The following is a 57,671-nucleotide window of genomic DNA, read 5'->3' as shown; positions in this document are numbered from 1 at the left end:
CTTCACGGCCTGGTGGACGCTTGAGCAGTAACGAAATTTGACGATAAGCAACTGCTTGCTTAGACAAATCATCGTATACGATCAAAGAATCTTCACCGCGGTCACGGAAGTATTCACCCATAGAACAACCAGAATATGGCGCTAAGTATTGCAGAGCAGCAGCTTCAGAAGCCGTTGCAACAACAACGATAGTGTTAGCTAACGCACCGTGTTCTTCTAGCTTGCGCACTACGTTAGCGATAGTAGAAGCCTTTTGGCCAATCGCAACGTACACACATTTAATGCCAGAATTTTTCTGGTTGATAATTGCGTCGATCGCCATCGCTGTTTTACCAGTTTGACGGTCGCCAATGATCAATTCACGTTGACCACGACCGATAGGGATCATGGCATCAACGGCTTTATAACCAGTTTGAACTGGTTGATCAACAGACTGACGTTCAATAACACCTGGTGCGATAACTTCAATTGGCGAGTAACCATCGTTATCGATAGGTCCTTTTCCGTCAATTGGCTCACCTAGAGTGTTAACAACGCGGCCAAGAAGACCGCGGCCAACTGGAACTTCCAGAATACGGCCAGTCGTTTTCACTTTTACGCCTTCTGCTAAATCAGCATAAGGACCCATTACTACGGCACCGACAGAATCACGTTCAAGGTTCAACGCGATTGCAAAACGGTTACCAGGCAGTTCGATCATCTCACCTTGCATCACGTCGGCTAGGCCGTGGATGCGGATGATGCCGTCACTTACCGCAACGATAGTACCTTCGTTACGAGATTCGCTAACGACTTCGAACTGCTCGATCCGCTGCTTAATCAGATCGCTGATTTCAGTGGAATTCAGTTGCATGCTCAAACTCCCAATTACGACTGCAGCTTATCAGACAGACGCGATAACTTACCGCGGACCGAGCCATCGATGACTAGGTCTCCTGTCTTAATGATTACACCGGCGATGAGCGCGGCGTCAGTGCTGCAATTCAGCTTAACTTTGCGTGCGAGACGTTTCTCTAAAGAAATACTAATCTGCTGTTGTTGTTCAGAGCTCAGCTCAGTTGCAGAAACCACATCGGCTTCCACTTCTTTTGCCCACTCATTACGGTATTCAGTAAATAACTGAGATACAGCAGGTAGTACCTTTAAGCGACCGTTTTCAGCCATTACCTTTATCAGGTTCTGACCTTGCACATTGACTTGCTCGCCACACACACTAATAAAGAGTGCTGCGAGCTTAGTGCTGGCTAAAGAGCCAGCTAACAGTGGTTGCATGGTTTCGTTTTCACTCACCAATGCGGCAAACGTAAGCATTTCTGCCCATGAATCCACTGCATCTTGTTCAATAGCAAAGTCAAAAGCTGCCTTTGCGTAAGGGCGAGCGATGGTGGTTAATTCAGCCATAACTCAACTCCCTTATCAAATTTCAGCGACTAGTTTATTAACTATGTCACTGTGGGCGGCTGGATCAATAGAACGCTCAAGGATCTTCTCAGCACCCATGATGGCAAGAGTAGCAACCTGCTTACGCAGATCCTCTTTGACGCGATTACGTTCAGCTTCAATTTCTGCTTTACCCTGAGCGATGATTTTAGCACGCTCAGCGTCTGCTTCGGTTTTGGCTTCTTCAACTATTTGAGCTTTACGCTTGTTAGCTTGCTCAATAATTTCATTAGCCGTTACCTTGGCTTCTTTTAGTTGGTCAGTCGCTTTCGCTTGTGCCAACTCCAGGTCTTTTACCGCACGATCAGCATCAGCTAGACCGTCAGCAATCCTTTTTTGGCGCTCTTCGATGGCATTCATCAAAGGGGGCCATACAAACTTCATGCAAAACCACACGAAGATGATAAAGGCGACCGTCTGACCGATTAGGGTAGCGTTGAAATTCACAACAGCCTCCTATTTAGAGTTAAGACAGAAGCGTTTTTTACAGCATTGCACCCAGTGGGTTGGTAAATAGCATGAATAATGCGATACCAACACCGATCATAGTTACGGCGTCAAGAAGACCCGCTACGATGAACATTTTAACTTGTAGCATAGGAGCCATTTCTGGTTGACGCGCAGCGCCTTCCAAGAACTTGCCGCCTAATAAGCCGAAACCGATTGCAGTACCAAGAGCACCCATACCAATCAGCAGAGCAACAGCGATAGCTGTCATGCCTAAAATCGTTTCCATCTGTATCTCCAGTATCTAAATCTATATTAGTTGATGATTTAGTTTAAAATTTCTTCAGCAATCCTTAATGATCTTCATGCGCCATGCTTAAATAAACAATGGTCAACATCATGAAGATAAACGCTTGCAGTGTGATAACCAAAATGTGGAATATTAACCAACCCAGTTGCAGAGTCACACCTAGGGTAGATAATAACAAGTTGGTACCATACATCAGCGCAATAAGGATGAAGATCAACTCACCTGCGTACAAGTTACCAAAGAGTCGCAATGCCAATGAAATTGGTTTTGCTATCAAAGTAACAGTCTCTAATAGGAGGTTGACGGGTATCATTGCCTTATGGTTAAAGGGCTGTAGTGTCAGTTCTTTAACAAACCCAGACACACCTTTGACCTTAATGCTGTAGAAAATAATCAGCAAGAACACACCGATAGCTAAGCTAAAGGTAATGTTAACATCAGTCGTCGGAACCGCTTTAAGATATGGAATACCCATTAAACTTGCTGCGTGAGGCAGCCAATCAACAGGGATCATATCCATGAAGTTCATCATGAATACCCATACAAAAATGGTCAGAGCTAAAGGTGCGATCAGAGCATTGCGACCATGAAAACTTTCTTTCACGCTGTTATTTACGAACTCAACGATCATCTCAACAAAACATTGCAGTTTGCCAGGAACACCGGAAGTCGCTTTTTTACCAACGCTGCGGAAAATCCACAGGAACAGAACACCAAGACCAACCGAAAAGAACAACGAATCAATGTGCCATGTCCAAAAGCCTTCACCAACACTTAAGTTGGTAAGGTGATGTTGGATATAGCCCTGCGGTGTTAACGCTTCACCAGTTGCAGCCATGATTCATCCCACTTAACTTTGCTTGAAGTATAAAGGAGCTGTCCAATGCACGATTAGCGTCAGCACATAACAAACAAAAAGCGGCATAAAAGCGACCTTAATATTGATAAATACAAACGAAAACATTGCGATGGTTAACAGCAACTTTACCGCTTCCCCCCAGTAAAAAGCCTTTATGACTTTTGCAGCTGAACTTGCTCCCGTGTGGGAGAAAGCGAGGGTTGCGAATACAAAATTAGGGAGCACAGCGATTGAACCACCTGCTAACGCAGAATAGCCAAACTGAACTCCCCACACGGCGAAAAAGAGAATTGAAGCACCCCCAGCGACCGCCGCCTGCATCATCACCAATTTATAGGCTGACCACCGGCCACGACGCGCTAAAACCTTACTCAATTCATCCTCTCCGCATTCATACTTTTTGTTTCGATGACCGGATGACAAATACCCGTATTTATGTCGATGCACAAAAAGCTTGCGAAAGTATACCTTTTCACGCCTTCATTGCAACTTTGAGATAAGGAAAAACAACACTTTTAACGTGATCTAGCGCCAAACGAGTTAAAATGTAAGATTAGCATCTGTCACAAATTTACATTAAAAACTGTTAATCTACAGACATTAATGAATTTTACTAAGAATTCCGTCTAATTCAGCCAGATTCTGATAGTTAATTACAATTTTACCTGTGCCCTTACTACTATGAGCGATAGAAACCTTGGCACCTAATCTTTCAATTAACTGCTGCTCTAAACGACAAACATCTTGATCTTTAGTCGTAGTTTCGGCTTGTTTAGGCGGATTTAAGGTTTGATTAATTAATCGTTCAGTTTCGCGAACGGTTAATTCCTTAGCGGCCACTAATCTCGCAAGATTTGTTTGTTCTTCTCCCTCAATTGCTAACAAAGCGCGAGCATGACCCATATCGATGTCGCCATACTCGAGTAGACGTTTTACCGGCTCATTTAAGCCGTTTAAACGTAACAAGTTAGATACACTCGCTCTGGATTTTCCCACAACATCGGCAACTTGTTGGTGAGTCAGTTCAAATTCTTGCATTAAACGTTGCAATGCAATGGCTTCTTCCATGGCATTTAAATCTTCACGCTGGATGTTTTCAATCAAAGCGATAGCAACAGCGGCTTCATCGGGCACTTGTTTGACTATGCAGGGGATTTTATTTAAGCCAGCAAGTTGAGAAGCACGCCAGCGACGTTCGCCCGCAATGATCTCATACATGTCGTTTGCCACTTGTCTCACAACGATCGGCTGAATAATGCCTTGGTTGCGGATAGAATGCGCCAGTTCTTCCAACGCTTCGGGAGACATGTCTTTTCGAGGTTGATACTTACCCGGTTGTAATAAGTCTAAATCGAGATGGATAAGCTCTTCTTTTTTATCGACAACATTAGCTTCGTCAGTGTGTTTTTTACTGGCGGCATGGCTGTTACTCAGTAGGGCATCTAACCCTTTGCCTAATCCTCTTTTCTTTAACGTCATGGTGATCCTTTACGCTTGCTTAGCCTGAGTTTGTTGTTCTGAACGACGGATCATTTCACCCGCAAGCGCTAGATACGCCTTAGCGCCGGCACTCGATTTATCGTAATACATAGCAGGCGCACCAAAACTTGGCGCCTCAGCCAGCCTGACATTACGCGGGATCACAGTACGATATACCTTGTCACCAAAATGCTGTTTTAGCTGATCGGACACATCATTAGACAAACGATTACGCGGATCGTACATAGTGCGTAAAATGCCTTCAATGCCAAGCCCAGGGTTAACCATAGCGGCAAGCTTAGTGATGGTATCAATCAGCGCCGTTAAGCCTTCTAGGGCATAGTATTCGCACTGCATAGGCACGAGCACAGAGTCAGCCGCTGACATAGCGTTCACCGTCAGCATGTTCAATGAAGGAGGGCAGTCGATAAAGATATAATCATATTGATCTTTTATCGGTGCGAGCGCGTTACGCAAACGGATCTCACGCGCAAAAAACTCCATCAGTTTGATCTCTGCCGCTGTGACATCGCCATTACTGGCGATCAGATCATACTTACCCGCAGTGTTTTTAATGACGATCTCGTCGAAGGTTTTTTCTTCGACCAATAATTCGTAGGCCGTATTTTCGACCTCGTATTTATCGACACCACTGCCCATAGTGGCATTACCTTGGGGATCGAGATCGATCAATAATACTTTACGTTTTGTTGCTGCTAACGAAGCGGCGAGGTTAACGCAAGTAGTTGTTTTTCCTACGCCACCTTTCTGGTTAGCCACGGCAATCACTTTACCCACAATATCACCCTGTATGTAAATGCTGGTTTATTGCCCTTACTTAAAAATGATTTATTCATCACTTTCAAGCCTGTTATTCTTTGATTATTTTCAATAAATGTCTTTGTTCATCGAGTTTAGGCACCTTGAGCTCGATGACTTCTTTCACTGCAAATCCACTTGGAATATGTTGCATCTCTTCATCATTTAACTGGCCTTTAAGGGCATAAAACTGCCCATGTTCGGCGGGTAAATGATGGCACCAAGTCAGCATATCTTGGATTGAAGCAAATGCACGACTTAATACGCCGTCGAATTTTTGCTCAGGTTGATAAGCTTCTACGCGGCTTTCAACTGAGCTGATGTTATGAATGCCTAATTCAAAGGACACTTGTTTTTGAAAACGAATGCGTTTACCTAAGCTGTCCAATAACACAAATTGTTTATCGGGATTCATAATCGCTAATGGGATCCCAGGTAAACCGGGTCCAGTGCCCACATCGATAAAACGTTCACCTTGTAGATGTTTTGAAACCACTAAGCTGTCCATGATATGACGGATCAACATGGCTTCGGGATCTCTCACCGATGTCAGGTTATAGGCTTTATTCCATTTGTTGAGCATGCCAACAAAATCAATTAGTTGTTTTTTTTGCTCGGCGGTTGCGGGCAAATTAATTTCGGCTAAATAAGCCTCTAACTGGGCAGATAACACTGAGCAACCTCAACAAAGATACGATTATGAACGCGAAGGCTATTATGAAGCCCGAAAACGATGAAGGGAAGCCTGAATGCTTCCCTTCTATGACCTAAGCAGCTATTAAGCTAGCTTTTACGCACTCTTACGTAATAAGCCACGCTTTTTGAGGTGAACCAACAAAATTGAAATAGCCGCAGGGGTAATACCAGAGATCCGTGACGCTTGGCCTATAGTTTCTGGTTTGTGGTTATTTAACTTAGCAATCACTTCGTTCGACAAGCCCGGTACTTCTTTGTAATCGAGCGTCAAAGGTAAACCTGTGTTCTCATTACGCACGGCTTTGTTGATCTCTTCCTGCTGGCGTTGAATATAACCAGAGTACTTCACTTGGATCTGAACTTGTTCAGCTGCTTGTGGATCTTCAAGCCCAGGACCAAAACCTTCAATCTGCATTAACTTGCTGTAATCCATTTCTGGACGACGCAGTAACTCTTCAAATGACGCTTCGCGCGAGATCGGCGTATTCAAGTGCGGGTTTAACGCATGGATCAAAGGCGAATTTGGATGCACCCATTGGCCACGTAGCCTTTGCAGTTCAAGTTCAATGGATTCTAGCTTCTCACTAAATGCTGCCCAGCGAGCGTCGTCGACTAAACCGAGTTCGCGACCTTTTGCCGTTAAGCGAATGTCGGCGTTATCTTCACGGAGTAGCAAACGGTATTCGGCACGGCTAGTAAACATGCGGTACGGTTCTTTGGTACCTAGAGTCGACAGATCGTCAACCAGTACTCCAAGATACGCTTCATCGCGTCGTGGACACCAAGCTTCTTTGCCCTGCACTTGCAGCGACGCATTCATGCCCGCTAATAAACCTTGAGCACCGGCTTCTTCATAACCGGTTGTGCCGTTTATTTGGCCAGCAAAGAATAACCCATTGATCGCTTTGGTTTCTAATGAGTTTTTCAGATCCCTCGGATCGAAATAATCATATTCGATCGCATAACCTGGACGCATGATTTCTGCGTTTTCCATGCCCTTGATCGAACGTACTAAATTCAGCTGTACATCGAAAGGTAAGCTGGTCGAGATCCCGTTAGGGTAGATCTCATTGGTATTTAACCCTTCAGGTTCGATAAAGATCTGATGCGAAGATTTATCCGCAAAGCGGTGGATCTTGTCTTCAATCGATGGGCAGTAACGTGGGCCAATACCCTCGATTACGCCTGAATACATTGGGCTTCTGTCTAAACCACCACGAATAATTTCATGGGTTTTTTCATTGGTATGAGTGATCCAGCAAGAAATCTGTTTTGGATGATGACTGACATCGCCCATAAACGACATCACAGGTAACGGAGAATCACCTTTTTGTTCAGCCATTTGAGAGAAATCGATCGTGTTTGCATCAATACGTGGCGGGGTACCTGTTTTTAAACGGCCCACGCGGATCGGTAACTCACGTAAACGATTGGCTAAGGCAATGGCTGGTGGATCGCCTGCACGGCCACCGCTGTAGTTTTCTAACCCTATGTGGATTTTGCCGCTTAAGAATGTGCCTGTTGTTAACACAACTGCTGGAGATTCAAAGGCTAATCCCATTTGAGTCACTACGCCAACAACTTGATGATTTTCAACAATTAAGTCATCAACGGCTTGTTGGAAAATACGTAAGTTAGGTTGGTTTTGTAATATGTTTTGGATTTTTTGACGATACAGCGCACGGTCAGCTTGTGCACGTGTCGCTCGTACTGCTGGGCCTTTGCTTGAATTCAAGGTTCTAAATTGGATCCCTGCATAATCGGTTGCGATCGCCATTGCACCGCCTAAGGCGTCAATTTCTTTCACTAGGTGGCCTTTGCCTATGCCACCGATCGCTGGATTACATGACATTTGTCCTAACGTATCGATATTGTGCGTTAGTAATAATGTTTTTGATCCCATTCTTGCTGCTGCCAACGCGGCTTCAGTTCCGGCATGACCACCACCAACAACAATTACATCAAACCGTTCATGAAAATGCATGCCACTACCTTCAATTGCTAAGAGACTCAGTACGAGCCGAGTATTTTAGCATTTGCTTTGCCCTAGGTGAATGATCATTTTACGCTGTTCGATCGAGATGATCCGGACTAATAGATCTTAAGATCTTTATATAGATCTTCTTATTATGTTTACTATTAGGATCGCGTTTTTCTGTGCATAACCAAAATTCAGTATATAAATCATTAATTAGCGCGATCTTGATCCTGTGATCTGATCGCGATCTAACGCCATTAAACATGGGGATAGATCGCCTACTTATCCACAGGGTGGATCATTAAGCAGATCGGAGTGTGAATAGTACAGAGGTTGATCAGATCTAAATAATAGCTTATCCACATGTTTATACTTTAAATAAGTAAATTGTGGATAAATAGGATCTAAACTGTACATAGATCGCGACCTTATCCCATAGGCGATCTTAAATCTCTTGTTGCCATTGTGCTAACCATGCAAGGGCTGGGTCTTCTGGCACGGGATCAAGCTGTACATCGATCTGGATCTTATCCACAAAGGCTTTAGCATCGCAGTCTTGAATGGCTGAAATTAATTTTTCAGGGCCTTGGCAAAAGGTGTCGTAACTTGAGTCGCCAATTGCACATAAGGCAAAGTTCACTTGGCTGAGATCCGGTTTCTGCTCGGTAATTTCATTGAAAAAGGGCTGGATATTATCTGGAAGATCACCTGCGCCGTGGGTAGATGACACGATAATCCACAGTGCATGGGTGTCGATTTCACACAGAGTTGGGGTTAAATGCACTTGAACTTGGTGCCCTTGATCCGTTAATTGCGCCATCATTTCGTCGGCGACATACTCTGCACTGCCCAATGTTGTGCCGACTATTACTTCAATCTTTGCCATTTATGACGATACCTTTTATGGATAATCTCGCTGAAATACACTCGTTTACTGCCTTTTTGGGGCTGTATTCGGGTGTTAATACGGCTTCATCATAAGGTAAAACCAGGCTTGTCTCTATGAGATGCTGTGTAAATCTGGGATTTATGCGCGTAAAGGGAGAGGGATTTAGGGAGGAATATAAGCGGGATAACGAGCTTTTAGTTAAAAGAAAGGCTTGTTGAGCACAACAAGCCTTAGCTAGAAAAGCAGTTCACATGTCGAGAATATTACTTCCCTATACAGAAAGAGCTGAAAATCTTGCCGAGTAAATCGTCAGAAGTGAAGCGGCCAGTGATCTCTGATAGTGCTAATTGGCACATACGTAGCTCTTCTGCCAGCAGCTCTCCGGCAAGGTAAACCTCTAACTGCTCTTTACCCAATTGCAGGTGTCCTGCGGCTAATTCAAGGGCTTCTAAGTGACGACGACGGGCGATAAAGCCACCTTCGAGATTACTCTGATAACCCATAAGTGACTTCAAGTGTTGCTTTAATTCTTCAACACCTAAGCCTGTTTTTGCCGAGATCCGGTAGACGCTATAACCTTGTTCTTCGGTCATCATTAAGTCTTCGCCCGTGAGATCGGCTTTATTACGGATCACTGTTACACCTAAATTGGAGGGCAGGCGATCGACAAAGTCAGGCCAAATCGCATGTGGATCGACGGCGGTGGTTGTCGTGCCATCCACCATAAATAGCACGCGATCGGCGCTGTTTATTTCATTCCATGCGCGTTCAATACCAATTTGTTCTACCGTATCAGTAGTATCACGCAGACCTGCGGTATCAATAATGTGCAGCGGCATACCATCTAAATGGATATGTTCACGTAATACGTCGCGTGTTGTACCGGCAATTTCAGTCACAATGGCCGACTCTTTACCCGCTAACGCATTCAGTAAGCTCGATTTTCCGGCATTGGGACGACCGGCAATCACCACTTTCATCCCTTCACGAATAATAGAACCTTGCTTGGCACTGGCTTGCACTAGGTCGAGTTTGTCGATGATTTTATAGAGTGCATTGGCAATTTTGCCGTCACTTAAAAAGTCGACTTCTTCATCGGGGAAATCAATTGCGGCTTCAACGTATAAACGCAGGTTAGTGACTTGGTCCACCAGCTCGTGGACTTCCTTAGAAAATTCACCTTGTAGTGATTGCAGCGCGCTTTTAGCGGCTTGCTCACTGGTGGCGTCGATAAGGTCAGCAATGGCTTCGGCTTGGGTTAAGTCGAGTTTATCGTTCATAAAGGCTTGTTCGCTGAACTCGCCTGGTTTTGCGATACGAATACCACCGACTTCCATTACACGTTTGATCAGCATGTCGAGGACAATTTGGCCGCCGTGGCCTTGAAGTTCTAAGACATCTTCGCCAGTAAAGGAATTCGGTCCTTTAAAAAACAGCGCTATGCCTTGGTCTATTACTTGGCCCGATGCACTTTTAAAATCGCAATAATCGGCATATCGGGTTTTAGGAAGATGACCTAATACGGCCATAGCGACATTACTGGCCTTGTCGCCTGAAATTCGAATGATGCCAACGCCGCCACGTCCGGGCGCGGTGGCTTGAGCCACGATAGTGTCAGTTGTCACGGAAATACCCACCAAACTTATATCTACTAAATCATGTAAAGGAAAAGGCGGCCAATTAAGCCGCCTTTTAGTGTCATTCGTTCACATTAATCTGTAACGATGCGCTAGAGTCTTGCAAATCTTAGGCTTATTTTAAGCCTTTTTTCGCCAGACCTGCATAAATAATCTTCTGTTGCGTGATAGCAACTATGTTACCTACTAACCAGTACAGTACTAGACCCGCTGGGAACCAGAGGAAGAATACGGTAAAGATCACTGGCATCCACTGCATCATTTTCACTTGCATTGGGTCCATAGTCGGTGCAATAGGTTGCATCTTCTGCATCACAAACATAGATACGCCCATCAGCAAAGGTAATATGTAGTAAGGATCTTGTACCGATAAATCGTGGATCCACAACATAAAGGGTGCGTGACGTAATTCGAAGCTTTCTAACAATACCCAGTACAAGGCAATGAAGATTGGCATCTGTAAAATAATAGGTAAACAGCCACCCATAGGGTTAACTTTTTCTTTCTTATACAGTTCCATCATGGCCTGACCCATCTTTTGACGGTCATCACCAAAGCGTTCTTTCAAGTCAGTCAGTTTAGGTTGCAGGTTACGCATCTTCGCCATTGAGGTGTACTGCGCTTTTGTTAGCGGGAACAGTAAACCACGAACGGTTAAGGTAATCAGAATAATAGCCATACCCCAGTTACCGACGAATGATTGATAGAACATCAATAGCCAGTGAATAGGTACAGCTAACCACCATAGGAAGCCGTAATCTACCACTAGGTTTAAGGTATCAGAGATGGCTGACAGTGCTTTTTGATCCTTAGGACCAACGTAGAACTGTGAGCTAATTTCTTGAGTCGCACCAGGTGCAATATCATATACCGCGCCGCGGAAACCAATATTGGCTAAACCGCCCGCACTGACACTAGAGAAAATTGTGTTGCTGTCGGTAGCCGGTGGGATCCAAGCTGAAACGAAGTAATGTTGTAGCATGGCTGCCCAACCGCCCAACGTCGCTTGGTTCAGGTTGCTTTTCGCCATATCATCAAATTTGTATTTCTCATAACGCACATCTTGCGTAGAGAATGCGCCACCACGGTAGGTAGGCATAACCATGCTGCTTTCAGACGGTTTAATCGTTTGTTTAATTTGACCGTACATCTGAACTTGCAGCGGAGCCGCTGAAGTATTGTTGATTTTATAGTCAACATCAACGTTGAACTTACCGCGATGGAATACAAACACTTTAGTGTATGTCACGCCATTGTCGGCTACATAAGTTAACGGCACTTCTAAAGTGTCTTGACCTTCGGCTAAGGTATATTCAGTCGCTTCAGTGCTAAATGCGGCACGGCCTTTGGCGCTACTGTCGATACCATCGCGACCTATAAGACCGCTCTGGGCTATATAAGTGAAATCTTTCGTTTGCTCAAGCAACACGAAGGGTTGATCTTTATCCTGTTCCATTTTGTGCGAAACTAACGCAGCAAAAACAATGTCGCCACCGATTGGATTAATTTGAACATCCAACTGGTCGGTTTTCACGGTAATCAGTTTGCTGGTTGCTGTCACTGCTGCAGGAACACCTGTATCAGCTTCTGGAACATCGGCACTGTGTGAGTTTGCCGCGTTCGCCACTAAGGACGATTCGGTTGCAACTGGTTTAGGAGCTTTGTCTGCTTGCCACTGTTGCCACAGCAAAAAGCTGACAAACAGTAGTCCTATGAGCAATATATTGCGTTGAGATTCCATAGCCTATTTATTACACCTGTCATTTTTAGGGGGGACGGGATCACTACCGCCGGGATGTAAAGGGTGACATTTTAATATGCGTTTCAATGCAAACCAACAACCTTTCGCGGTTCCATGCACTTTTATTGCTTCAATAGCGTAGTGAGAGCAGGTGGGATTGAAACGGCATCGAGGGCCCAGTATAGGGCTTATGAATACTTGATAGCCACGAATTAACGTGGTCGCTAGCCATTGTAGCGGCGACTGAGTTTGCGCCATAGCTTTTCTATCAATTTGTTGATTTCAGCGTTTTCCATTTCCATCACGCCATTTCTGACAAGCACAACAATATCAAGATGAGGAATGTCGTGTTGATTTAAGCGAAAACTATCTCTGATCACACGCTTAATACGGTTACGTTGATTGGCGCGTTTTACAAAGCGTTTGGCAACAGTAAGGCCCATACGCGGATGTTGTTCCGTGTTAGGAATAGCGAGCAAGGTAATTTCAGCAGAAGATGCTTTGATGGGATTGGAAAATACAGATTTAAATTGCGCGGGAGTTAACAAACGTAACTCCCGCGAAAAGGTATAGCTAGTCAACTAGTTACCCACTTATTAAGCAGATAAACGAGCGCGACCTTTCGCACGACGACGTGCAAGCACCTTACGGCCGCCTACAGTAGCCATACGAGCGCGGAAGCCGTGAGAACGCTTGCGCTTCAGGTTGCTAGGTTGAAAAGTACGTTTACTCATGATGGCAATCCGTCTTTGTTAATTAGTGAACATATCCTTATCTCTAGGATAGAGGTAAGGGCAAAAAAGAGGCCGAATTGTAATCACAATACTTAGTCACGTCAACAACGAAAGTAAGTAAGTGCTTTATTTCTGCCAGCGTATCCTTTGATCAATCCCCAGAATACACCATAAGATGTGGATAACTCTGTGTACGGACACTACATATAGTAGTGCAGGGGATCTTCGAGCCGATCGAAGGGGCGCCATTATAGATCAATGTGGATCGCTTAATAAAGCAGGATTTGCGGATAGTGCAGAATAAAAGGATCGTTTTGGATCTTTGATGATCGAGGATATCCACACAGAATGATCTCGCTGGGGATAAATATTTTTTAAGGATAGCGATCCTTGAGATCTCGCTATAGAATACACCTCTTTTTTGATGATCTTTTGGGGATAACTAAGTGGCTGTTTCACTTTGGCAACAATGTATCGGACGATTGCAAGATGAGCTTTCTGCTCAGCAGTTCAGTATGTGGATCAGACCGTTACAAGCCGAAATGGATGGAGATACTCTGGTGCTTTATGCGCCCAACCGCTTCGTGCTTGATTGGGTCAGAGATAAGTACATCAATATCATTAATCAGTTCTTTACTGAGCAGATGGGCAGCGATGCACCTAAATTGCGTTTCGATATTGGTAGTCGTCCTTCGGCGAAAAAGCCAAGTGTGCCAGCACCTATAGCGCCAACTCGTGTAGCGAATACCCAAACTAAAGCGACGGTAGGCACGACGTTTAACGTCCAAGCCGAGCCGATGGCGAACGCGAATCACCGCAGTAACATCAATCCTAGCTACCAGTTTGATAACTTCGTAGAAGGTAAGTCGAACCAATTAGGTAAGGCTGCGGCGTTGCAAGTGGCTGAAAATCCAGGTGGTGCTTATAACCCATTATTCTTATATGGCGGAACAGGTCTAGGTAAGACTCACTTGTTGCACGCTGTCGGTAACGGGATCATTAAAAATAATCCGAATGCCAAAGTGGTTTACATGCATTCCGAGCGTTTTGTCCAAGACATGGTTAAAGCGTTGCAAAACAATGCGATCGAAGAATTTAAACGTTACTACCGTAGCGTCGATGCTTTGTTTATCGATGATATTCAATTTTTTGCCAATAAAGACAGATCCCAAGAAGAATTCTTCCATACCTTCAACGCCTTGCTTGAGGGTAATCACCAAATTATTTTGACTTCAGATCGTTATCCAAAAGAGATCGACGGTGTTGAAGACAGATTGAAATCGCGTTTTGGTTGGGGTTTAACTGTGGCGATTGAGCCACCAGAGTTAGAAACCCGTGTCGCGATTTTGATGCGTAAAGCCCAAGAGAGTGGTATTAACTTGCCTGATGAAGTGGCCTTCTTTATTGCTAAACGTTTACGTTCAAACGTGCGTGAGCTAGAAGGGGCGTTAAACCGCGTTATCGCCAACGCTAACTTCACCGGTCGACCAATTACCATTGATTTTGTTCGTGAAGCTTTACGTGACCTCTTGGCACTTCAAGAAAAATTAGTCACTATAGACAATATTCAGAAAACCGTAGCTGAATACTACAAGATCAAGATGGCTGATATGTTGTCTAAGCGCCGTTCACGCAGTGTCGCGCGGCCTAGACAAGTGGCAATGGCGTTATCCAAAGAATTAACTAACCAAAGCTTGCCGGAAATTGGTGATGCTTTTGGTGGTCGAGATCACACCACAGTGTTGCATGCCTGTCGTAAGATTGCTCAGCTACGGGAAGAGAGCCACGACATTAAAGAAGATTATGCTAATTTGATTAGAACCTTATCTTCTTAAAACAAGGAATTTGGACACTATGAAATTCTCAATTGATAGGGATGCCCTATTAAAGCCGTTGCAATTGGTGTGTGGTGCGGTAGAAAGACGCCATAATTTGCCCATTTTGTCTAACCTCCTTGTAGAAGTAAGTGGTCACTCACTTAAGCTGACCGGAACAGATTTAGAAGTCGAACTCGTGGGCCAAGTTATGGTTCACGGTGATATCGAAGAAGGTCGTACTACGGTTCCGGCTAAAAAGCTGCTCGATATTGTTAAGTCTTTGCCAGAACAAAGCGAACTGAAAGTCGAACAACAAGATAATAAATGGTTGCTGCGTTCAGGCCGTAGCCGTTTTTCCTTAGCGACGTTGCCCGCAGAAGAATATCCCAACGTTGAAGCCTTCCAAGCTGAGATTGAATTTAGTTTGAAGCAGGGCGTGTTGAAGTCGATTATCGACTCAACGCAATTTTCTATGGCTAACCAAGATGTGCGTTATTACCTCAACGGTTTATTGTTTGAAACTGAAGGTAATGTGTTGCGCGCTATTGCGACCGACGGCCACCGTTTAGCCTTAAGTCACCGTACGATTGAAGCACAATTACCTGAAAAACAAGTCATTGTTCCACGCAAAGGCGTAATGGAAATGGCGCGTTTATTGGAGTCGGACGATCTCGATATCGCGATTGCCATTGGTGATAATGCCATTCGTGCCACTACGGCTAACACTGTATTTACCAGTAAATTAGTTGATGGCCGCTTCCCTGATTATCGCCGTGTATTGCCAAAGGGCGGTGATAAAATAGTGATTGCGAGTCGTAATCACCTGAAGCAAGCGCTGACCCGCGCATCGATTTTATCGAACGAAAAATTCCGTGGTGTGCGTATTCAACTCGAAAATGGTCTGCTCAAGATCACCGCTAACAATCCTGAACAGGAAGAAGCGGAAGAGATCATCGATGTGGAATACAACAACCAAGCCTTAGAAATTGGTTTTAACGTCAGTTATTTACTCGACGTGCTCAACAACCTTAAGTCCGATGATGTGCGTATCACGCTCATTGATGGTAACTCCAGCGCCTTAATCGAAAACCATTTGGAAGAAGATTCCATGTATGTGGTTATGCCGATGCGCTTATAAACCATCGATTTTTACGTTACCCGTGTTTGTACCTCTGTCTTCGATGTCTATGCCGCTTAACGGCGGCACAGTGTTTAATACGCAGCATTGGCCATTCCTTCACTCATTTACCGATAGCCTTAGCCTGTGGCAGCGATTGAGTTGCCTGTTAAGTGTTATGAATCCTTGCCTTCGCCGTTTACGCGGCTTAATGAGTAATGCATGAGCCTGACCCGTCTCAATATCGAAGCGTTTCGCAACATTCAGTCCGCACAGTTAATCCCTGCACCTGGGATTAACTTGATTTATGGCCAAAATGGCAGCGGCAAAACCAGTATTCTTGAGGCGATTTATTTCCTCGGTATGGGGCGTTCGTTTCGCAGCCATTTATCCCAACGAGTGATTAATAACGACGACGATAAGTTAACGCTCTTTGCAACCTTAAATTTAGCGCGCGGTGACAGTAAAATCGGTTTGCGCCGATTTCGTAGTGGTGAGACCGAAGTGAGAATCGACGGCGAAAAAGTCAAACGTCTGTCGACATTAGCCGAAACGTTACCTATTCAAGTGATCACGCCTGAAAGCTTTTCTTTACTGTTTGAAGGCCCAAAATCCCGTCGACAATTTATCGATTGGGGCGCATTTCATGCTGACCCACAGTTTTATGGCGCTTGGACGAATGTTCGTCGAGTTCTTAAGCAAAGAAATCAATTGCTTAGGAATGGCTCAGCCTACAGTAATATTCAATTTTGGGACCAAGAGTTTGTGCGTTATGCCGAGCAGGTTACTGAAATACGAAACCATTATGTAGACTCGTTAAATGAGCTACTTAAGGGTATAATCGGGGAGTTTTTACCGAGTGTAGATGTGAAGGTTTCATTTACGCGCGGCTGGGATAGTAAAACGGATTTTGCAGAACTACTCGAAAACCAATATTCCAGAGATTTGGCCACAGGTCATACCGTCAGCGGTCCCCATAAAGCTGACCTTAGACTTCGTGTAGGCACTTTGCCGGCGCAGGATGCCCTGTCCCGTGGTCAATTAAAATTATTAGTCTGTGCACTGCGTATTGCACAGGGAAAGTTGCTCAAACAACAAATAGATAAACACAGTATTTATCTTGTGGATGATCTTCCGTCCGAGTTGGATGCACAGCATAGGCAGCTATTGCTTAAGCAGTTAACGGATACCGGAGCACAAGTTTTTGTGACCGCCATCGATCCTGCTGCAATAGTCGATTCGTTACACACGCCTCCCAGTAGGATGTTTCATGTGGAACAGGGACGTGTAACGGTAATTGAATAACCATTGAGAGAATAATATGTCAGAGAATAGTTACGATTCTTCGAGTATTAAGGTCCTTAAGGGCCTTGATGCAGTACGTAAGAGACCTGGGATGTATATTGGTGACACCGACGACGGTACGGGTCTACATCATATGGTGTTCGAAGTAGTCGATAACTCTATCGATGAAGCCTTAGCCGGCCACTGCAGCGATATTACCATTACTATCCATGTCGATGGTTCGGTTTCTGTTAAGGATGACGGCCGTGGTATTCCGGTCTCTATCCATGAGGAAGAAGGCGTATCGGCAGCAGAAGTTATCATGACGGTATTGCATGCCGGCGGTAAGTTCGACGATAACTCCTATAAAGTGTCTGGCGGTCTCCACGGTGTGGGTGTATCGGTTGTAAACGCTTTATCTAAAAAGCTGCAAATGACTATTCGTCGTGCAGGCAAAGTGTACGAGCAGTTTTATACTCACGGTGTGCCTGATGCGCCAATCAAAGAGATTGGTGATGCGACTAAAACCGGTACCGAAATCCGTTTTTGGCCAAGTGAAGATACCTTTAGCGATGTTGAGTTTCACTTTGAAATTCTGGCAAAACGCGTGCGCGAACTGTCATTCCTTAACTCAGGCGTAGGTATTCGTCTGGTTGATGAACGTGACAACAAGAATGAATTCTTTAAATACGAAGGCGGTATTAGCGCGTTCGTAGATTATTTGAACCGTAATAAAACCCCCGTCAACAAAGACGTATTCCACTTTATGCAAGAGCGTGAAGATGGCATTACCGTTGAAGTGGCTATGCAGTGGAATGACGGTTACCAAGAAAATATTTTCTGTTTTACCAACAACATTCCACAGCGTGATGGTGGTACTCACTTAGTCGGTTTCCGTAGTGCGTTGACACGTAACCTCAACAGCTATATGGAAAACGAAGGCTATAACAAGAAAGGCAAAACTAGCGCGACTGGCGACGATGCCCGTGAAGGTTTGACTGCCGTTATCTCTGTTAAAGTGCCTGATCCTAAGTTCAGCTCGCAAACCAAAGACAAACTGGTTTCTAGTGAAGTGAAAACCGCGGTTGAACAAACCATGGGTGAGAAGCTGAACGATTATCTGCTGGAAAACCCAGCCGATGCGAAGTTGATTGTTGGTAAGATTGTCGATGCGGCCCGTGCCCGTGAAGCGGCGCGTAAAGCCCGTGAAATGACCCGTCGTAAAGGCGCTCTCGATTTAGGTGGTTTGCCAGGTAAGCTGGCCGATTGCCAAGAAAAAGATCCTGGTCTTTCAGAAATTTACATAGTGGAAGGTGACTCTGCTGGCGGTAGCGCTAAGCAGGGACGTAACCGTAAGAACCAAGCGATTCTGCCACTGAAAGGTAAAATTCTAAACGTTGAGAAAGCACGCTTCGATAAGATGTTGTCTTCTCAAGAAGTGGCCACACTGATCACGGCGCTCGGCTGTGGTATTGGTCGCGACGAATATAACCCAGATAAAACACGTTATCACAACATCATCATTATGACGGATGCTGACGTCGACGGCTCGCACATTCGTACCTTGCTGTTGACCTTCTTCTTCCGTCAAATGCCTGAATTGATTGAACGTGGTTATGTGTATATTGCTCAGCCACCACTATTTAAAGTGAAAAAGGGCAAGCAAGAACAGTATTTGAAAGACGAGCCAGCATTGACTCAATATCTAACGACTCAAGCATTGGATGGCACTGTTGTGTACCCAACGCAAGGTGCGATTGGTATGTCAGGTGAGCCGTTAGAGCGTTTAGTGACTCAGTATCGTGAAGTGGAAGCCATTGTTGCCCGTTTAGAGCAGCGCTATCCAACGCACATTACTAACCGTATGCTTTACCACCCAATGATCACCAACGATATGTTGGCCGATGAAGGCAAGATGAAAGAATGGATCGATGCCTTTATCCATGAGCTGGTGGAAATGGAAAGCAGCGGCGTACTGTATTCTGCTGAGCCAATTCTCGATCCTGAGCGTAAAGTGTATCTGCCTAAGATCACCATTCGTAAACACGGTATCGATACTAATTATCTGTTTACTTATGACTTCTTCCAATCAAGCGACTATCAACGTATCGGTAAGTTAGGTGCGGCGTTAGATGGCATGATTGAAGAAGGCGGCTATGTACAACGCGGCGAACGTGTTAAAGAAGTCGGTAGCTTCCTTGAAGCCCTAGATTGGACGATTTCTGAAGCGAAACGCGGCTTATACATTCAACGTTATAAAGGATTGGGTGAGATGAACCCTGAGCAATTGTGGGAAACTACAATGGATCCTGAATCACGTCGTATGTTGCAAGTCACGATTGATGACGCCGTGGGTGCCGATCAATTGTTCACTTGTTTGATGGGTGACCAAGTTGAACCTCGCCGTGAGTTTATCGAAGCGAACGCATTGAACGTGGCTAACTTAGACGTGTAGTGCTAGATGTATAATATTAGACGTGTAATGCGCGTTAAGTGACTCGCATTAGTACGTGAATGATTAAGGGAAAGCCAAGGCTTTCCCTTTTTTATTTCTATGATTTATCTCTTCTATCGATCAATACCCGCTTCATCAGCTGCAACAATTTCAGTCTCAGCTTTAGCCGCACTCATCCACGCCTGCATTTCCGGACAGCTGATCACATGCTGCATATAGGCACTGCTTGCCTGCGAGACTTCAACACCGTAGGTGAGAAAGCGCATGACCACAGGCGCAAACATCATGTCGGCAATCGACCATTGGCCAAATAACCAAGTACCTTCCGCATGTGATGGGGCGAACTCGGCCATTTGTGCTGACCAAATCGCATCGATGCGCTCAATGTCTTTGCGGACCGCATCAGTGAGCTCAACATAACGGCTCGCGCGTATGTTCATTGGTAGAGCGTTACGCACGGCATTAAAGCCAGAATGCATTTCACTGGCAATCGATCTAGCCTTGGCTTTTTGTTTAGGATCTTGCGGCCATGCACTACCGGCAAGATAGGTGTCGTTGAGGTATTCGCAAATCGAGAGTGAATCCCATACCGTGATATCGCCATCGACTAATGTCGGTACTTTTAACGTCGGCGAAATGGCTTTGAGTTGCTGATAAAAGCTGTCGGTATCGAGTTGCAGTAATACTTCGTTGAACTGCACGCCAGATTTCGCGGCCATTAACCAAGCCCGCAGTGACCAGCTAGAGTAGTTTTTATTGCCAATATAAAGATCCATTGTTTGTCCTTGAGTGAAATGCCGAGTGTTTCTGCAAAGCTACTATATGGGCTCATTTCACCTATGACTAATGAATATTTTACCCTTTCTACATCCGCTAATACGCGTCATTTCTCTTGAGCTTTCGAATCACTTTTATTGAATTTAAACGACTCACCGCATTGGGATAATTTAAGCATATCTTAATTACTTCGTTCGATGGAACTCGTCGGGATGAAGACTAACTGATGAGAACAGTGGATGTGGCTGCGAGTGATCTATCCGGCGAGCGTGCTGATATTAATGTTACCAGCTGTGGTAAACGCCGATGAGGCTAATAAGTTATTGAACATGTGTAAGGCCTGCCATGGCGAGTCTGGCGTGAGTCGTTTTGAGCATATTCCTAACATTGGATGGCAAAACTCGGATTACCTGTTGAAGCAGCTTCGAGCCTTTAAGACGGGAAATCGCCAAGATCCAACTATGACTAAAGTCGCCCAATTGTTGAGCGAGGCTGATATGCAGCAGATGGCGGATTACTTTTACCTCGGAAAGGACAAATAACATGGATCTTAATCGTCGGATTTTTATTAAAGGAGCGGTAGCGACGTCTGTGTTATCAGCTTTACCCGTTAAGTGGGTATTTGCCGATCAGCTTCCCGCAGCCGTCACTCCTCTGGATATATCAGCATTAACTTGGACTAAGGCAGAGGACTTGCCGAGTTATTTCAAAGTATTAAACACTCATCCACTGAATGCGTTTCCACCGGAGCATAAACTTGATCCTGCTGTGACGCCAGCAGATGCTTCATTTATCCGCTGGAATGGCATAGTGCCTGATTTTAAGGCACTTGATGTTAAGACTTGGACTTTTAAAGTGGATGGCGAGTCCGTTGCTACCCCGAAAACCTACACAATCGATGAGCTCAAGCGCCGCTTTAAGCATTACACATTACAGTTACTGATTGAATGTGGTGGCAATAGCCGCTCAGGCTTCTTTCCTAGCACTAAAGGCAATCAATGGAATAATGCCGGGGTATTTTGCTCCGAGTGGACGGGTGTGTTAGTGAGTGACGTGCTTAAGGATTGCGGTATTAAAGCCGATGCTGTTTATACGGGTCATCACGGTGTTGATCGGCATTTGAGCGGTAAAGGTGAGGCGATTTCACGCGGTGTGCCAATAAAGGCGGCGCTCGAAGAGCTTGGACTCATTGCATGGTCGATGAACGGTGAGGACATTCCTTATCTACATGGATATCCCTTACGTATTGTGTTTGGTGGCCGGCCGGGATCCGTTTCGCAAAAAGCCGCTACGGGGATCAGTGTGCGCAATAAAGTGCATGATGGACATAAAATGGAAGCGCCAGCGTATCAACTCCCTAAGTATCCGATAGCGCCAGGAGAGTCCGTTGACAATAAAGACTACCGAATCATTGAAGAAATGATAGTGAAGTCCTTGATTGCCGAGCCTCAATCCGGAACCGAATTAGCTGCGGGCCAGAAGATAGCCATCGCAGGCCATGCTTGGGCGGGATTGCGGGAAGTCGTTAAAGTGGAAGTGAGTTATGACTATGGAACCCGCTGGTTTACCACTGAGTTAGAAAAACCTAAAAACGTAGCGGCATGGCAGCAGTGGAAGATTGAATTGCAATTACCGTCGCAGGGATATTATGAAATCTGGGCAAAAGCGACTGATAGTAAAGGTGATAGTCAGCCTGTCGTACAACCGCAATGGAATCCTAAGGGATATATGTTTAATGGTTGCCATCGTATTGCCGTTAGAGTGGTGTAATGAGAGTACTGAACAAGCTATTTATTTTTCTTGGGCTAGTGGCATCCAGTATTTCGCTAGCCGCTGAGTATCCAGTGGACCCTAAATCGGGTTTGATCATGGCTCCTGGCTGGGAGTTAGTGAATTATCAGTGTAATGCTTGCCATACCAGCATGATAGTCGTGCAAAATCATGGCGATAAAGCCTTTTGGAAAGAGACTCTGCAGTGGATGGTAGACACTCAAGGCCTGTGGGACTTGTCGGATACTTGGGAGCCAACCTTGAGTTATCTAAGCACTTATTATGGCCAAGTTGAAATGGATATGACGCTTTTTAGGCGTCTTCCCTTAGAACCTAGCCTGCCACCTTCGCTTGTTAATTCTGTCTCTAAGGAAACTAAATGAAAGCTCTTATCATAAGCTTTATTGCCTTATGTGGCTTATCTACAGAGGTCTTTGGAGCGGTTTATCAAGTAGATAGTGAACGTGGTCAGGCGTTGGCTACGGCTCAGTGTGAGTCGTGTCATGGTAATGCAGTGATCGCTATGGCCAAGCAATTCCCAAACTTGAAGGGACAGAAATTTGCTTACCTCAATAAACAGCTCGTCGATTTTAAAGCAGGTTTACGACTCGATCCTTTGATGCAAGCACAGGTCAGCGCGTTAAGCTCTGAGCAATTGCAAGATGTGGCACTATTTTATAGCCAGCAAGTTACACCGAACCTAAGTGCGAATTAGCATTATTGTGGGGACTATTTGAATGAAGTCGAATGTGGCTTGCTAGGAATACGGGGTGATGTTTCTTGGCAAGCGGCCTGTTAACCTAGACTGCGTTGTAAGCGATAGAAGTAGTCATGCCATTCTGCTTGCGCCGTTGCGGCTTGTTCATCGTCGACTAATTCGAATTTAACTGTTTGCCCTGGGCGAGTTTGGGCAAGCTTCCAAAGATCGGCTTCAATAATCACGGCTATTTGAGGATGACTGCTGGTGGTCTGCGCATCGGCAAGTAACACGAGTGGTTGCCCTGAAGCGGAGACTTGAACCACTCCGGGCGTGACTGTGTGTGATTGTACTGGGAATGGCTTCGCCAATGTTAACGTATCACCTTTGAGTATTGCACTCGCACGATCACTTTCAGCTGAAAGTTGCCACTGTGTTTGCCAGAATGTTTGCTGAGATTTCAACGAGAAGGCTTGAGTGTGCTTGGTCGCGAGTGCGCGAATATGCCCATCCCAACTTTTTTGAATTGCGCCAACTTGCCTTCTTAGTGGATGGGCTGAACCTAAGGTCAGTCGATCGCCCGCTTCTAATGCGCGGCCATGAAATCCACCGATACCTGAGGTTAAATCGGTAGCGGCAGAATTCATCACTAGCGGTACTTTAACGCCGCCATCAATGGCAATATAAGCACGCATGCCTTTATTTCCCCCTCTAAGACTGAGTTTTTGCCCTGCCTTAATGGAGTAACGCCAGCCGCAAACTATGGGCTTATTGTCTATACGAGCATCGAAATCGGCACCGGTTAAGGCAATCCAAGCGTCGCGTTTAAACAAAAAAATCGATTGGCCGAAGGTTAATTCCAATACGGGTGTATTGTCTGGGTTTGATAATAGGCGGTTTGCTAAACACAGGGCAGGTCTATCTAAGGCGCCAGCTTGGGTTACACCTAAATGTCGATATCCCATGCGTCCGAGATCTTGAACTGTGGTTAGTGCACCCGCTTTTATTACCTCGATCATCAAATATTCCGTCGTTAGCTGGCGAGTATGTCGTTAATGACTTAAAGGGAGACGAAATACGTATCACTTTATGAAGGGTGGACATATTGTCAGCTAAATGATGCCAGAGTGTAAGTTTTTTGAGGTTTCAAGTTGTAACCAAGATTGTCTTTATAAAGGCAGCAATAGCGGGATTGTAGACGTCAGAAATGGATTGAATATGTTACACTTAAGCAAGCCATTAGCATGTCTGCAACGTGTTTATATATAGCTTTAGCGGATCAAAATGGATTTATTATGGGCAATATTTAACTGACTTTTTAACAATTATTTATAATGACAGGTTGATGCTTCTTGATTAAATCACTTTTTAATAAGCTCTTTAATATTCGCGATACAGCGACGGTTGAGAGACCCAAAAGTTTTTCAACCACTGACTTAGGTAAGTCGCTTGAACCTGCGCGAAAGCCAGCTAAACCTCTCGAAGACATTAGTGTGGTATCAGTGGATTTAGCCGCACTCTTTTATAGTTTGTTGTTTCCGACACGGGTTAAGGACACTGGCGGTGTAGCTAATAATCTTGAACGTCGAGTCATGGCGGAGATAGAGCAGGCCTTGGCATCGCCACAATTGATCGCCGAAAAAGTGCTAAAGCTGCCGTCAAAGGTATTGGAGCTAGATCGTAAGCTGGCCGATCCTCAGTTTGATATTAAGGATCTATTAGCGCTTATTGAGCGAGATCCTTTACTGAGTATTGAGGTACTTAAGCTATGTAATTCCCCTGCGTTTAAACGTAGCGATAGGGATATCACCAGTTTACAACAGGCTTTGGTACAGCTTGGTCGTGAACAGTTGAGAAAGTTTGTCACCACTTGCCTAGTGCGTGAAATGTTGGATATCAAGCCAATCTATTTTCGTCGTTTCGGCGCTGAAATTTGGCGCCACTCGATGCAGGTCGCCTTTCTCGCCAGTGAGTTAAGCGACGAAGATCAAGATACGGCTTTTTTATTAGGTTTACTGCATGATGTCGGCAAGCTGGCCATTTTCAAAATGCTACTCGATGCGTTTGTGCTGGCGGAGCCCGGAGAACAGCCTAATTCTGGGTTATTTAGACAAGTGATGACGACGAAATCGTTAACCTTAAGTTCATTGCTCGCTAAGTATTGGCAGCTACCCAATACCTTTGAAACAGAATTAGACAAGCTCGCCAGTGTGAACTCGCGCCCGCAAGCTGGGCTCGCCGCTGTGATATGGCGGGCGAATGTGATCAGCGAGATTTCTATGCTGCATCAAGCAGGGCAATTGTCTCCTGAAATACTGGCGAATTTACTGCAGCAAGTTAACTTAGATCAAACTCAATTTGATGGCTTACATCAAAAACTGACGCAGTTCTGATTGGGCAGCTTATGAAATCAGGACAATAAAAAACGCGCTATTGAGCGCGTTTTTTATAAAGCGGTAATTTAAAAAACGTTAGTATCGTTATTGCAGTAGTGATATATCCGCGACGTGCAGGAACTGCTCGCGTAGATTATTCAACAATGCTAAACGATTGTTTTTCAACGCTTCATCATCTGCCATTACCATCACATCTTCGAAGAACTGATCCACGCTTTCACGTAGGCCAGCTAACAAGGTTAAGGCTTGTTGGTAATCGGCATTGGCAAACAAAGGTGCCAGCAGTGGTTGCAGCTCGTTCAACTTGGCCGCTAATGCTTGTTCTGCGGCTTCGGTTAACAGACTCGCATTGATCGTTGTCGGTAAAGCAGCTTCAACCTTAGCCAGAATGTTCGATACACGTTTGTTCGCTGCCGCAAGTGCACTAGAAGCTTCTAGGCTTCTAAAGTGTGATACCGCATTGATACGGCTGTCAAAATCAGCTGGGCGTGTTGGGCGACGTGCTAGCACGGCTAAGATCACATCAACACCAATGCCTTTATCTTGATACCAAGCGCGGAAGCGTGCCATTAAGAAATCTAACACTTCATCGCTTGCATTGGCGTTGCTTAAGTTAGTGCCATGCAGAGCTTGTGCTTTAGCAATAAGATCAACTAAATCAAGTGGTAGCTTGTTTTCTACTATGATACGTAGCACGCCAATTGCTGCGCGGCGTAGGGCAAAGGGATCGGCAGCACCTTTTGGTGCTTGGCCAATACCAAAGATACCGACTAAAGTATCGAGTTTATCTGCTAATGCGACTGCGCAAGATACACCTGCACTTGGCACAGTGTCACCAGAAAACTTAGGCTTGTATTGCTCTTCCATCGCAACTGCAACGGCTTCGGTTTCACCATCGAGGCGGGCGTAATGCATGCCCATAGTGCCTTGAGTATCGGTAAATTCCATCACCATATTGGTCATCAAATCGGTTTTAGATAACAAACCTGCACGGGCTGCATCAACCGCATTCGCACCAGTTTGCTCGGCAATAAAGGCGGCTAGGGCAGATATACGATTAACTTTGTCTTTTAATGTACCCAGCTGCTGTTGGAACAAGACTGTTTCTAAGCTAGGTAAACGTGATTCCAGCGTGTGTTTTTTATCGGTATTAAAGAAGAATTCGGCGTCGGCAAGACGTGGACGAACGACTTTCTCGTTACCAGAGATAATTTGCGCAGGATCTTTAGATTCTATGTTGGTCACAAAGATAAAGTTTGGCAGTAACTTGCCCGCGTCATCAAAAACTGGGAAGTATTTTTGATCGCCCTTCATGGTGTAGACCAAAGCTTCAGACGGTACGGCTAGGAATTTTTCTTCGAAGCTGGCGGTCAATACCACTGGCCATTCAACCAAAGAGGCGACTTCTTCAAGTAGACTTTCTTCGATATCGGCTGTACCACCAATCTTAGCGGCAGCTTTTTCGGCATCGGCTTTGATCAATGCTTTACGGCTTTCGTAATCGGCGATGACTTTGCCTTTTTCTTTTAGGTCGGCAAGGTAGTGATCAGCATGGGCTAATTCAAACTGCTTGAGTCCCATAAAACGGTGACCGCGAACAGTGCGTGCCGATTTGATACCCAGCAATTCCCCTTCAATCAACTCACTGCCTAACAACATAGTCGCGGTGTGCACAGGGCGAATAAATTGGGTTTTATTATTACCCCAACGCATTGGCTTAGGAATGGGCAATTTATCGAGTGCACGTTGAGCCATAGCAGCGATCAAACTTTTTGTTTCGACGCCTTCAACTTTTGCGTTATGGACTAACCATTCGCCTTTATCTGTAACTAAACGTTCCGCTTGCTCAACAGTAATACCATTACCACGTGCCCAACCTTCGGCGGCTTTAGTTGGCTTACCTTCAGCATCAAAGGCTGAACTCACGGCGGGGCCACGTTTCTCAACTACTTTGTCGGCTTGTGCAAGCGCAAGTTCAGTGACGTTAATCGCCAGACGACGTGGCGCTGCGTACCAAACGGCAGAGCTAAATGCTAAATCGGCTTTGGTGAGTTCTTCGGTAAAGTTAGCTAAAAAGGATTCAGCCAGTTTACGCAGTGACTTAGGTGGTAACTCTTCTGTGCCTAACTCTATGAGTAAGTTTTCAAAATTCATGTTTTTACCTCTACTTACACATTGGGAAGCCAAGCGCTTCGCGTGCCTGATAATAAGATTCAGCGACCGCTTTCGCCATAGTACGAACGCGTAAGATGTAGCGTTGGCGCTCGGTCACTGAAATGGCATGGCGGGCATCGAGTAAGTTGAAGGCGTGCGAGGCTTTCATCACTTGCTCGTAGGCGGGCAGAGGTAAAGGTTTTTCTAGTGACAATAAATGCTGACACATTTTTTCGCACTGATCGAACAGGGTGAACATAAAGTCCACATCGGCGTGTTCGAAGTTATAGGTCGATTGCTCGACTTCGTTTTGATGGAACACATCGCCATAGGTGATGCGACCCAGTGGACCATCGGTCCAAACGAGATCATAAACGCTATCAACACCTTGGATATACATAGCCAGACGCTCTAGGCCATAGGTGATTTCACCTGTGACTGGGCTGCATTCGATGCCGCCAACCTGTTGGAAGTAAGTAAACTGAGTTACTTCCATACCATTAAGCCAGATTTCCCAGCCTAAGCCCCAAGCACCTAGTGTTGGTGATTCCCAGTTATCTTCTACAAAACGGATATCGTGGATTTGCGTATCGATACCCAGCGCTTGCAGTGAGCCTAAATACAGCTCTTGAATATTGTCAGGAGAAGGCTTCAACACGACTTGGAATTGGTAGTAGTGCTGCAGACGGTTAGGGTTTTCACCGTAACGACCGTCCGTAGGGCGGCGCGATGGCTGCACATAGGCACTGCTCATAGGTTCAGGCCCTAGAGAACGTAGGAAAGTTTGTGGGTGGAATGTTCCCGCGCCGACTTCCATATCTAGAGGTTGAACGATTGCACAGCCTTGCTGTGCCCAATATTCCTGCAGGGTGAGAATGAAACCCTGAAATGTTTTTACGTCGTGTTTTGTCGTCATGTCTACTTGTCTACTGCCGTCAGCCTGAATAGAAAATGGGTTCGATTATACCTTGTAGATATCTGCTTATGTAGGTTATTTTTTACCTTCTTAATTAAAACAATAAGGTTATATACCATGGAAGAGATCCGTTGTGGCTGGGTAAGTGATGATCCCTTGTATCGTGAATATCATGACAAAGTGTGGGGGCGGCCAGTTTATGATCCTAAGGAGCTGTTTGCTAAGTTGTGTTTAGACGGTCAACAGGCCGGATTATCTTGGATTACGATCCTGAAGAAACAACAAAACTATGAGCAGGCCTTTGCCAATTTTGAACCAGAAGCGATTGCTGGCTTTGATGAGGCGAAAGTGGAGGAACTTATGTTGAATCCCGGCATAGTGCGCAATCGCTTGAAGGTGAACTCTATTATCAAGAATGCCAAAGGATATTTGGCCTATACTGCCGATGGGAAGGATTTCTCCGCATTCTTATGGAGCTTTGTTGGGGGTAAGCCTATAGTTAATCCGTTTACTGCTATGTCGCAGGTTCCAGCGCAAACGCCAGAATCAGAAGCCATGTCAAAAGCGTTAAAGAAGCTTGGATTTAATTTCGTCGGCCCAACAATTTGTTATGCCTTTATGCAGGCGGTGGGTATGGTGAATGACCACCTTGTAGAGTGTATTTCTTATCAGGCTTGTGTTGATTCCTGTGCCGGTCAGCATCACTGCGAACATCAGTAATCGCTCATCTTGCTGATGTGATGTAGGGCAGTACTCATAGCAATATTCGAGTTCTTGTCCATATACACAATAAACAATGCACAAAATGTAAAAAAGCATGTTCCACGTGGAACATGCTTTTATCTTCATTGGTGATATCTGGTTAAACCAAATAATTAAAACAGAAAATCGACTCTCCCATTCTAGCCTTTAGGATAGAGTTTAGATTTTCTCGAAGAAAAACGGCTTACGTTTTTCCTTATCCCCATTAAGCTCATTCATCGTCTCAGCATTAAAAAGCTTACCGTTGACCATGGTATAAGTGACTTTATCTGTGACGCGAATATCGGCTAATGGATCACCATCAATAACGATTAAGTCTGCGAGCTTACCTTCTTTAATCGAGCCTAGCTGTTGTTCCATACCAAAGGTTGTCGCAGGATTTATGGTGGCCGTTTTCAATACCTCCATATTGCTCATGCCGCCTTGGGCGAACATCCACATTTCCCAATGTGCCGCTAAACCTTCACGCTGACCGTGGGCGCCAATATTAGGGTGGACCCCTAACTTATTGAGCTCGTTAGCGACTTTTGCAACATTGAAATGATTGTAGTGGCCATCTGGTGCATGCGGGCGTCGCATTGATCTCGCCTGCAAGATATCGGCGGGGACATACATGGACAGGCGTGGATGTGCCCATAAATCAGTTTTGTCGTACCAGTAGTTTTCGCCTGAAATACCACCATAGGCGACCACTAAGGTTGGAGTGTAACCGACTTTAGTTTGGCTCCAGAATTGTTTGATGTCGTTATAAATCGCCGCAACTGGCAGAGAGTGCTCAACCGTTGTATGGCCATCGGCGACCATAGTGAGATTGTGTTGCAGCAAACTGCCACCCTCAGGCACGACCATCATTTCGAGTTCACGTGCGGCAGCGATGACTTGCTGCCTCTGGTTACGTCGCGGTTGGTTGTAGCTTTTTACGCTAAACGCCCCGACTTTTTTCAGACGTTCAAGATGAAACTTGGCATCATCGAGGGAGTCTATGTGCGATGTGTAGCCAGGCGCATTGGCACCATACAATATGGTACCAGTAGAGAAAATACGTGGGCCAACTATGTGTCCTGCTTTTTGCTGTTCAGAAGCTGCAAAAATTTCTGTCGTGTCATTTGAGGGATCGTGAATCGTGGTGACACCCAAGGAAAGGCCAGAATACAGCGCCCAGTTCTGTTGTGGCACAATTTCATCATCTGCTTGCGGTCCATGGGCGTGGGCATCGAATAGCCCTGGCATGATCGATTTTCCTTTGATGTCGATGATCTGTGCATCTTTTGGAATCGCGATATTGGCATCACCTACGGCCACAATATGATTGTCTTTGACTATGACCACGCCATTATTAATGACTTGGTCATTTTCCATTGTAATCACTTTGCCACCGATGAAGGCGATTGTTCCACGTGGAACATCGGCCTTTTCGGTAAAGCCTAAATTGATAATACTTGGTTGAGCCTTTTTATCTTTATTGAGATATTGAGTATCAACCTTGGCTTGATAAAGTTCGGGGCCAAGCGTCCAATACAGTTGGTTGCTTTTACTGTTCCAACTGATACTTTCACCGGCGCGGACACTCAATTGACTTACGGGTAAATTGTTAGCATTGGGGCCAATCTCAACGGTTTCACCGTGTTTAGCAAAAGGTGTGACCCAAACCTTAAAGCGTTCAGCGAAGGCGAGTTGCTCACCATCGGGTGAAACCCTAAACTCAGTCGCATGCTTACTGCTGTAATGAACTCGCTTATCGAAGCCATCTAAGTTGATAGATGATAACTGTGGCGTTTCATCTTCGCTGCTATTCATAAAAAAGACGCGATCGGCATTGGCACCAAATTGAGCTTGGTAGCCATCGGCACTGATCTTCTTATTTTGTTTGCCTTTGATATCGACTATATATAGTCCAGGCTCCTGCGACCAAGTTTTAGGTGTGAGGTTACCGCCTTGGGTTTTACGATACACCACAAGTTCACCATCGGGTGAAAAGGTGGGTTCTACGTACTTTCCTGGCTCAGATGTTAGCTGCTTAGGTTTGCCACCTTTGGCACTAATGACTTGCACTGTTCCTTGGTCTTGGTCATTCCAAGTGGTGAAAACAATATTTTTGCCATCGCGGGACCATTGGGGATACAGTTCTTCAATCCCATTATTGAGTTCAGTTAAGCGCGACATTTTTCCATCGGGTAATGATTTTAACCAAATCTTCCCTAGTGCTTCGAAGGCCACTTTACTGCCATCGGGAGAGACCTGCGCCATACGTAGCATTTTGACATCGAAAACATCTTTATCTATATCTTGCTTAAAGCGCACTGAGGGTTGTACTGCTAACTCAGTTTTTACGCTAAAGGGGATATCTGTGAGTGTTTTACTGGCAACATTCAGGCGGTTAATCTTTCCCTTCGCCCAGAAGAAAATATCCTTGTTATCTAGAGTCCAGGCCATTGTCGGGTAAACGCCATGAATCGCCCAAGTCTCTTGCATATCACGGTCTAGTTCGCCAAACAGTTTAGTGGTTTCACCAGACTTGAGGTCGAGCAGGTAGAGTGATGAATTAAAATCATCGCGCTTTATATAGGCGAGCTTAGTGCCATCAGGACTTGGTGTTGGTCGAATTGCGCCACCGGTACCTTCAATCAAAATTTCAATGTCACCGGTTTGGGTATCATAACGTTTGATTTTGTAGATACCGTTAACTGAGTCCTTTGAATAGTGGAATGTTTTGCCTGGCGTATCATCTTGGCTAAAGTAGATATAACGGCCATCGGGCGAGTACGCGGGTTCGCCTAAATCTTTCTGATCATTTGGGCGTTCAGTTAGTTTGACGCCTTCGCCGCCCGCTACGTGGTATAGCCACACTTCACCCGCACCTAAACTGCGGCTGGCGGTAAAATGCTTACGTGCAACAAGATACTGAGAGTCAGGGCTCCAAGCGGGACTGTTTAGCAGCCTGAATGTTTCTTGGGTGACAGTTCGTGGATTGCTACCATCGGCATCCATGATCCAAATGTTATCACCACCATCGCCATCCGAGGTAAATGCGATGTGTTTGCCATCTGGGCTATAGACGGGCTGCATCTGCCAAGCAATGCCTTGGGCTAATGGCTTAGCTTCACCGCCGGTTACTGGAATTTGATAAATGTCGCCGAGCAAGTCGAAGACGATATGCTTGCCATCTGGACTGACACTAAGGTTCATCCAAGTGCCTTCATTAACGTCAATTTTGACTTGCTCTAAGGGGGCATTCGCTGGAGCATTAACATTCCATTCGGCCTCCTTCGTTTCTGCTGCGTTAACGGCAAGGGTATTCATACCTAGAGCGAGGGCGATATAAAGCGGGGTAAGTTTAGATTTCAACATGTCACTTCCTGTTATCGTTCTTATGGACTGCTTGAGTGGTATTAATATTAAGATGAACTTTTGTTAATACTCAGTCTAGTTATCGCATAAATAGATAAGAAGGAACACGTAAATACTGTTTCAATTGATGACCGAGCGAAGGATAAGTAATGGCGATATGGATAAGAGAGTTGGTATAGCAGAAATAGAACCAAGTTACTTGGTTCTATTTACAGAGCAGTATGGAGAATTAATTAAGAGAGCCGACTAGCTTTGAATAAAATTAGCTCGGATTCACCAGAGTGATCTCATCGCCTAAGTGGATCATGGCATCATTTAATACTCGGCAGGTTACACCGCCTCGCCAATCTGGCGTGAGCGCGGCCTCTAAACCGACATGTGCTATTTCCATTTTTTTACAGGGGTCGGTCTCACCCGTTATTTCAAGTCGCAACTCGCCGATCTGTAAATGTTTACCAACATCGGCACTGCTAAATACGAGATCATCAACGAGCAGATTTGCTCTGCGAGTCGTCCAAGGTAAATCTGACTCGATACTATGGCAGGCCTGTTGCCACTGAATTTTAGAAAGCACAGTGACTTGGCGTTTGCCTGGGCGACCAAACACATCTTTCTCTACGCCACTGAGTTGGGTGACATTGGCACAGAGAACTTCATTCATTGGGCCGCGTTTTACAGTTTTATAGGCAATCGCCAGCAGTTTTGGCATAGTTTCTCACATCCTTTGTTTTATGATTAAGTCGTTAACGGATACGACTTAAAGTCCTTTTTTGATCAAATATTGATATGGCGTTTGCGTAGTTTCACTGGCAATTAAGGTGTGATCCATAAACTCACAAAAGCTTGGAATATCGCGCGTCGTTGCAGGGTCATCGGCAATGATCAGCAGTGTCTCGCCGGCAGCCATTTGTCTTACGGTTTTACGCACCATCATAACAGGCTCTGGGCAGCGTAAACCAAGAGCATCGAGTCTATGCTGTGCGGTTGAGAAAGCGTCGTTCATATTACCTCTACTGAACGGTTAAGCAGAATTAGCTAATGTTACTCCAGCCCCCATGATAAACCAAGTTGGCGGTTTCAATTTGTGATCTGGTTTCATTGAGATGTTCTATCAATACGAATGTTAGATATTTAATGTTCCACGTGGAACATTGATGACGAATGGGTTTAAAAATTACTCGACGGCTTTATCAACGCTTTGAGATTGAGAGATTGAATGGACATCAGCGGTACTATTCTCAGGTGCTAAATCATTTGCTGCCGCCATAGTTTGTTGCTGCTGTTTGGACGCACGTTTGTAGCTATACATTCGCTGATCGGCTTTATGAATTAAGCTATTGGCTTCTTCGTATTCGTAGGGCCCTGTATCAATAATGCCAAAGCTTAAGGAAATATTGTTTAAACTGAGTTTTATTTTTTGATTGAATCGAGTGATGAAATTATCCCGAGCTTGTTCTTCACGGCAGTTAGGCATGATGATACAGAACTCATCTCCACCATATCGAAAGCAATGATCCTCGGCACGAGTGATTTCTTTAATGGCTTTTGCTACAGCGCGCAGTACTTCATCCCCAGATCTATGGCCTTGGGTGTCGTTGAATGACTTAAAATCATCTACGTCTAAGTAGATCACGCTTACGGGTTCGGCACGCCTTTGGGCGGCCCTGAGTATGCGCGTTGCCGTTTCTTGTAAATGCCTAACGTTGAGCAGGCCTGTTAAGGGATCGGTTTGCGACAGTTCTTCTAACTGCTGTGTCCGCTCTTTGACTTTGCTTTCCATGCTTTGGGCATATTTTTCGGCTTTATCCTTAGCGTTCTCAATCTCGGATACTAAGCTGCGAATATAAGTATCGAATACTAACGTGACATCAAACAGCACCAGTTTATCAATCGCGACACGGATACATTCGCCTTGATGTGTATCTTGCACTGAACAGTTGATCACGGCGTAGATAAGCTCTTTCAGTGTGTGTACCGCAGACAGGTAAAGCTTAGGCTCAACACCAATGCGTTTATGGACCAACCCAATCCGCAGGCGATTGTTTACGTACTCAAGATCATAAACACCATTAAATAAATCGAGCACATATCTTCTCTGTGCGGTACGTAAGCGGGCAAGGGTGTCTGAGTCTCCGATCAGCAGCGCAATTTCTGACACGCTGGTTTGTAAGCCATAAAAGTCATCGACGATTTTATCGATGTTTTCTTCAATGATGGGCTTAAAGGATTGCAGGGCCTTTACGTCCGCCCCAGTAAAAGAGAAGAGCGCCTTACGAGACTCGATCTCCAGCTCAGTAATCCGCATTTGTTCGAAAAGGGTCTGTTCCGTTTGTAGCATCAGGCATTCCTCTTGTAAAACAACGAATTGCATCCTTGCACTACACTGTCTAGATTTGGCTGATGATTGCTTGCCTGTTGTCGTCCACAATAGCCAGTGATGCCCTTGTAGTTAAGTTGATAACGGACTGATTTTCAAATGAACAGCAGAAGAAATGAGAAATATTAATATTTACGCTGGCAGAAAATTTGGCATAAAAAAGCCGGAACAAGTTCCGGCTTTGACCATTATTCGAGTAACGAATTAAACGCGTTCAAACACGGTTGCGATACCTTGGCCTAAACCAATACACATGGTCGCTAAACCTAAGGTCGCGTCTTTGTCTTCCATTAAGTTGATCAGCGTCGTAGAGATACGAGCGCCTGAACAACCCAGTGGGTGACCTAGTGCAATTGCGCCGCCGTTGAGGTTGATTTTGTCATCAACCACATCTGCTAAACCTAAATCTTTCACACAAGGTAAAGACTGAGCAGCAAACGCTTCGTTAAGTTCAATCACATCTAAATCGGCAACGGTAATACCGGCACGAGCCAGTGCTTTTTGCGTGGCTGGCACTGGGCCGTAACCCATAATAGCCGCGTCACAACCTGCAACCGCCATTGAGCGAATGCGTGCACGAATTGGCAAGCCAAGTGCGCGCGCTTTAGATTCTTCCATGATCAACATGGCTGAGGCGCCATCAGACAGTGCAGAAGAAGTACCAGCAGTCACAGTACCGTTTACTGGATCAAATACGGGACGCAGTGCAGCCAAAGATTCCATGGTAGTTTCTGGGCGGATCACTTCGTCTTGCAGGACTTTAATTAAGGCGCCGTTAGCATCGTGACCTTCAATGCCATAGATTTCTTTGGCAAAGCGGCCTTCAACCGTCGCAGCATAAGCGCGTTGGTGTGAACGTACCGCAAAAGCATCTTGCTGTTCACGGGTAATACCGTGCAGTTTACCCAGCATTTCAGCCGTTAAACCCATCATGCCAGAGGCTTTTGCCACGTTGTTAGCAAGACCTGGGTGGAAGTCGACACCATGGCTCATTGGCACGTGGCCCATGTGTTCTACGCCACCAATAATAAAGGTGTCGCCCATGCCAGTCATAATCGCCCGCGCCGCTTGATGAATAGCATCCATTGATGAACCACATAGGCGGTTAACCGTCACAGCACCTGCGGTCTTTGGAATGCCCGCTAATAGCGAAGCGTTACGGGCGATGTTGAAGCCTTGTTCTAGGGTTTGTTGCACACAACCCCAAATCACGTCTTCAATCAGGTTTGGGTCGAGTTGCGGGTTACGCAGCAACAGACCTTTCATTAGTTCGGCAGACAAAGTTTCTGCACGTACATTACGAAATACGCCAGCCTTTGAGCGGCCCATCGGAGTACGGATGCAGTCTACGATAACAGCTTGTTTCATGATTAAATTCCTTTCCCGCTAATTAGGCTTGGTAGTAGTTACCGTTATTGGCTGCTAATGTGCGCATCGCATCTGTGACTTGATACAGACCGCCCAAGTGAGCGTATTTGTCTGCTAAGGCCACAAAGTTTGCGACACCCATGGTATCCAAGTAACGGAACACGCCGCCTCTGAATGGCGGGAATCCTAAGCCATAAACTAGGCCCATATCCGCTTCGGCAGGCGATGCGACAATACCTTCTTCTAAACAGCGCACGGTTTCGATGATCATAGGGATCATAGTACGGGCAATAATGTCATCGGCTTCGAAGGCTTTTAACTCGCCAAAGGCATCTTTCAATAGGCCGTAGCTTGTTGGATCGACATCTTTCTTCGGCTTGCCACGGCTATCGACTGAATAGACATAGAAACCTTTACCATTTTTCTGGCCAAGACGTTTGTTCTCAAACATCACATCAATCGCGTCAGTGCCTGATTTACCCATGCGATCAGGGAAACCTTCAGCCATAACAGCTTGGGCGTGATGACCTGTGTCTAAACCGACTACGTCGAGCAGGTAAGCTGGACCCATTGGCCAACCGAATTGTTTTTCCATCACTTTGTCGATTGCAGCAAAGTCGCAACCTTCGGCAAGTAAGCCGTTAAAGCCTGCAAAGTAAGGGAAGAGTACGCGGTTAACGAAGAAGCCTGGGCAATCATTAACAACGATTGGGGTCTTGCCCATTTTGCTGGCATAAGCCACAACAGAGGCGATGGTTTCTTCAGAGCTATGCTCGCCACGGATAACTTCGACCAAAGGCATTTTGTGCACTGGGTTGAAGAAATGCATACCGCAGAAACGTTCAGGTTTCTTCATGCTCTTAGCGAGCAAGTTGATTGAAATTGTTGAAGTGTTTGACGCGATAATTGCATCTTCACTCACATAGCCTTCAACTTCGGCTAAAACCTGTGCTTTGATTTTTGGATGTTCAACAACGGCTTCAACGACGACATCACTGTGTTTAATCGCGGCATAATCTAATGAAGGCGTGATGTTGTTCAGCACTTTGGCCATTTTTTCTGGCGTTGAACGGCCACGGGCGACTTGGGCAGACAGCAGTTTAGCGGCTTCATTGAGGCCTAAATCTAATGCTGGCTGGGCAATGTCTTTCATGACAATCGGTGTGCCTTTGCTAGCGCTTTGGTAAGCGATACCGCCGCCCATAATGCCTGCGCCTAATACGGCCGCGTTGTTGACTTCTTTCGCTAACTTGCCGGCTTTCTTCGCTTTACCTTTAACAAATTGATCATTAAGGAAAATACCGATAAGTGCCTTAGCAACGTCGGTTTTAGCCAGCTTGATAAAGGCTTGATGTTCGATTTGTAATGCTTCAGCACGACCTTTAGTCGATGCTTGCTCAATTACGCTTACAGCAGCCATTGGTGCAGGGTAGTGTTTACCCGCAACCGCAAACACCATGCCTTTGGCTGTGGTGAATGACATCATAGCTTCAAGTTTTGGCAGTGTTAGCGCAGACAGTTTACGGTTACGACGTGCTTGCCAATCCAGCTTTTCAGCAACAGCATCTTTGAGCATTTGAATCGCAGCAGCTTCTAACGCTTGTGGTGCAACCACGGCATCAACAGCGCCGACTTTCAGTGCATCTTCAGCGCGTTGGTCTTTACCGGTCGTGATCCACTCAAGTGCGTTATCTGCACCAATCACACGTGGCAGACGAACTGTGCCGCCAAAACCTGGGATGATGCCGAGTTTAGTTTCGGGTAAACCGATTTTGGCTGTGGTGTCTGCGATACGGAAATCGGTTGCCAGAATGGTTTCACAGCCGCCACCTAAGGCAAAGCCTTTGATTGCTGATGCGGTTGGGAAAGGCAAGTCTTCGAGTTTGTTGAAGACTGCGTTGGCTTGTTCAACCCAAGAGAGCAATACGGCGTCATCTTGTGCGAACAGGCCTAAAAATTCGGTAATGTCGGCGCCCACAATAAAGGTATCTTTACTTGAGGTCAGCACTAACGCTTTGATATTGGAATCTTGCTTGATGCTGTCTAATGCCGCATCGAGCGAGGCGAGGGTTTCTCTGTCGAATTTGTTCACCGAACCGGGTGCGTTAAAGCACAGCTTGGCAATATTATCCTCGAGTAACTCAACCTGAATTGTAGGACTTTGGTAGATCATTGCTTGCTTCCTTTTGGCTTAAAAGTGATACCCACCATTATGTGTTGGTGCTAGTACGACTCTCTATCTCACAGCAGCTTCGGCCATCATTTGACCAGTTGTGTGCCAGTGTGCTTCGAAATTCGATAAATTACAACACCCAATTTAAACGACTGTTTAATTTCTTGTCGGCTAGAGTGATTTTTCACCTTTGTGATACACTGCACAGAGTGTAGAACACCTAGAATGCGTTAAATCACTTTGCGGATAAATAGGTCTTTGTGGCTGTTTACCTTAGACGTTTAAACGTTGCAGCCATGCTAGGGTTGAACATAACTCTTAAAGATAATCATGACGTTATCGCTTTAATGTTCTTTGTTCAGCGGCCATGTATTTTAGATTGAGTGACAGTTTAGTGTTTTGATTGAATCTGTTGTTCATGATCAGATTAAGAATATGTGAGCAAATTCGGCTCATATTATTAACTTTTATTCATTGCAGGAGATGACAAATGGATCAGTTGGCTCATCACTATCGTGCCCATATTGCCGAGTTAAACCGTCGAGTCGCAGAGATTTTGTCTCGAGAAGCCTTGTCTGGTTTAGTGATCCATTCGGGTCAGCCGCATCGGATGTTTTTGGATGATATCAATTATCCCTTTAAGGCAAACCCGCACTTCAAGGCATGGTTGCCTGTGTTGGATAATCCGAATTGTTGGTTAGTGGTCAACGGCCGTGATAAGCCGCAGCTGATTTTTTATCGTCCTGTGGATTTTTGGCACAAAGTGTCTGATGTACCTGATATGTTTTGGACTGAGTATTTCGATATTAAGCTGCTGACCAAGGCTGATAAGGTCGCTGAGTTTTTACCGACAGATATCGCTAATTGGGCCTATTTAGGTGAGCATTTAGATGTGGCCGAAGTGCTGGGTTTTACCAGTCGTAATCCCGATGCTGTGATGAGTTATCTGCATTACCACAGAACGACTAAAACCGAATATGAGTTGGAATGTATGCGCCGCGCGAATCAAATTGCGGTGCAGGGACATTTGGCGGCTAAAAATGCCTTTTATAATGGTGCGAGCGAGTTCGAAATCCAGCAGCACTATTTATCTGCAGTTGGCCAGAGCGAGAATGAGGTGCCCTATGGCAATATCATTGCCCTTAACCAAAATGCGGCGATTTTGCATTACACCGCACTTGAACACCAAAGCCCTGCGAAACGTTTGTCATTTCTTATCGATGCCGGCGCGAGTTACTTTGGCTATGCCTCTGATATCACCAGAACTTATGCATTCGAGAAGAATCGTTTCGATGAATTGATCACTGCGATGAACAAGGCGCAGCTAGAGCTTATCGACATGATGCGTCCGGGTGTGCGTTATCCCGATTTACACTTGGCCACCCATGCTAAAGTCGCGCAAATGCTATTGGATTTTGATTTAGCCACAGGTGATGTCCAAGGTTTGATCGATCAAGGCATAACCAGTGCTTTCTTCCCCCATGGCTTAGGTCACATGTTAGGCCTACAAGTGCATGATGTTGGCGGCTTTTCCCACGATGAACGCGGTACTCATATCGCGGCGCCAGAGGCCCATCCATTCCTACGTTGCACCCGCATTTTAGCGCCAAACCAAGTGCTGACCATGGAACCTGGGTTATACATTATCGATACTCTGCTCAATGAGCTTAAACAAGATAGTCGTGGCCAACAGATCAACTGGCAAACGGTTGATGAGTTAAGACCTTTTGGCGGTATTCGCATCGAAGATAACGTCATAGTGCATCAAGATAGAAACGAGAACATGACCCGTGAACTCGGCTTGACCGATTGATCATAGGGTAAAGATTAGGGCGGATGTGTGCTCGAAAGTTATAGCGTTCCCTGTGAAGATATCGTGATTGAAGAAGAGATAAAGCATAGCCGCTTTATCTCTTTTCTCTTTCATTGCGATAGCTTCGATAAATTTAAGTTAGTACTCACTGACATAAAGCGTGACTATCCCGGCGCAAGCCATTATTGCTCTGCTTTTGTGGCTGGCGCACCGGATGATAGTGTCTTAATTGGTTCGAGTGATGACGGCGAACCTGCCGGCAGTGCTGGTCGCCCTATGTTAGCTGTGTTGCAAGGGGCGAATATCGGCGAAGTGGGCGCTGTTGTGGTGCGTTATTATGGCGGCACTAAGCTAGGCGTAGGTGGACTGGTTCGGGCTTATACGTCGGGCTTAAGGCAAGGTTTGGTTCAATTGCCGACGCGACTAAAACAATTACGTTATCCCGCCAAGTTGCATTGTGATTATGCGCAGCTGCGCGATGTTGAGCATCTATTACAGCAAGTCGATGCCGTGATAATCGATAAGCAATTTGCTGAAGCGGTCGATATTGTGTTCGAGATAGGCAGGCAGCAACAGGCATTACTGTGTGAGTCGCTGGCGACGCTCAGTCAGGGAAGTTTGAGGCCTGAGTTTGAGCTGTGATGCCTGCGTAAATTATGCCAAAATAGCCCAAATGCTGAAAATACCTTTGCAGCCAATGGAATGATTGAACTCGCTTAATGCAATATAAAACCATAATACGAATCATAGGCCTGCTGATTGGTTTATTTTCAATCACTATGCTGCCACCGGCACTGATCGCTGTTTGGTATAACGATGGCGGCGGCACGGCGTTTATGCAGGCATTTTTTGTCAGCCTATTTATTGGTTTCTGGCTCTGGTATCCCAATCGCCACTGTAAAGAAGAATTGCGTACCCGAGAGGGTTTCTTGATTGTGGTCCTGTTCTGGACCGTACTGGGTTCTATCGGTGCTTTACCGTTTATCTTCTCGAGTCAACCCGACCTTAGCTGGACCGATAGTTTCTTCGAATCTTTCTCTGCGTTAACCACCACCGGAGCCACAGTGATTGTCGGGCTCGACTTCTTACCTAAAGCCATTCTGTTTTATCGCCATATGCTGCAATGGCTCGGCGGTATGGGGATTATTGTGCTCGCCGTGGCGATTTTACCTGTGCTTGGCGTAGGGGGAATGCAGCTCTATCGCGCTGAAATTCCGGGCCCAGTGAAAGACAGTAAGATGACCCCGCGGATCGCCGAAACCGCTAAGGCACTGTGGTATATCTATTTACTGTTAACTATTTCCTGTGCGACCGCCTATTGGCTGGCGGGCATGAGTGTGTTCGATGCGGTTTGCCATTCATTTTCAACTATCGCTATCGGCGGTTTTTCGACCCACGATGCTAGCATGGGGTATTTCGATAGCTCAGTGATTAACCTTATTTGTGTGTTCTTTTTAATCGTTTCTGCGGTTAACTTTAGCGTGCATTTTGCGGCATTTTCGCGGCGAGGGATTAACGTTAGAGTCTATTTTAAAGATGCCGAATTTAAGATGCTGGTGGCGATTCAACTCATTCTTACCGCGATTTGTTTCCTCACGCTTTATCATTCGGGCATTTATGATTCGCCGGAAGAAACCTTAGATCATGCCTTATTTCAGGCGGTTTCCGTGGCCACTACCGCAGGGTTTGGTACTGAAAGTTTCCACATGTGGCCGTTGTTTTTACCTATTCTATTGATATTTTCGAGCTTTATCGGTGGCTGTGGTGGCTCAACTGCGGGGGGGATTAAAGTGATTCGGGTCATTTTGCTGCTGTTACAGGGCTCGCGTGAATTAAAGCGACTGGTTCATCCTAAGGCGATGTTCTCTATCCGTATCGGTTCTAAAGCCTTGCCCGATCGCGTTGTCGATGCCGTGTGGGGATTCTTCTCTGCCTATGCGCTGGTGTTTGTGATCTGTATGCTTGCACTCATGGCTATGGGATTAGATGATATTACTGCCTTTAGTGCCACCGCAGCTTGCTTAAACAACCTAGGCCCAGGCTTAGGCGCGGTAGCCAGTAACTACGCCAGTATTGGCGATGGTGCCAAATGGGTATTGGTCGCGGCTATGCTGTTTGGTCGCCTCGAAGTATTTACCTTACTGATTTTGTTTACGCCAACTTTTTGGAAGAATTAATCATGCAGACGTTAATAATCTATTCGACGATTGATGGCCAAACATTGGCAATTTGCCAAAAAATGAAGACGATTGCAGAGCAGGCGGGAGAGCAGGTTTCGCTGGTCACATTAGAGCAGGCTGATGCGTTGAGCTTAGCTGATTTTGATAAAGTGCTGATCGGCGCCAGTATTCGTTATGGTAAGCATAGACCTGAACTTTACCAGTTTGTGAACCGCCACCATGCGGTGCTCGATACTAAGATTAATGGCTTTTTTACCGTTAACGTCGTGGCGCGCAAACCCTTAAAGAATACGCCTGAAACCAATCCTTATATGCAAAAGTTTCTGCAGCTTTCACTGTGGCAACCTCAGCAGTTAGAAGTGTTTGCGGGCAAGATTGATTATCCTAAATACGGTTTCTTCGATCGCACTATGATTCGTTTCATTATGTGGATGACTAAAGGGCCAACCGATATCACAGGCACCTTTGAGTTTACCGATTGGGAAAAAGTCGACGCCTTCGGTAACCGCTTTAGCCAACACTAAAAACCATTAAGCCCTAATCACTTGCAAGCGATTAGGGCTTAAATTTAAGCTAGCTTTACCGTGTTACACTGCGCAGTAGCGGCTATGCAGAATCGAAATCACTTGGGTGACTTGTTCGTTCTTGAGCTTGTAGTAAACAATTTGCGAGCTCTTACGGGTATCCACCAGATCTTCAGCGCGTAATACGGCTAAATGCTGGGATAGTGCCGACTGGCTTAATGGCACAGTGGCATTGAGTTCAGTTACGCTCAACTCTTTGTCTAGTAATAGGCATAAAATCATTAGGCGATAAGGGTTCGCTATGGCCTTAAGCCATTTAGCCGCACTTTCCGCATTAGTTACCATTGCAGCTACATCTATGTCATTTTGCATAAGGTCACTCACTTCATCGCTTTTGATTAGATAATTCTAATTGAACACCTGTGTTTACGCAATCATACTGCTCAGCCATGCAGATCTCAATTTTTGCATCTCAGAATATGAGATACGGCTGATTTGTGATCCTATCAGAGGTTTATTTAACGTAATCTTGCCACAATGGTGACATTAACTCAGTGGATCGGTAATTCCCTATGACACGCGTTCTCGTACTTTATTTTACCCGTGGTGGCCACACAGGCAAGATTGCCAATGCAATTGCCGACCAATTAACCTTTCGTGGCGCTAAGGTCGACCTTGTCGATATCAATAGTGCTGCCGCGACTTGTATCAATTGGCCCGATTACGAGGTCGTCGCCTTAGGTGCCTGTGTACTCTATGGCACCTATGATAAAAGTGTGTTCAAGTTTATCGAGCAGCATGCAGAGGCTTTGGGTGCATTGCCAAACAGTTTCTTCTGCGTCAACGTGGTGGCGAGAAATCCAGAAAAACGTATTCCTGAGAATAATAAATATCTGCAAAAGTTCATCGCCTTATCGCCGTGGACGCCAGCCGATCTTAAAATTATTGCGGGGAAAGTGGATTATCCTTCATGGCCTTGGTACGACAGGTGGATGATCCAGTTGATTATGAAGATGACCAAAGGCCCAACCGATCCTAAGTCGGTTATCGATTACACCGACTGGGCAGATGTGAAGATCTATGCCGATCATCTGTTGGAATTAGCTGACGTTACCGCTATTTAGGACGAGTCAGGCTTAATAAAAAAGGCGCTTAACAAGTTAAGCGCCTTTTTTATATCCAAGCTCTACAGAATTAATACTTCCAGAAACTCGGGTGGAATAACACTGCTACGGTCAGAATTTCTAAACGACCGAGTAACATGCCGAGTGACAACGCCCATTTCGCCACGTCGGGTAGGGTTGAGAAGTTACCCGCAGGGCCAATAATCGGCCCTAAGCCAGGACCTACGTTCGTGACCGCCGTGATAGCACCCGTGAAACTGGTCATAGGGTCGAGCCCTGTGAGCACTAAAATTACCGACAAGCCTACAATCACCATTACAAACAACAGTACGAAAGTGATCAGCGAGCGCACGATATCTTCACTGATGATGCGATTGTTGTAGCGTTCCCTAAAGATACCGTTTGGATGACATTGCTGTTTCAATTGCTCGCGCATAATGGCGCCAGCGATTTGAAACCGGAAGATTTTAATCCCGCCTGAAGTTGAGCCAGAGCAGCTACCGACAAACATTAAGAACATAAAGGCGATGTTGGCAAAGGCGCCCCAAGCCCCGTAATCCGTTAAGCCATAACCTGTAGTGGTCACCACAGAAACCACGTTAAAGCTGGATAAACGCAGCGCATCGAGGAGTTCAATATCGCGGGTTTGCCACAGCCAAAAGCCAATAGAACAAGACACGAAGGTCAGGAAAAACAAGAAACCTTTGACCTGAGCATCGTTCCAAATCCGCAGATCCCTTTGCTGTATGGTGTGCACAAACATGAGTAGCGGTAAGCCACCCGCCGCCATAAAGAACACGCCAACCCAGTGAGCCGAGTGGGAGAACGCGGCCATTGAGCTATCAGATGTTGAGTAGCCGCCGGTTGATAGAGTGGTCATGGCATGGTTGATGGCTTGAAACCAAGTCATCCCCGCCAGATGATAGGCAACGCAGCAGGCAACAGTCAGCAAAATATAAATAAAGAATAAGTACTTAGCCATGCTCTGGGTGCGTGGTACGGCTTTATCGCTCCAATCCGAAGATTCAGTGCGGAACAGCCGCATACCACCGACGTTCAAGAAGGGCAGAATGGCCACCGCCATCACGATAAAACCAATCCCACCTAGCCACTGCAATAAAGAACGCCAGATTAAAATGCTGTGATCCATGGTATCCAACCCCGAGAGCACAGTAGAACCTGTGGTCGTGATGCCGGACATAGTCTCAAAGAAGGCGTCGGTATAGCCAATCCCGTGATACAGGGTAAAGGGCATGGCCGCAAACAGGCTTACGATCAACCACGTTAGGCTGGTCAGCAGGAACATATCGCGGATATTGAGGTTAATGGTTTTACTCTGGCCATTGTGTAAACACAAGCTGGCACTAATGCCTGTCACTAACGCCGACAGCATGAAAGAGCCCACGGTTTCCTCGGCATTGAACACGGCGAGGAGCAGTGGGATCAACATGAAGGCTGTCAGCATGGACAAAAACAGCCCTAAAATAAACAATAGTGGTCTAAAGTTCAGCATAAGTTGGCTTACTTAGGTTCTTAGAAGAAGAAAGCACTTGGTTGGAAAAGCTTCTCGACTTCGCCGACAAACTTTTTATTCACTAGGAATAAGATCACGTGATCCCCTTGTTCTATCACGGTTTTGTCGTGAGCCATTAATACTTCGTCGTTGCGGACAATAGCACCAATGGTGGTTCCCGGTGGCAACTTAATATCGCCAATGGCTTTGCCAACCACTTTAGACGTGCTGGCATCCCCGTGGGCAATCGCTTCAATTGCCTCGGCGGCGCCGCGACGTAGGGAGTAAACGTTACAGATATCACCCTGACGGATATGGGTTAACAGTGCCGAAATGGTGGCTTGCTGGGGTGAGATAGCAATGTCGATATTAGCTTCTTGGACGATATCCACATAGGCTTCGCGCTGGATCAGCACCATGACCTTTTTCGCGCCCATACGTTTTGCCAGCAATGCCGACATAATATTGGCTTCGTCGTCATTGGTTACCGCAATAAATACGTCGGTTTGATCTATGTGTTCTTCGAGCAGTAACTCTTGATCTGAAGCGTCACCGCAGAACACGGTAGTATTTTCCAGTTGCTCCGATAGGGCTTCAGCCCGCTCATACTTATGCTCAATCAGTTTAACTGAGTGGGTGCGCTCAAGGCGTTTGGCTAAACCTAAGCCTATGTTACCGCCACCGGCGATCATAATGTTGCGGTAGGAGTTATCGAGCTTTTGCATTTCGCTCATAACAGCGCGAATGTGTCGACTGTCGGCGACGAAGAAGACTTCATCATCGGCTTCGATAATCGTGGTACCGCGAGGCATGATAGGGCGGCCTTGGCGGAAAATCGCCGCAACCCGGGTATCAATATTCGGCATGTGTTCGCGCAGTGCCGCTAACGCATTCCCCACCAGTGGACCACCATAATAGGCACGAACGGCCACTAGGCTTAGCCGTCCTTCGGCAAATTCGAGTACTTGTAGCGCGCCGGGATATTCAACGAGTCGCTGAATGTAAGCGGTCACTAACTGTTCAGGGGCGATTAATTCATCGATCACGAAGCCGCCGCGGGGGCGACCGTCGCTATTTTTGGTTTCACTGTCGATAAAGAGTTTATCGCGCATCGCCAGATAGGGTTCTGAGCGAATACGGGCAATTTTTGTTGGCGTGCCGAAAAGAGTGTAAGCAATCTGACAGGCGGCCATGTTGCATTCATCGCTATTGGTTACCGCGATCAGCATGTCGGCATCTTCTGCGCCCGCTTCTCTGAGCACATCGGGGTGGGCTGCATGGCCCGCCACAACGCGAAGGTCATATTTATCTTGCAGGGCGCGTAGTCTGGATTTGTCATGATCGACTATGGTGATGTCATTATTCTCACCTACCAAATTCTCGGCCAAGGTTCCCCCGACTTGACCCGCACCTAATATGATAATTTTCATGGCCTTGCTTACTTCCTAATCGGTCGCTTTTAATAAACGGGCGTAATAGAACCCATCCATATTGTCTTGTCCTGGCGTGATTTGCCAACCTATATCCTGTGGCGAATTTTGCTGGGAGAGTGTGTCTAGCTTAGCATCTGCCGTTCTCTCTAAAAACGCACTGATCTGGTCGCGGTTTTCCTGCGGTAAAATCGAGCAAGTGGCATAAAGAAGCGTGCCACCGGGTTTGAGCCACTTCCAGCAATGATCGAGAATTTGCTGTTGTAGTTCAGCCAACTCTTCGATGTCATGGTTTTTTCGCAACCATTTAATATCGGGATGGCGGCGGATCACTCCAGTGGCCGAGCATGGCGCGTCCAGTAAGATACGATCAAATTGTCCACCTTGCCACCATGAGTCAATATTGGCCGCATCGCCATGGATAAGCTCCGCTTTTAATGACAAGCGGTCAAGGTTCTGTTGCACGCGCTCGAGGCGTTTGGCATCAAAGTCGACGGCAACCAGTTTGATGCTTGGCTCAAGTTCGAGTAGATGACAGCTTTTACCACCGGGCGCCGCGCAGGCATCGAGGATTAATTCATTCGCTTGTGGCGCCAGTAATGTCGCCGCCCATTGCGCCGCGCCATCTTGCACTGAGGCCGCGCCTTCATGGAAGCGTGGCAGTGTGGCGACATCTTTTGGATGCGCTAAAAGGATGGCATCGGCACTGCTGCCTTCGCTCGCTTCAATCTCGAGTTCGGCTAAGGCAGCAAGGTATTCGGCACGGCTCTGGGATAAGCGATTGTTACGCAGCCACATAGGTGGGCGTTCATGGCTTTGTTGAATGATGTCTTGCCACTGCTCGGGATAGGCTTCTTTCAAGCGCTTAATCAACCAAGCGGGCGTGTTGTAGCTTAAGGTATCTGACTCAGTGCTTAGCGGCGAAAGCTGACGCTGAATGTTGCGCAGTACACCGTTAACGACCTTAACCATGCCTTCAAATTTTAACTGGCGACAGGCTTCGGCGGTTTCTGAAATCGCGGCGTGGCTTGGAATGCGAGTGAAGTAAAGTTGATAGCAACCTATGATCAGCAACTGGTGGATAATCCTTTGCTTACCTTTGAGTGGTTTCGCTAGGCATTCACTGATGCGTTTCTCTATTTGCGGCAGAGTGCGCATCACGCCGTAACAGAGCTCGGCGAGTAGGGCTTTATCTTTGCCACTGGCAAGGTGCTTTTGTTGATCGGGCAATGCCACTGAGAGTGACACGCCTTTTTCTAATACTTCGAAGATGGCTTTCGCAGCCAGCGCGCGCAAGTTCATACTATTGTGCCTCGTTTGCGAGGCGAGTATTCGGGCTAAACCATTCACCTCGAGCATTGAGAATATCGGCAACATTGAGCGGCTTTTTCCCTGGCAGCTGCATATTCAGCAGGGTTAACACGCCGTCGGCGGTGGCGACTTCTATGCCTTTTTTGCTGGCGCTGATAATAGTGCCCGGAGCGGCTGTGCTGGTGGTTTCGCTAACTTGGGTCTGCCACACTTTAATGGTATTGCCTTGATGCTCAAAGTAACTCACTGGCCAAGGATTAAAGGCACGGACTTCTTGCCAGAGTTGCTGGGCAGATTTATTCCAATCGAGTCTGGCTTCTTCTTTACTGAGTTTTTCTGCGTAGTTCGCTAAGGCTTCATCTTGTTTTTCAGCGGCTAAGGTGCCGTTTGCTAGACCTTCGAGGGCTTGCAATAGGGCAACAGGACCTTGTTCCGCCAGTTTCTCGTAAAGGCTGGCTGAGGTGTCGCTATCTTCAATCGGCAGAGTGGTTTTCAGTAGCATATCGCCGGTATCTAAACCCACATCCATCTGCATAACGGTCACGCCGGTTTCTTTGTCGCCGGCCCAAAGCGCGCGTTGGATCGGTGCGGCACCACGCCAGCGTGGCAAAATAGAACCGTGAACGTTAATACAACCTAGACGCGGCGTATCTAATACGACTTTTGGCAGGATCAGACCGTAGGCAACCACCACCATGATATCGGCATTCAGCGCGGCAAGTTCTTGTTGCGCGGGTTCTTTACGTAATGAACCAGGTTGATACACAGGAATATTGTTGGCGACGGCGAGTTCTTTTACTGGGCTGGCGGTCAGTTTCTTGCCGCGGCCAGCGGGTCTATCGGGCTGAGTGTAAACGCCAATCACATTGTGGTGTGAGTTCAACAGTGCTTGTAAGTGGCGAGCGGCAAAATCCGGTGTTCCGGCAAAGATGATGTTGAGTGGTTTCAAATCTGATCCTATGCTTCTTTGGCGTCCAATCGGGCCGCTTTTTCAAGTTTTTGTTTGATCCGCTGACGTTTTAGCGGCGACAGATAATCGACAAACAATTTGCCTTTGAGGTGATCCATTTCGTGTTGAATACAGATAGCAAAAAGCTCATCGGCCTCAACAATAAATTCGTTGCCGTGCCTGTCTAAGGCTTTTACCGTAACAAATTCGGCGCGATCGACTTTGGCATAAATGCCTGGCACCGACAGGCAACCTTCTTCATTGCAGAAGTCGCCGCTGCTGGCGATAATTTCGGGATTAATAAACACTTTAGGTCGTTCGACTTCATCTTGTAAGTCCATGACAATAAGTTGTTTATGGTAATCCACTTGGGTCGCGGCCAGACCGATACCTTTTTCTTGGTACATGGTGTCGAACATATCATCAATTTGAGTTTGCAGCTCGGCATTAAACTCTGTGATGGGTGTGGCTCGTGTCCGCAATCTTTCGTCAGGAAATTGTAATACTTTTAATTGTGCCATACATAAACTCTTAACAAGTCTGTCAAATCTCTGCCAGTTAGTTATACTGACTGATGCTAATGGGTTAATTTTAATCTTTAGTGCCTATCAATAACAGTAAAAGCTCAAACTAAGAGCCAAACAACATGGAAATACCCATGAAACGGTTAATTTTACTCGCGTTAATGACATTCAATTGCACGTTTGTTGCCGCCGATACCCTTACGCTGAAAGCGGGGCATCCTGAGTCATATGTGGTGAAAAAGGGCGATACTCTTTGGGATATCTCCGCAGCGTTTCTAAATGATCCATGGAAATGGCCACGTCTTTGGGATGTAAACCCACAGATTGCTAATCCCCATCTTATTTATCCTGGCGATCAACTCACGCTCGTGTTTGTCGATGGTCAGCCTCGGTTGGTGCGCAACGGCGACATGGTCGACAGTGCGAAACCCCATGTGAAGAAAAGTCCTGAAGGACGGATCATTGCTAAGAGCAATGCGATTCCTGCCGTCGACTTGGCCTTAATTGAGCAGTATTTAGTGCAGAATCGCGTTGTCGCAACCGACTGGCTTGCCGAGCAACCTATGGTATTAGCAGGTGAAAGCCCATCGCGTCACCATATTGTGGGTGATGTGATTTATATTGATGCTGAACTGCCGATGAATCAAAAGTACGGTGTTTACGAACGTGGTCGTGAGTTTTTCAATAAAGCGTCAGGCGAAGCGATAGGACAAGAGGCCATTTTAGCATCAACTGGGCAAGTGGTTGAGTCTGGTAAGGTTTCAAAAATTAAGTTGTTAACCAGCTTTCGTGAAACCAAAGCGGGTTTCAGAGTCATGCCGATGGAAAGTGATTCCTTGATGTCAGCTTACTTCACCCCAAAACCGGCAGAGTTAAAGACGCCAGCCGTCGTGCTTGCTATCGAATCAAAGATGCGTGAAGCGGGTAAGTTAGATGTGGTGTACTTAGATAAAGGCACCCAAGATGGGGTTGAGCCCGGAGTCGTGTTTTCTATTTACCGTGATGGTGAAGTCATCGTCATCAACAATGATGGTATGCCAGTGCCTGCCACTGAGCGCACCGCCTACGATAACTTAATGGCATCTGTTTCATCGGATCGCGCTATTCAAATGCCAGATATCTATCATGGCAAACTGTTGGTGTTCAAAGTATTCGACAAAGCGAGCTTAGGTTTGATTGTCTCCACTGAGCGGCCTGTGCGTGTCGACGATAAGTTAATTGCCCCTGAGTCTTTAGCCTTAAGAGGTCAGTAATATCTGAACATTTGGTCGATTGGTTAGTTGTTTGCGCTGTATCTGGGCTGGGACCCGCTCGGATCCAACAATTATTAACGCACATGGAAGTGGACGACCTCAGGCAAAGGTTAGAGCACGAGAGAGAAGCGCTACCTTTATCTGACCATCTGCTCCATAGTCTTGCTATTGATTATCAAAAAGTTGATGTCGCCCTCGAATGGCAGCAGCAAGCCGCTGACCATCATCTCGTTTGTTTCTCCGATCCGCTTTATCCGCCGTTATTAAAACAACTCTCAGATCCGCCCGCCGTCCTGTTCGTTAAAGGTTGTTTGGAGGCGTTAGCCCTTCCGTATCTTGCGATTGTAGGCAGTCGTAATGCTTCACCAGGCGGATTGCAGGTCGCTTATCAGCTGGCTGCGGAGATGTCCTCAATGGGATTTGGTATCTGTAGTGGTATGGCGATGGGGATTGATGGCGCTGCCCATAAAGCCTGTGTTGAACATCAAGGGCGAACCATTGCTGTGCTCGGGACTGGCATTGAGACTGTTTATCCACGAAAACATCGGCAGCTTTATCATGATATTCAGCAACAAGGCTGTATACTTAGCGAGTTTTGGCCAGATGTCGGTCCCTTTGCGGGGAATTTCCCGAAACGAAATCGGATTATTAGCGGTCTTTCTTTAGGGACACTTGTGGTTGAAGCCTGTCGTAAAAGCGGTTCTTTAATCACAGCGAGGTTGGCGATGGAGCAAGGGCGTGAGGTGTTTGCCGTTCCGGGCTCAATCTTGGGTGGTTACCATCAAGGCTGTCATGATTTATTACGTGATGGGGCAAAACTTGTGGAAACAGCCGCCGATATAGTGGAGGAGTTGGCAAGTTTAACCGCTTACCACCTTGAAGAATTGAAGTTATGCCACCATATACAGCAAGGCGAGATTTGTAATTTGCCATTTTCGTCTCTGTTAGCTAGTGTAGGTTATGAAACTACATCCATTGATGCAGTAGTTGAACATAGTGGGAAAACGATAGATCTGGTGTTAGAACAAATGCTTGAACTTGAGTTGCAAGGTTGGGTGATTGCAGTACCCGGTGGTTACGTCAGAGTAAAGAGGAGCTAGCCATGTTTGATATCCTCATGTATCTATTTGAAAACTATGTTCACAGTGAAGTTGAACTACTAGTTGATGAAGACGAGTTAACCAAGGAACTCACTCGTGCCGGATTTCATCAATCCGAGATTTTAAAAGCGTTAACTTGGTTAGAGCGCTTAGCAGAATTACAAGAAGGGGATAAACCTTATCTTTGTAATCACGATCAGCATTCGTTTCGTATCTATACAAAGGACGAAATGGACAAGCTGGATGTGGAATCCCGCGGTTTCTTGCTGTTTTTAGAGCAAGTTAAAGTGCTGAATGTCGAAACCCGTGAAATGGTGATCGATAGAGTCATGGAGTTGGATGAGCCAACCCTGATTTTAGAAGATCTCAAATGGGTTATCTTAATGGTGTTGTTTAACGCTCCTGGTCATGAGTCCGCTTATGAGCAAATGGAAGATTTAATCTTCGAACAGCCAGAAGGCCGACTACATTCTTAATCGTTGTGAAAGATGAATTATGAGAGAAAGGAGGCTAAGACCTCCTTTTTTGATGCCATAAATTCCTTGATGGCACTGCGCTTGATATCCTAATGCGCTACGACAGGTGGTGAATGATTATGTCTAAGATTGATGAACAATTATTTAGTGCCCACGAACACGCACTGGAAAAAGAATACGAACTTTGCCCTGAATGTGGCAGCGAGTTATCGGTCAAACACAGTAAGCACGGCGGTTTTATTGGCTGTAATAATTACCCTAGCTGTAATTACACTCGTCCCTTAGTGCAGCACGAATCCATTGAAACTCAAGTGATTGAAGGTTCTGTATGCCCTGAATGTGGCCACGAGCTGGCGGTAAAATCTGGTCGATTTGGGATCTTTATCGGTTGCACTCAATATCCTAGCTGCACACACATTGAAAAACAGGATCAAGCGGGTGACAAGCCTGACATCCCTTGCCCAGAATGCAAAACGGGTAAACTGGAGCACAGAACGAGCCGCTTCGGAAAGAGTTTTTATGCCTGCAGCGCTTACCCTAAGTGCAAGTTTATTGTGAATTATCCTCCAGTTGCGGAAGATTGCCCAAGTTGTGGTTTTGGGATCTTAGTCGAGCGCAAAGGTGCGGCTGGGATGCGTTTAGAATGTCCGCAAAAAACCTGCAAGTACAAGCGCCCCTTGTAGCGAGGCCATTGCATAATATTTGTTGCCTTAGTGCGGCTTGAGTATAATCCCCAACCGACCGTTAGATGGGGCGGCGAAGTTTCGGGTAATGACAAAAACTGATAAGACGCATAAGGTGATTTGATAATGTTGCAGCTACACCCATCCGATATAAAAGACATCATTCTTCAAGGTGGCGTTATCGCTTATCCAACCGAGGCGGTTTATGGCCTAGGTTGTGACCCTGATAACGACACTGCTATCCAAAAGTTATTGGCGGTAAAACAGCGCCCATGGCAAAAAGGACTGATCTTAGTCGCCAGTGATTTTCAGCAGCTTTTAGCTTATGTTGATGAATCGCAATTAACGGCTGAGCAGCTCGAATTTGCATTTTCCAAGTGGCCGGGGCCTTTTACCTTTGTCATGCCAATCAAAGCGCATGTTTCAAAATACCTCTGTGGCGAATTTGACTCTATTGCAGTGCGAGTGTCGGCCCATACTGGGGTACAAGCCCTGTGCCGCGCGCTTAATAAACCTTTAGTGTCGACCAGTGCTAACCTTGCAGGTGAAGATCCCGCATTAACTGCCGCTGAAATCCTCGCTGATTTTACCGGTAAAATCGATGCACTCGTATTAGGCGAACTCGGCGAACAACGTCAGCCCTCGACCATCATAGATGCACGAAGCGGCAAAATTTTACGAAATGGACAATGAGCAAACCAATAATAAGGATAACAAGATGAGTGTGCCTGATGCTGCAGTGGTAAAAGCGTTTTTACTCGATTTACAAAACCGAATTTGTGCCGGTTTACAGACTCTGGATGGCCAAGCAACGTTTGCCGCCGATTCATGGACCCGCGCCGAAGGCGGCGGTGGCACGAGCCGAGTATTAACCCAAGGTGCAGTATTCGAGCAAGCTGGGGTTAACTTTTCCCATGTGACTGGCGCCGCTATGCCGGCGTCGGCAACGGCGCATCGCCCAGAATTGGCGGGTCGCAGTTTTGAAGCTATGGGTGTGTCTTTAGTGATCCATCCTAACAATCCGTATATCCCGACGACTCACGCCAATGTGCGCTTCTTCATCGCCCAAAAAGAAGGTGCCGATCCTGTGTGGTGGTTTGGCGGTGGTTTTGACTTAACACCTTATTATCCATTTGAGGAAGATGTGCGCGAGTGGCATCAAACGTCTAAGGATATTTGTGCGCCTTTCGGGGATGAGGTTTATCCCAAATATAAGAAATGGTGCGATGAGTATTTCTTCCTGCCGCATCGTAATGAAACCCGCGGTGTGGGCGGACTGTTTTTCGATGACTTGAATCAAGCAGGATTCGAGCAAAGCTTTAGCTTTATGCAAGCCGTGGGCAATGGCTTCTTAACGGCCTATGCGCCGATTGTTGAGCGTCGTAAGGATACTGAGTTCGGTGAGCGTGAGCGTCAGTTCCAACTCTATCGCCGTGGTCGTTATGTTGAGTTCAACTTAGTCTATGACAGAGGCACGCTGTTTGGTCTGCAGACAGGTGGTCGTACCGAGTCTATCTTAATGTCGATGCCGCCATTAGTGCGTTGGCAATATGCTTATACGCCAGAGGCGGGAAGCCCAGAGGCAGATTTGTACGATAACTACCTCAAACCACGCGACTGGGTTTAGCCGTTAATCTTAAAAAGTGGATGCCATATCCACTTTATTGATTACGCATATGATCGGCCAGAGTTGAAATCGCCTCAAAGATGGCGGCTCGATGCTCTGGCTTTTTAATATTCTCTTCAATCGCAAACTTCATACAAAACAGCCATTGATCGCGCATTGCCTCATCAATATCGACATGCATGTGTCGTGCTCGCAATGCGGGATGACCATATTTTTGCTGATAAAGCTGCGGTCCACCGAGCCAACCACTTAAAAATTCGAATAGCTTCTGCTCAGACTCCGCAATGGGCGCCCTATGAATGGCAAGCAGTGTTGTCGTTTCTGCCGAACTTGCCATCTTCTGATAAAAACATTTAGTGATAGCGCGGATCACCTTCTCGCCGCCGATTAAGTCATAGGCGTTAGATTGACTCGGATCGCGATCATCCTGCGGCGGAGTGTGTTTACTAAAAATCTTTTTAAGCCAGTTCATTGGAATAGTCGTTCACTAAAGTAGAGTGTATTGAGCCGATGGCGCATTATAGCGTGAAACCTAGCGTGAAATTTAGTTGAGCATAATTCGTCTTGCGTGGGCTCAAAAGCGCGGTAGACTGCAAAGCCATCGAACCTAAAATTTCATATCGCAATGACAGACAGATACGCAGTGTTTGGCAATCCAATTAGCCACAGTAAATCGCCGTTCATCCATGGACAATTTGCCGCGCCCACCCAAGAGTCATTAACCTATGAAGCCATTCTTGCTCCGGTCGATGGTTTTGAAGCCTCATTGACGGCGTTTTTCAATGCGGGCGGTAAGGGCGCCAATGTGACCGTGCCTTTTAAGGAGCAAGCTTTTGCGCTGTGTGACAGTATCAGCCCCGAGGCCAAACTCGCTGGTGCAGTCAACACCTTAAGTTTATTGGCCGATGGCACTATTCGCGGTGATAACACCGACGGCTTAGGGCTGGTGGCCGATCTCATCGCTAACTTAGGTAGCTTGCAAGATCAGCGCGTGTTACTCATTGGCGCTGGTGGCGCGGCGCGCGGTTGTATTCTGCCGTTATTAAATGCGCGAATTGCGCAGCTGACCATCAGCAATCGCACCCACACTAAGGCGCAGCTTTTGGTCGATATCTTTACTTCTGTGGATAACGGCGCTTACGCGAGTAAAGTCACCGCCGTAGAAATGAGTGAGCTTGCGGGCGAGTTCGATATCATTATTAATTCAACCTCTGCTAGTCTTGCGGGCGAGTTGCCACCTTTGCCTGCACATATCATCACCACCCAAACCGTTTGTTATGACATGATGTATGGCGCCTCGATCACCGCTTTTAATCAATGGGCAATCTCCCAAGGTGCGGCGAAAGTCATTGATGGGCTAGGTATGTTAGTCGGACAAGCGGCTAAGAGTTTTACCCTATGGCGAGGTATTGAGCCCGACACCCAAGTGGTGTTGACGCTTTTGCGGGACAAACTAATGGCAGAGCCTAAGTAGGAAGCATGAATCAAAGTATTCTTTTCCCCGATCTGCAATATTGGGACGATGCCCAAGGGCAAATCTGTTTTATGGCGCAATCGCAGGGGATGAACATCAAGTGCTATATCAGTGCTGCTAAATTACGTGAGCTGAATGATTTCTCTGAACAGCCGAGCACCGATGAAGCGGCTGCTATGCTGGCATTGTTTGATGCGGTGAGATTTGACGCCGAAGAAATGGCAGAAGACTTAATCGAAGCTGAAGAGTTTGATGAGTTTGGCGCAGTTCGCCTAGGCTAGTTTGATAGCGAGTTTCAGTGGATAGATTTTGCAAAAGGCGGCAGAGACTGAATGAGTCTCTGCCGCCTTTCTTATATAGCGATACTAAGCGACTAACGCTAACCGACTAGATGTTTTGTAACTCAACTAAGTACTCGTTTTTCAGTCTGACATAGTTGTCGGCAGATTCTGGCAAAAAGGCCATTTCGGCAGGCGTTAATGGACGAGCCTGCTTAGCTGGGCTGCCTACATATAAATAGCCGCTCTGTAATACCTTGCTCGGTGGCACTAAAGAACCCGCACCTAAGATCACATCATCTTCTAAAATCGCACCGTCAAGAATAATCGCGCCCATGCCCACTAATACTCGGTTACCGACTTTGCAACCGTGAAGCATCGCCTTGTGACCAATAGTCACATCATCACCAATAATCAGTGGATGACCATCGGGACGAGCAGCTGACTTACGCGTCACATGCAATATGCTACCGTCTTGCACGTTCGAGCGCTTACCAATACGAATATGGTTAACATCACCACGCGCCGCCACCATAGGCCAAATACTGGCATCAGTATCTAACGCAATATCGCCAACAAGCACCGAAGCTTCATCTACATACACATTATTGCCTAATTGAGGATGAATACCTTGGTAAGTTCTGAGTGGCCCTGACATAGAAAAGTCCCTAATTGAGTGGTTTTTTGCATTATAAAGGTTAAAAACTAGCAGGTCAGGTCAAATATCCAACGAACAGTGAGAAAATGACAATTATCTTAAAAATAGGGGTTGCGCACTTTCTCAATCTCCCTATAATGCGCATCCACTGACACGGCAGACAGCGAAAGCAAGCTGACGAGTTAGATTGAATTAAATGGCTTTTAACCGCTTAATTCAATCGCAGCAAGAAGTTGAAAAAACTCCTTGACGCGAAACGGGAAATGCGTAGAATACGCAGCCCTAGCCACCTGGAAGCGTTCGGCGCTCAGTGT

At 46.1% G+C, this 57,671-nt stretch carries 57 protein-coding genes (1 of these 57 running past the window's edge); 23 read left to right on the top strand and 34 right to left on the bottom strand.

The window, feature by feature from the left end; genetic code table 11:
* From atpA to rpmH, 16 genes are all read right to left on the bottom strand, one after another.
* Positions 1-853, bottom strand: the 5' portion of a protein-coding gene (atpA, locus tag BM607_RS20665) for a F0F1 ATP synthase subunit alpha (protein ID WP_006083843.1). The gene continues 689 nt to the left of window position 1, outside the view; only the first 853 of its 1,542 coding nucleotides appear in the window; it begins with the start codon at positions 851-853; the stop codon falls past the left edge of the window.
* A gap of 14 nt (positions 854-867) precedes the next feature.
* Positions 868-1,401 (bottom strand): F0F1 ATP synthase subunit delta, encoded by a 534-nt coding sequence (gene atpH, locus BM607_RS20660; protein ID WP_006083842.1) that lies wholly within the window; start codon positions 1,399-1,401, stop codon positions 868-870.
* 15 nt (positions 1,402-1,416) lie between these two features.
* The gene (atpF, locus tag BM607_RS20655) at positions 1,417-1,887 is read right to left on the bottom strand and encodes a F0F1 ATP synthase subunit B (protein ID WP_006083841.1); all 471 of its coding nucleotides are present in this window, start codon (positions 1,885-1,887) and stop codon (positions 1,417-1,419) included.
* A gap of 37 nt (positions 1,888-1,924) precedes the next feature.
* Positions 1,925-2,176, bottom strand: coding sequence for a F0F1 ATP synthase subunit C (gene atpE / locus BM607_RS20650; protein ID WP_006083840.1), 252 nt, complete (start codon positions 2,174-2,176; stop codon positions 1,925-1,927).
* Positions 2,177-2,240: 64 nt separating this feature from the next.
* Positions 2,241-3,035 (bottom strand): F0F1 ATP synthase subunit A, encoded by a 795-nt coding sequence (gene atpB, locus BM607_RS20645; protein ID WP_006083839.1) that lies wholly within the window; start codon positions 3,033-3,035, stop codon positions 2,241-2,243.
* 12 nt (positions 3,036-3,047) lie between these two features.
* On the bottom strand, positions 3,048-3,431 hold the full coding sequence (locus BM607_RS20640) for an ATP synthase subunit I (protein ID WP_063883871.1): 384 nt from the start codon (positions 3,429-3,431) through the stop codon (positions 3,048-3,050).
* Between the two features lie 225 nt (positions 3,432-3,656).
* On the bottom strand, positions 3,657-4,535 hold the full coding sequence (locus BM607_RS20635; protein WP_006084765.1) for a ParB/RepB/Spo0J family partition protein: 879 nt from the start codon (positions 4,533-4,535) through the stop codon (positions 3,657-3,659).
* A gap of 9 nt (positions 4,536-4,544) precedes the next feature.
* Positions 4,545-5,333, bottom strand: coding sequence for a ParA family protein (locus BM607_RS20630; RefSeq protein WP_006083836.1), 789 nt, complete (start codon positions 5,331-5,333; stop codon positions 4,545-4,547).
* Positions 5,334-5,406: 73 nt separating this feature from the next.
* Entirely contained in the window at positions 5,407-6,027 is a 621-nt protein-coding gene (gene rsmG / locus BM607_RS20625) for a 16S rRNA (guanine(527)-N(7))-methyltransferase RsmG (protein ID WP_006083835.1), read from the bottom strand.
* A gap of 117 nt (positions 6,028-6,144) precedes the next feature.
* Positions 6,145-8,034, bottom strand: a complete 1,890-nt coding sequence (gene mnmG, locus BM607_RS20620) for a tRNA uridine-5-carboxymethylaminomethyl(34) synthesis enzyme MnmG (RefSeq protein ID WP_012588971.1) — start codon at positions 8,032-8,034, stop codon at positions 6,145-6,147.
* Between the two features lie 439 nt (positions 8,035-8,473).
* The gene (gene mioC, locus BM607_RS20615) at positions 8,474-8,914 is read right to left on the bottom strand and encodes an FMN-binding protein MioC (protein WP_006083832.1); all 441 of its coding nucleotides are present in this window, start codon (positions 8,912-8,914) and stop codon (positions 8,474-8,476) included.
* A gap of 266 nt (positions 8,915-9,180) precedes the next feature.
* Positions 9,181-10,542 carry a tRNA uridine-5-carboxymethylaminomethyl(34) synthesis GTPase MnmE gene (mnmE, locus tag BM607_RS20610; protein ID WP_071939865.1) on the bottom strand — a complete coding sequence of 454 codons (1,362 nt, stop codon included), beginning with the start codon at positions 10,540-10,542 and terminating at the stop codon, positions 9,181-9,183.
* 127 nt (positions 10,543-10,669) lie between these two features.
* On the bottom strand, positions 10,670-12,295 hold the full coding sequence (gene yidC, locus BM607_RS20605) for a membrane protein insertase YidC (RefSeq protein ID WP_071939866.1): 1,626 nt from the start codon (positions 12,293-12,295) through the stop codon (positions 10,670-10,672).
* 3 nt (positions 12,296-12,298) lie between these two features.
* The gene (gene yidD / locus BM607_RS20600; RefSeq protein WP_006083829.1) at positions 12,299-12,553 is read right to left on the bottom strand and encodes a membrane protein insertion efficiency factor YidD; all 255 of its coding nucleotides are present in this window, start codon (positions 12,551-12,553) and stop codon (positions 12,299-12,301) included.
* Positions 12,520-12,876, bottom strand: coding sequence for a ribonuclease P protein component (gene rnpA, locus BM607_RS20595; RefSeq protein ID WP_006083828.1), 357 nt, complete (start codon positions 12,874-12,876; stop codon positions 12,520-12,522). The genes yidD and rnpA overlap by 34 nt, the downstream gene beginning before the upstream one ends.
* Before the next feature lie 15 nt (positions 12,877-12,891).
* A complete protein-coding gene (gene rpmH / locus BM607_RS20590; RefSeq protein WP_006083827.1) occupies positions 12,892-13,029 on the bottom strand; it encodes a 50S ribosomal protein L34 in 138 nt (45 codons plus the stop codon).
* Between the two features lie 446 nt (positions 13,030-13,475).
* Here rpmH and dnaA point away from each other — a divergent pair, with 446 nt between their 5' ends.
* From dnaA to gyrB, 4 genes are all read left to right on the top strand, one after another.
* Positions 13,476-14,864 (top strand): chromosomal replication initiator protein DnaA, encoded by a 1,389-nt coding sequence (gene dnaA, locus BM607_RS20585; RefSeq protein ID WP_006083826.1) that lies wholly within the window; start codon positions 13,476-13,478, stop codon positions 14,862-14,864.
* 19 nt (positions 14,865-14,883) lie between these two features.
* Positions 14,884-15,984, top strand: a complete 1,101-nt coding sequence (gene dnaN / locus BM607_RS20580; RefSeq protein ID WP_071939867.1) for a DNA polymerase III subunit beta — start codon at positions 14,884-14,886, stop codon at positions 15,982-15,984.
* A gap of 201 nt (positions 15,985-16,185) precedes the next feature.
* Complete coding sequence (gene recF / locus BM607_RS20575) at positions 16,186-17,268, top strand: DNA replication/repair protein RecF (protein ID WP_011845334.1); 1,083 nt, start codon at positions 16,186-16,188, stop codon at positions 17,266-17,268.
* Between the two features lie 16 nt (positions 17,269-17,284).
* Positions 17,285-19,702, top strand: a complete 2,418-nt coding sequence (gyrB, locus tag BM607_RS20570; protein WP_071939868.1) for a DNA topoisomerase (ATP-hydrolyzing) subunit B — start codon at positions 17,285-17,287, stop codon at positions 19,700-19,702.
* 113 nt (positions 19,703-19,815) lie between these two features.
* Here gyrB and BM607_RS20565 read toward each other — a convergent pair whose 3' ends face one another.
* Positions 19,816-20,478 carry a glutathione S-transferase family protein gene (locus BM607_RS20565; RefSeq protein ID WP_071939869.1) on the bottom strand — a complete coding sequence of 221 codons (663 nt, stop codon included), beginning with the start codon at positions 20,476-20,478 and terminating at the stop codon, positions 19,816-19,818.
* Positions 20,479-20,718: 240 nt separating this feature from the next.
* Between BM607_RS20565 and BM607_RS20560 the strand changes: the two genes are divergently transcribed.
* The 4 genes from BM607_RS20560 to BM607_RS20545 are packed head-to-tail and all read left to right on the top strand — an operon-like array spanning position 20,719 to position 22,964.
* Complete coding sequence (locus tag BM607_RS20560) at positions 20,719-21,021, top strand: cytochrome c (protein ID WP_012586330.1); 303 nt, start codon at positions 20,719-20,721, stop codon at positions 21,019-21,021.
* 1 nt (position 21,022) lies between these two features.
* The gene (locus BM607_RS20555; RefSeq protein ID WP_071939870.1) at positions 21,023-22,249 is read left to right on the top strand and encodes a sulfite oxidase; all 1,227 of its coding nucleotides are present in this window, start codon (positions 21,023-21,025) and stop codon (positions 22,247-22,249) included.
* Positions 22,249-22,632: a cytochrome C gene (locus tag BM607_RS20550; RefSeq protein ID WP_071939871.1), complete on the top strand. Its 384-nt coding sequence runs from the start codon at positions 22,249-22,251 to the stop codon at positions 22,630-22,632. The genes BM607_RS20555 and BM607_RS20550 overlap by 1 nt, the downstream gene beginning before the upstream one ends.
* The gene (locus BM607_RS20545; RefSeq protein WP_071939872.1) at positions 22,629-22,964 is read left to right on the top strand and encodes a c-type cytochrome; all 336 of its coding nucleotides are present in this window, start codon (positions 22,629-22,631) and stop codon (positions 22,962-22,964) included. The genes BM607_RS20550 and BM607_RS20545 overlap by 4 nt, the downstream gene beginning before the upstream one ends.
* Before the next feature lie 80 nt (positions 22,965-23,044).
* On the opposite strand, the gene BM607_RS20540 is transcribed toward BM607_RS20545, so the two are convergent.
* Positions 23,045-23,965: a biotin-dependent carboxyltransferase family protein gene (locus BM607_RS20540; RefSeq protein ID WP_071939873.1), complete on the bottom strand. Its 921-nt coding sequence runs from the start codon at positions 23,963-23,965 to the stop codon at positions 23,045-23,047.
* 333 nt (positions 23,966-24,298) lie between these two features.
* Here BM607_RS20540 and BM607_RS20535 point away from each other — a divergent pair, with 333 nt between their 5' ends.
* On the top strand, positions 24,299-25,339 hold the full coding sequence (locus tag BM607_RS20535) for an HDOD domain-containing protein (protein WP_071939874.1): 1,041 nt from the start codon (positions 24,299-24,301) through the stop codon (positions 25,337-25,339).
* A gap of 87 nt (positions 25,340-25,426) precedes the next feature.
* On the opposite strand, the gene glyS is transcribed toward BM607_RS20535, so the two are convergent.
* Both glyS and glyQ read right to left on the bottom strand, forming a co-directional pair.
* Positions 25,427-27,496, bottom strand: a complete 2,070-nt coding sequence (gene glyS / locus BM607_RS20530; RefSeq protein WP_071939875.1) for a glycine--tRNA ligase subunit beta — start codon at positions 27,494-27,496, stop codon at positions 25,427-25,429.
* Positions 27,497-27,506: 10 nt separating this feature from the next.
* A complete protein-coding gene (glyQ, locus tag BM607_RS20525; RefSeq protein ID WP_006083814.1) occupies positions 27,507-28,412 on the bottom strand; it encodes a glycine--tRNA ligase subunit alpha in 906 nt (301 codons plus the stop codon).
* Positions 28,413-28,529: 117 nt separating this feature from the next.
* Between glyQ and BM607_RS20520 the strand changes: the two genes are divergently transcribed.
* Positions 28,530-29,132 carry a DNA-3-methyladenine glycosylase I gene (locus BM607_RS20520; protein WP_071939876.1) on the top strand — a complete coding sequence of 201 codons (603 nt, stop codon included), beginning with the start codon at positions 28,530-28,532 and terminating at the stop codon, positions 29,130-29,132.
* Between the two features lie 201 nt (positions 29,133-29,333).
* Here BM607_RS20520 and BM607_RS20515 read toward each other — a convergent pair whose 3' ends face one another.
* The 6 genes from BM607_RS20515 to fadB form a co-directional block, all read right to left on the bottom strand.
* A complete protein-coding gene (locus tag BM607_RS20515) occupies positions 29,334-32,522 on the bottom strand; it encodes an amidohydrolase family protein (RefSeq protein WP_071939877.1) in 3,189 nt (1,062 codons plus the stop codon).
* Between the two features lie 262 nt (positions 32,523-32,784).
* Entirely contained in the window at positions 32,785-33,231 is a 447-nt protein-coding gene (locus tag BM607_RS20510) for an MOSC domain-containing protein (protein WP_006083811.1), read from the bottom strand.
* A gap of 48 nt (positions 33,232-33,279) precedes the next feature.
* Positions 33,280-33,525 (bottom strand): sulfurtransferase TusA, encoded by a 246-nt coding sequence (gene tusA / locus BM607_RS20505; protein ID WP_006083810.1) that lies wholly within the window; start codon positions 33,523-33,525, stop codon positions 33,280-33,282.
* A 171-nt stretch (positions 33,526-33,696) separates the two neighbouring features.
* Positions 33,697-34,860, bottom strand: coding sequence for a diguanylate cyclase (locus BM607_RS20500; protein WP_006083809.1), 1,164 nt, complete (start codon positions 34,858-34,860; stop codon positions 33,697-33,699).
* 243 nt (positions 34,861-35,103) lie between these two features.
* Positions 35,104-36,267, bottom strand: coding sequence for an acetyl-CoA C-acyltransferase FadA (gene fadA / locus BM607_RS20495; RefSeq protein ID WP_006083808.1), 1,164 nt, complete (start codon positions 36,265-36,267; stop codon positions 35,104-35,106).
* Positions 36,268-36,289: 22 nt separating this feature from the next.
* Positions 36,290-38,440 carry a fatty acid oxidation complex subunit alpha FadB gene (fadB, locus tag BM607_RS20490; RefSeq protein WP_071939878.1) on the bottom strand — a complete coding sequence of 717 codons (2,151 nt, stop codon included), beginning with the start codon at positions 38,438-38,440 and terminating at the stop codon, positions 36,290-36,292.
* A 490-nt stretch (positions 38,441-38,930) separates the two neighbouring features.
* On the opposite strand from fadB, the gene pepQ reads away from it, so the two are divergent.
* The 4 genes from pepQ to hemG (BM607_RS20470) all read left to right on the top strand — a co-directional run bounded on the left by pepQ (position 38,931) and on the right by hemG (BM607_RS20470) (position 42,957).
* Positions 38,931-40,253, top strand: coding sequence for a Xaa-Pro dipeptidase (gene pepQ, locus BM607_RS20485; RefSeq protein WP_006084787.1), 1,323 nt, complete (start codon positions 38,931-38,933; stop codon positions 40,251-40,253).
* A 27-nt stretch (positions 40,254-40,280) separates the two neighbouring features.
* A complete protein-coding gene (locus BM607_RS20480; protein WP_071939879.1) occupies positions 40,281-40,895 on the top strand; it encodes a YigZ family protein in 615 nt (204 codons plus the stop codon).
* Between the two features lie 77 nt (positions 40,896-40,972).
* Positions 40,973-42,430 carry a TrkH family potassium uptake protein gene (locus tag BM607_RS20475; RefSeq protein ID WP_006083804.1) on the top strand — a complete coding sequence of 486 codons (1,458 nt, stop codon included), beginning with the start codon at positions 40,973-40,975 and terminating at the stop codon, positions 42,428-42,430.
* A gap of 2 nt (positions 42,431-42,432) precedes the next feature.
* A complete protein-coding gene (gene hemG, locus BM607_RS20470; protein WP_011981997.1) occupies positions 42,433-42,957 on the top strand; it encodes a menaquinone-dependent protoporphyrinogen IX dehydrogenase in 525 nt (174 codons plus the stop codon).
* A 63-nt stretch (positions 42,958-43,020) separates the two neighbouring features.
* Here the strand turns inward: hemG (BM607_RS20470) and BM607_RS20465 are convergent, their stop codons facing one another.
* A complete protein-coding gene (locus BM607_RS20465; protein ID WP_006083802.1) occupies positions 43,021-43,329 on the bottom strand; it encodes a metalloregulator ArsR/SmtB family transcription factor in 309 nt (102 codons plus the stop codon).
* 200 nt (positions 43,330-43,529) lie between these two features.
* Between BM607_RS20465 and hemG (BM607_RS20460) the strand changes: the two genes are divergently transcribed.
* Positions 43,530-44,081, top strand: coding sequence for a menaquinone-dependent protoporphyrinogen IX dehydrogenase (gene hemG / locus BM607_RS20460; RefSeq protein WP_071939880.1), 552 nt, complete (start codon positions 43,530-43,532; stop codon positions 44,079-44,081).
* A 70-nt stretch (positions 44,082-44,151) separates the two neighbouring features.
* Here the strand turns inward: hemG (BM607_RS20460) and BM607_RS20455 are convergent, their stop codons facing one another.
* The 5 genes from BM607_RS20455 to def are packed head-to-tail and all read right to left on the bottom strand — an operon-like array spanning position 44,152 to position 49,805.
* On the bottom strand, positions 44,152-45,594 hold the full coding sequence (locus BM607_RS20455) for a TrkH family potassium uptake protein (protein ID WP_006084792.1): 1,443 nt from the start codon (positions 45,592-45,594) through the stop codon (positions 44,152-44,154).
* A 20-nt stretch (positions 45,595-45,614) separates the two neighbouring features.
* Complete coding sequence (gene trkA / locus BM607_RS20450; protein ID WP_006083799.1) at positions 45,615-47,024, bottom strand: Trk system potassium transporter TrkA; 1,410 nt, start codon at positions 47,022-47,024, stop codon at positions 45,615-45,617.
* A 15-nt stretch (positions 47,025-47,039) separates the two neighbouring features.
* Positions 47,040-48,326 carry a 16S rRNA (cytosine(967)-C(5))-methyltransferase RsmB gene (rsmB, locus tag BM607_RS20445; protein WP_011845352.1) on the bottom strand — a complete coding sequence of 429 codons (1,287 nt, stop codon included), beginning with the start codon at positions 48,324-48,326 and terminating at the stop codon, positions 47,040-47,042.
* 1 nt (position 48,327) lies between these two features.
* The gene (fmt, locus tag BM607_RS20440; RefSeq protein WP_011845353.1) at positions 48,328-49,284 is read right to left on the bottom strand and encodes a methionyl-tRNA formyltransferase; all 957 of its coding nucleotides are present in this window, start codon (positions 49,282-49,284) and stop codon (positions 48,328-48,330) included.
* An 8-nt stretch (positions 49,285-49,292) separates the two neighbouring features.
* Entirely contained in the window at positions 49,293-49,805 is a 513-nt protein-coding gene (gene def, locus BM607_RS20435; RefSeq protein ID WP_071939881.1) for a peptide deformylase, read from the bottom strand.
* Between the two features lie 125 nt (positions 49,806-49,930).
* On the opposite strand from def, the gene BM607_RS20430 reads away from it, so the two are divergent.
* From BM607_RS20430 to hemF, 6 genes are all read left to right on the top strand, one after another.
* Complete coding sequence (locus BM607_RS20430; protein ID WP_006084796.1) at positions 49,931-51,061, top strand: LysM domain-containing protein; 1,131 nt, start codon at positions 49,931-49,933, stop codon at positions 51,059-51,061.
* An 83-nt stretch (positions 51,062-51,144) separates the two neighbouring features.
* Positions 51,145-52,161, top strand: a complete 1,017-nt coding sequence (dprA, locus tag BM607_RS20425) for a DNA-processing protein DprA (protein ID WP_012586345.1) — start codon at positions 51,145-51,147, stop codon at positions 52,159-52,161.
* Between the two features lie 2 nt (positions 52,162-52,163).
* Positions 52,164-52,637 carry a DUF494 family protein gene (locus BM607_RS20420; protein WP_006083793.1) on the top strand — a complete coding sequence of 158 codons (474 nt, stop codon included), beginning with the start codon at positions 52,164-52,166 and terminating at the stop codon, positions 52,635-52,637.
* A gap of 119 nt (positions 52,638-52,756) precedes the next feature.
* The gene (locus BM607_RS20415) at positions 52,757-53,320 is read left to right on the top strand and encodes a topoisomerase DNA-binding C4 zinc finger domain-containing protein (protein ID WP_071939894.1); all 564 of its coding nucleotides are present in this window, start codon (positions 52,757-52,759) and stop codon (positions 53,318-53,320) included.
* A gap of 126 nt (positions 53,321-53,446) precedes the next feature.
* Positions 53,447-54,013 (top strand): L-threonylcarbamoyladenylate synthase, encoded by a 567-nt coding sequence (locus BM607_RS20410; RefSeq protein ID WP_071939882.1) that lies wholly within the window; start codon positions 53,447-53,449, stop codon positions 54,011-54,013.
* A gap of 25 nt (positions 54,014-54,038) precedes the next feature.
* Entirely contained in the window at positions 54,039-54,947 is a 909-nt protein-coding gene (gene hemF, locus BM607_RS20405; protein ID WP_083548623.1) for an oxygen-dependent coproporphyrinogen oxidase, read from the top strand.
* A 34-nt stretch (positions 54,948-54,981) separates the two neighbouring features.
* On the opposite strand, the gene BM607_RS20400 is transcribed toward hemF, so the two are convergent.
* Positions 54,982-55,419: a group II truncated hemoglobin gene (locus tag BM607_RS20400; RefSeq protein ID WP_006083789.1), complete on the bottom strand. Its 438-nt coding sequence runs from the start codon at positions 55,417-55,419 to the stop codon at positions 54,982-54,984.
* Between the two features lie 153 nt (positions 55,420-55,572).
* On the opposite strand from BM607_RS20400, the gene aroE reads away from it, so the two are divergent.
* Positions 55,573-56,421, top strand: coding sequence for a shikimate dehydrogenase (gene aroE, locus BM607_RS20395; RefSeq protein WP_071939884.1), 849 nt, complete (start codon positions 55,573-55,575; stop codon positions 56,419-56,421).
* A 5-nt stretch (positions 56,422-56,426) separates the two neighbouring features.
* Complete coding sequence (locus BM607_RS20390; protein WP_006083787.1) at positions 56,427-56,702, top strand: DUF1488 domain-containing protein; 276 nt, start codon at positions 56,427-56,429, stop codon at positions 56,700-56,702.
* 106 nt (positions 56,703-56,808) lie between these two features.
* Here the strand turns inward: BM607_RS20390 and BM607_RS20385 are convergent, their stop codons facing one another.
* Complete coding sequence (locus BM607_RS20385) at positions 56,809-57,357, bottom strand: gamma carbonic anhydrase family protein (protein WP_071939885.1); 549 nt, start codon at positions 57,355-57,357, stop codon at positions 56,809-56,811.
* Positions 57,358-57,671: the final 314 nt, after the last annotated feature.

The sequence above is a fragment of the Shewanella sp. SACH genome (assembly GCF_001887095.2).
In the GTDB taxonomy this organism is placed as follows: Bacteria; Pseudomonadota; Gammaproteobacteria; order Enterobacterales; family Shewanellaceae; genus Shewanella; species Shewanella baltica.
This window is presented reverse-complemented; position numbering and strand designations above follow the sequence as displayed.

Coding starts and splice junctions, on each gene's coding strand:
- mioC (WP_006083832.1), bottom strand. CDS start 8,914: ATGGCAAAGATTGAAGTAATAGTCGGCACAACATTGGGCAGTGCAGAG.
- BM607_RS20500 (WP_006083809.1), bottom strand. CDS start 34,860: ATGCTACAAACGGAACAGACCCTTTTCGAACAAATGCGGATTACTGAG.
- BM607_RS20465 (WP_006083802.1), bottom strand. CDS start 43,329: ATGCAAAATGACATAGATGTAGCTGCAATGGTAACTAATGCGGAAAGT.
- aroE (WP_071939884.1), top strand. CDS start 55,573: ATGACAGACAGATACGCAGTGTTTGGCAATCCAATTAGCCACAGTAAA.
- mnmG (WP_012588971.1), bottom strand. CDS start 8,034: ATGCATTTTCATGAACGGTTTGATGTAATTGTTGTTGGTGGTGGTCAT.
- fadB (WP_071939878.1), bottom strand. CDS start 38,440: ATGATCTACCAAAGTCCTACAATTCAGGTTGAGTTACTCGAGGATAAT.
- yidC (WP_071939866.1), bottom strand. CDS start 12,295: ATGGAATCTCAACGCAATATATTGCTCATAGGACTACTGTTTGTCAGC.
- BM607_RS20410 (WP_071939882.1), top strand. CDS start 53,447: ATGTTGCAGCTACACCCATCCGATATAAAAGACATCATTCTTCAAGGT.
- rpmH (WP_006083827.1), bottom strand. CDS start 13,029: ATGAGTAAACGTACTTTTCAACCTAGCAACCTGAAGCGCAAGCGTTCT.
- fadA (WP_006083808.1), bottom strand. CDS start 36,267: ATGAAACAAGCTGTTATCGTAGACTGCATCCGTACTCCGATGGGCCGC.
- atpB (WP_006083839.1), bottom strand. CDS start 3,035: ATGGCTGCAACTGGTGAAGCGTTAACACCGCAGGGCTATATCCAACAT.
- trkA (WP_006083799.1), bottom strand. CDS start 47,024: ATGAAAATTATCATATTAGGTGCGGGTCAAGTCGGGGGAACCTTGGCC.
- yidD (WP_006083829.1), bottom strand. CDS start 12,553: ATGGCGCAAACTCAGTCGCCGCTACAATGGCTAGCGACCACGTTAATT.
- BM607_RS20635 (WP_006084765.1), bottom strand. CDS start 4,535: ATGACGTTAAAGAAAAGAGGATTAGGCAAAGGGTTAGATGCCCTACTG.
- BM607_RS20540 (WP_071939873.1), bottom strand. CDS start 23,965: ATGATCGAGGTAATAAAAGCGGGTGCACTAACCACAGTTCAAGATCTC.
- BM607_RS20385 (WP_071939885.1), bottom strand. CDS start 57,357: ATGTCAGGGCCACTCAGAACTTACCAAGGTATTCATCCTCAATTAGGC.
- BM607_RS20455 (WP_006084792.1), bottom strand. CDS start 45,594: ATGCTGAACTTTAGACCACTATTGTTTATTTTAGGGCTGTTTTTGTCC.
- glyS (WP_071939875.1), bottom strand. CDS start 27,496: ATGAATTTTGAAAACTTACTCATAGAGTTAGGCACAGAAGAGTTACCA.
- BM607_RS20510 (WP_006083811.1), bottom strand. CDS start 33,231: ATGCCAAAACTGCTGGCGATTGCCTATAAAACTGTAAAACGCGGCCCA.
- hemG (WP_011981997.1), top strand. CDS start 42,433: ATGCAGACGTTAATAATCTATTCGACGATTGATGGCCAAACATTGGCA.
- BM607_RS20430 (WP_006084796.1), top strand. CDS start 49,931: ATGGAAATACCCATGAAACGGTTAATTTTACTCGCGTTAATGACATTC.
- hemF (WP_083548623.1), top strand. CDS start 54,039: ATGAGTGTGCCTGATGCTGCAGTGGTAAAAGCGTTTTTACTCGATTTA.
- dnaN (WP_071939867.1), top strand. CDS start 14,884: ATGAAATTCTCAATTGATAGGGATGCCCTATTAAAGCCGTTGCAATTG.
- BM607_RS20390 (WP_006083787.1), top strand. CDS start 56,427: ATGAATCAAAGTATTCTTTTCCCCGATCTGCAATATTGGGACGATGCC.
- tusA (WP_006083810.1), bottom strand. CDS start 33,525: ATGAACGACGCTTTCTCAACCGCACAGCATAGACTCGATGCTCTTGGT.
- BM607_RS20565 (WP_071939869.1), bottom strand. CDS start 20,478: ATGGATCTTTATATTGGCAATAAAAACTACTCTAGCTGGTCACTGCGG.
- BM607_RS20520 (WP_071939876.1), top strand. CDS start 28,530: ATGGAAGAGATCCGTTGTGGCTGGGTAAGTGATGATCCCTTGTATCGT.
- BM607_RS20560 (WP_012586330.1), top strand. CDS start 20,719: ATGTGGCTGCGAGTGATCTATCCGGCGAGCGTGCTGATATTAATGTTA.
- def (WP_071939881.1), bottom strand. CDS start 49,805: ATGGCACAATTAAAAGTATTACAATTTCCTGACGAAAGATTGCGGACA.
- BM607_RS20550 (WP_071939871.1), top strand. CDS start 22,249: ATGAGAGTACTGAACAAGCTATTTATTTTTCTTGGGCTAGTGGCATCC.
- atpH (WP_006083842.1), bottom strand. CDS start 1,401: ATGGCTGAATTAACCACCATCGCTCGCCCTTACGCAAAGGCAGCTTTT.
- recF (WP_011845334.1), top strand. CDS start 16,186: ATGAGCCTGACCCGTCTCAATATCGAAGCGTTTCGCAACATTCAGTCC.
- BM607_RS20415 (WP_071939894.1), top strand. CDS start 52,757: ATGTCTAAGATTGATGAACAATTATTTAGTGCCCACGAACACGCACTG.
- atpE (WP_006083840.1), bottom strand. CDS start 2,176: ATGGAAACGATTTTAGGCATGACAGCTATCGCTGTTGCTCTGCTGATT.
- pepQ (WP_006084787.1), top strand. CDS start 38,931: ATGGATCAGTTGGCTCATCACTATCGTGCCCATATTGCCGAGTTAAAC.
- BM607_RS20420 (WP_006083793.1), top strand. CDS start 52,164: ATGTTTGATATCCTCATGTATCTATTTGAAAACTATGTTCACAGTGAA.
- BM607_RS20400 (WP_006083789.1), bottom strand. CDS start 55,419: ATGAACTGGCTTAAAAAGATTTTTAGTAAACACACTCCGCCGCAGGAT.
- BM607_RS20545 (WP_071939872.1), top strand. CDS start 22,629: ATGAAAGCTCTTATCATAAGCTTTATTGCCTTATGTGGCTTATCTACA.
- glyQ (WP_006083814.1), bottom strand. CDS start 28,412: ATGACGACAAAACACGACGTAAAAACATTTCAGGGTTTCATTCTCACC.
- rsmB (WP_011845352.1), bottom strand. CDS start 48,326: ATGAACTTGCGCGCGCTGGCTGCGAAAGCCATCTTCGAAGTATTAGAA.
- BM607_RS20555 (WP_071939870.1), top strand. CDS start 21,023: ATGGATCTTAATCGTCGGATTTTTATTAAAGGAGCGGTAGCGACGTCT.
- BM607_RS20475 (WP_006083804.1), top strand. CDS start 40,973: ATGCAATATAAAACCATAATACGAATCATAGGCCTGCTGATTGGTTTA.
- BM607_RS20515 (WP_071939877.1), bottom strand. CDS start 32,522: ATGTTGAAATCTAAACTTACCCCGCTTTATATCGCCCTCGCTCTAGGT.
- hemG (WP_071939880.1), top strand. CDS start 43,530: ATGACACGCGTTCTCGTACTTTATTTTACCCGTGGTGGCCACACAGGC.
- gyrB (WP_071939868.1), top strand. CDS start 17,285: ATGTCAGAGAATAGTTACGATTCTTCGAGTATTAAGGTCCTTAAGGGC.
- dprA (WP_012586345.1), top strand. CDS start 51,145: ATGGAAGTGGACGACCTCAGGCAAAGGTTAGAGCACGAGAGAGAAGCG.